At 65.8% G+C, this 56938-nt stretch carries 49 protein-coding genes (2 of these 49 only partly in view); 28 read left to right on the top strand and 21 right to left on the bottom strand.

What is annotated here, in order from left to right; translation table 11 throughout:
• The 13 genes from sdhA to htpG form a co-directional block, all read left to right on the top strand.
• Positions 1 to 527, top strand: partial view of a succinate dehydrogenase flavoprotein subunit gene (gene sdhA, locus VL129_RS01350; protein WP_325409282.1) — the 3' portion only. Its footprint begins 1246 nt before the window's first position; only the last 527 of its 1773 coding nucleotides appear in the window; the start codon falls outside the window, past its left edge; it ends in the stop codon at positions 525 to 527.
• 11 nt (positions 528 to 538) lie between these two features.
• Entirely contained in the window at positions 539 to 1258 is a 720-nt protein-coding gene (locus VL129_RS01345; protein WP_325409280.1) for a succinate dehydrogenase iron-sulfur subunit, read from the top strand.
• A 243-nt stretch (positions 1259 to 1501) separates the two neighbouring features.
• Positions 1502 to 4333, top strand: coding sequence for a 2-oxoglutarate dehydrogenase E1 component (locus VL129_RS01340; RefSeq protein WP_325409278.1), 2832 nt, complete (start codon positions 1502 to 1504; stop codon positions 4331 to 4333).
• A gap of 38 nt (positions 4334 to 4371) precedes the next feature.
• Positions 4372 to 5583, top strand: a complete 1212-nt coding sequence (gene odhB, locus VL129_RS01335; RefSeq protein ID WP_325409276.1) for a 2-oxoglutarate dehydrogenase complex dihydrolipoyllysine-residue succinyltransferase — start codon at positions 4372 to 4374, stop codon at positions 5581 to 5583.
• Between the two features lie 85 nt (positions 5584 to 5668).
• Positions 5669 to 7105 carry a dihydrolipoyl dehydrogenase gene (lpdA, locus tag VL129_RS01330; RefSeq protein ID WP_325409274.1) on the top strand — a complete coding sequence of 479 codons (1437 nt, stop codon included), beginning with the start codon at positions 5669 to 5671 and terminating at the stop codon, positions 7103 to 7105.
• 119 nt (positions 7106 to 7224) lie between these two features.
• Entirely contained in the window at positions 7225 to 8394 is a 1170-nt protein-coding gene (gene sucC, locus VL129_RS01325; protein WP_325409272.1) for an ADP-forming succinate--CoA ligase subunit beta, read from the top strand.
• Positions 8391 to 9278 carry a succinate--CoA ligase subunit alpha gene (sucD, locus tag VL129_RS01320; protein WP_325409270.1) on the top strand — a complete coding sequence of 296 codons (888 nt, stop codon included), beginning with the start codon at positions 8391 to 8393 and terminating at the stop codon, positions 9276 to 9278. Before sucC ends, sucD begins: the two co-directional genes overlap by 4 nt.
• A gap of 218 nt (positions 9279 to 9496) precedes the next feature.
• The gene (brnQ, locus tag VL129_RS01315; protein WP_325409268.1) at positions 9497 to 10798 is read left to right on the top strand and encodes a branched-chain amino acid transport system II carrier protein; all 1302 of its coding nucleotides are present in this window, start codon (positions 9497 to 9499) and stop codon (positions 10796 to 10798) included.
• Between the two features lie 63 nt (positions 10799 to 10861).
• On the top strand, positions 10862 to 11614 hold the full coding sequence (locus VL129_RS01310) for a DUF599 domain-containing protein (RefSeq protein WP_325409266.1): 753 nt from the start codon (positions 10862 to 10864) through the stop codon (positions 11612 to 11614).
• A gap of 46 nt (positions 11615 to 11660) precedes the next feature.
• The gene (locus VL129_RS01305) at positions 11661 to 12128 is read left to right on the top strand and encodes a PaaI family thioesterase (RefSeq protein ID WP_325409264.1); all 468 of its coding nucleotides are present in this window, start codon (positions 11661 to 11663) and stop codon (positions 12126 to 12128) included.
• Complete coding sequence (locus VL129_RS01300) at positions 12125 to 12571, top strand: PaaI family thioesterase (RefSeq protein ID WP_325409262.1); 447 nt, start codon at positions 12125 to 12127, stop codon at positions 12569 to 12571. Before VL129_RS01305 ends, VL129_RS01300 begins: the two co-directional genes overlap by 4 nt.
• A 45-nt stretch (positions 12572 to 12616) precedes the next feature.
• Positions 12617 to 13600: an MFS transporter gene (locus VL129_RS01295; protein ID WP_325409260.1), complete on the top strand. Its 984-nt coding sequence runs from the start codon at positions 12617 to 12619 to the stop codon at positions 13598 to 13600.
• A gap of 72 nt (positions 13601 to 13672) precedes the next feature.
• Entirely contained in the window at positions 13673 to 15577 is a 1905-nt protein-coding gene (gene htpG, locus VL129_RS01290) for a molecular chaperone HtpG (protein ID WP_325409258.1), read from the top strand.
• Positions 15578 to 15868: 291 nt separating this feature from the next.
• Here the strand turns inward: htpG and VL129_RS01285 are convergent, their stop codons facing one another.
• From VL129_RS01285 to gloB, 9 genes are all read right to left on the bottom strand, one after another.
• Positions 15869 to 16306 carry an OsmC family protein gene (locus VL129_RS01285; protein WP_325409256.1) on the bottom strand — a complete coding sequence of 146 codons (438 nt, stop codon included), beginning with the start codon at positions 16304 to 16306 and terminating at the stop codon, positions 15869 to 15871.
• Positions 16307 to 16513: 207 nt separating this feature from the next.
• Entirely contained in the window at positions 16514 to 17308 is a 795-nt protein-coding gene (fabI, locus tag VL129_RS01280; protein WP_325409254.1) for an enoyl-ACP reductase FabI, read from the bottom strand.
• Positions 17289 to 18935: an ABC transporter ATP-binding protein gene (locus VL129_RS01275; RefSeq protein WP_325409252.1), complete on the bottom strand. Its 1647-nt coding sequence runs from the start codon at positions 18933 to 18935 to the stop codon at positions 17289 to 17291. Before VL129_RS01275 ends, fabI begins: the two co-directional genes overlap by 20 nt.
• Before the next feature lies 1 nt (position 18936).
• Complete coding sequence (locus tag VL129_RS01270) at positions 18937 to 19956, bottom strand: ABC transporter permease (protein WP_325409250.1); 1020 nt, start codon at positions 19954 to 19956, stop codon at positions 18937 to 18939.
• A 1-nt stretch (position 19957) separates the two neighbouring features.
• A complete protein-coding gene (locus VL129_RS01265; RefSeq protein WP_325409248.1) occupies positions 19958 to 21040 on the bottom strand; it encodes a microcin C ABC transporter permease YejB in 1083 nt (360 codons plus the stop codon).
• Positions 21040 to 23151: an extracellular solute-binding protein gene (locus tag VL129_RS01260; protein WP_325409246.1), complete on the bottom strand. Its 2112-nt coding sequence runs from the start codon at positions 23149 to 23151 to the stop codon at positions 21040 to 21042. The genes VL129_RS01265 and VL129_RS01260 overlap by 1 nt, the downstream gene beginning before the upstream one ends.
• Complete coding sequence (locus VL129_RS01255; protein ID WP_325409244.1) at positions 23148 to 24977, bottom strand: extracellular solute-binding protein; 1830 nt, start codon at positions 24975 to 24977, stop codon at positions 23148 to 23150. Before VL129_RS01255 ends, VL129_RS01260 begins: the two co-directional genes overlap by 4 nt.
• Positions 24978 to 25097: 120 nt before the next feature.
• Entirely contained in the window at positions 25098 to 26639 is a 1542-nt protein-coding gene (locus VL129_RS01250; RefSeq protein WP_325409242.1) for a lytic transglycosylase, read from the bottom strand.
• Positions 26640 to 26737: 98 nt separating this feature from the next.
• Positions 26738 to 27517, bottom strand: coding sequence for a hydroxyacylglutathione hydrolase (gloB, locus tag VL129_RS01245; RefSeq protein WP_325409240.1), 780 nt, complete (start codon positions 27515 to 27517; stop codon positions 26738 to 26740).
• Positions 27518 to 27609: 92 nt separating this feature from the next.
• On the opposite strand from gloB, the gene VL129_RS01240 reads away from it, so the two are divergent.
• From VL129_RS01240 to nudC, 7 genes are all read left to right on the top strand, one after another.
• Positions 27610 to 28380, top strand: coding sequence for a class I SAM-dependent methyltransferase (locus VL129_RS01240; RefSeq protein WP_325409238.1), 771 nt, complete (start codon positions 27610 to 27612; stop codon positions 28378 to 28380).
• Positions 28373 to 28828, top strand: coding sequence for a ribonuclease HI (gene rnhA / locus VL129_RS01235; RefSeq protein WP_325409236.1), 456 nt, complete (start codon positions 28373 to 28375; stop codon positions 28826 to 28828). Before VL129_RS01240 ends, rnhA begins: the two co-directional genes overlap by 8 nt.
• Before the next feature lie 3 nt (positions 28829 to 28831).
• Positions 28832 to 29557 (top strand): DNA polymerase III subunit epsilon, encoded by a 726-nt coding sequence (dnaQ, locus tag VL129_RS01230; protein ID WP_325409234.1) that lies wholly within the window; start codon positions 28832 to 28834, stop codon positions 29555 to 29557.
• 154 nt (positions 29558 to 29711) lie between these two features.
• Complete coding sequence (locus VL129_RS01225; protein ID WP_325409233.1) at positions 29712 to 31997, top strand: arginine/lysine/ornithine decarboxylase; 2286 nt, start codon at positions 29712 to 29714, stop codon at positions 31995 to 31997.
• Between the two features lie 114 nt (positions 31998 to 32111).
• Entirely contained in the window at positions 32112 to 32924 is an 813-nt protein-coding gene (locus VL129_RS01220; protein ID WP_325409232.1) for a crotonase/enoyl-CoA hydratase family protein, read from the top strand.
• 33 nt (positions 32925 to 32957) lie between these two features.
• Positions 32958 to 34619: a FimL-related protein gene (locus VL129_RS01215; RefSeq protein WP_325409230.1), complete on the top strand. Its 1662-nt coding sequence runs from the start codon at positions 32958 to 32960 to the stop codon at positions 34617 to 34619.
• On the top strand, positions 34613 to 35446 hold the full coding sequence (gene nudC, locus VL129_RS01210) for an NAD(+) diphosphatase (RefSeq protein WP_414705102.1): 834 nt from the start codon (positions 34613 to 34615) through the stop codon (positions 35444 to 35446). Before VL129_RS01215 ends, nudC begins: the two co-directional genes overlap by 7 nt.
• Here nudC and VL129_RS01205 read toward each other — a convergent pair.
• Positions 35414 to 36202, bottom strand: a complete 789-nt coding sequence (locus VL129_RS01205; RefSeq protein WP_325409226.1) for a TSUP family transporter — start codon at positions 36200 to 36202, stop codon at positions 35414 to 35416. The genes nudC and VL129_RS01205 overlap by 33 nt on opposite strands.
• A gap of 100 nt (positions 36203 to 36302) precedes the next feature.
• Between VL129_RS01205 and VL129_RS01200 the strand changes: the two genes are divergently transcribed.
• Positions 36303 to 36974 (top strand): hypothetical protein, encoded by a 672-nt coding sequence (locus VL129_RS01200; protein ID WP_325409224.1) that lies wholly within the window; start codon positions 36303 to 36305, stop codon positions 36972 to 36974.
• Here the strand turns inward: VL129_RS01200 and VL129_RS01195 are convergent.
• The 4 genes from VL129_RS01195 to VL129_RS01180 all read right to left on the bottom strand — a co-directional run bounded on the left by VL129_RS01195 (position 36962) and on the right by VL129_RS01180 (position 40073).
• Positions 36962 to 37729 carry an SDR family oxidoreductase gene (locus VL129_RS01195; RefSeq protein ID WP_325409222.1) on the bottom strand — a complete coding sequence of 256 codons (768 nt, stop codon included), beginning with the start codon at positions 37727 to 37729 and terminating at the stop codon, positions 36962 to 36964. The genes VL129_RS01200 and VL129_RS01195 overlap by 13 nt on opposite strands.
• On the bottom strand, positions 37726 to 38805 hold the full coding sequence (locus VL129_RS01190; RefSeq protein WP_325409220.1) for a phosphotransferase family protein: 1080 nt from the start codon (positions 38803 to 38805) through the stop codon (positions 37726 to 37728). The genes VL129_RS01195 and VL129_RS01190 overlap by 4 nt, the downstream gene beginning before the upstream one ends.
• A gap of 186 nt (positions 38806 to 38991) precedes the next feature.
• Positions 38992 to 39306 (bottom strand): SCP2 sterol-binding domain-containing protein, encoded by a 315-nt coding sequence (locus VL129_RS01185; RefSeq protein ID WP_325409218.1) that lies wholly within the window; start codon positions 39304 to 39306, stop codon positions 38992 to 38994.
• A gap of 56 nt (positions 39307 to 39362) precedes the next feature.
• Positions 39363 to 40073, bottom strand: a complete 711-nt coding sequence (locus VL129_RS01180; RefSeq protein WP_325409216.1) for a histidine phosphatase family protein — start codon at positions 40071 to 40073, stop codon at positions 39363 to 39365.
• Between the two features lie 166 nt (positions 40074 to 40239).
• Between VL129_RS01180 and sohB the strand changes: the two genes are divergently transcribed.
• Both sohB and VL129_RS01170 read left to right on the top strand, forming a co-directional pair.
• Positions 40240 to 41247 (top strand): protease SohB, encoded by a 1008-nt coding sequence (gene sohB, locus VL129_RS01175; RefSeq protein ID WP_325409214.1) that lies wholly within the window; start codon positions 40240 to 40242, stop codon positions 41245 to 41247.
• Positions 41248 to 41274: 27 nt separating this feature from the next.
• Positions 41275 to 42267, top strand: coding sequence for a YhdH/YhfP family quinone oxidoreductase (locus VL129_RS01170; RefSeq protein ID WP_325409212.1), 993 nt, complete (start codon positions 41275 to 41277; stop codon positions 42265 to 42267).
• Between the two features lie 52 nt (positions 42268 to 42319).
• Here the strand turns inward: VL129_RS01170 and VL129_RS01165 are convergent, their stop codons facing one another.
• Both VL129_RS01165 and VL129_RS01160 read right to left on the bottom strand, forming a co-directional pair.
• Complete coding sequence (locus VL129_RS01165; RefSeq protein WP_325409210.1) at positions 42320 to 42817, bottom strand: DUF934 domain-containing protein; 498 nt, start codon at positions 42815 to 42817, stop codon at positions 42320 to 42322.
• Positions 42801 to 44459, bottom strand: coding sequence for a nitrite/sulfite reductase (locus tag VL129_RS01160; protein WP_325409208.1), 1659 nt, complete (start codon positions 44457 to 44459; stop codon positions 42801 to 42803). Before VL129_RS01160 ends, VL129_RS01165 begins: the two co-directional genes overlap by 17 nt.
• A gap of 363 nt (positions 44460 to 44822) precedes the next feature.
• Between VL129_RS01160 and VL129_RS01155 the strand changes: the two genes are divergently transcribed.
• On the top strand, positions 44823 to 45917 hold the full coding sequence (locus VL129_RS01155) for an ABC transporter substrate-binding protein (protein ID WP_325409206.1): 1095 nt from the start codon (positions 44823 to 44825) through the stop codon (positions 45915 to 45917).
• On the opposite strand, the gene VL129_RS01150 is transcribed toward VL129_RS01155, so the two are convergent.
• Positions 45905 to 46117, bottom strand: a complete 213-nt coding sequence (locus tag VL129_RS01150) for a DUF2970 domain-containing protein (protein WP_325409204.1) — start codon at positions 46115 to 46117, stop codon at positions 45905 to 45907. The two genes, VL129_RS01155 and VL129_RS01150, sit on opposite strands and share 13 nt — an antisense overlap.
• Before the next feature lie 150 nt (positions 46118 to 46267).
• Between VL129_RS01150 and VL129_RS01145 the strand changes: the two genes are divergently transcribed.
• Positions 46268 to 47725 (top strand): GGDEF domain-containing protein, encoded by a 1458-nt coding sequence (locus VL129_RS01145; RefSeq protein WP_325409202.1) that lies wholly within the window; start codon positions 46268 to 46270, stop codon positions 47723 to 47725.
• Here VL129_RS01145 and VL129_RS01140 read toward each other — a convergent pair.
• Together VL129_RS01140 and VL129_RS01135 are read right to left on the bottom strand one after the other, a co-directional pair.
• Positions 47705 to 48751 carry an RNA methyltransferase gene (locus VL129_RS01140; RefSeq protein ID WP_325409200.1) on the bottom strand — a complete coding sequence of 349 codons (1047 nt, stop codon included), beginning with the start codon at positions 48749 to 48751 and terminating at the stop codon, positions 47705 to 47707. The two genes, VL129_RS01145 and VL129_RS01140, sit on opposite strands and share 21 nt — an antisense overlap.
• A 21-nt stretch (positions 48752 to 48772) precedes the next feature.
• A complete protein-coding gene (locus tag VL129_RS01135) occupies positions 48773 to 49909 on the bottom strand; it encodes an MFS transporter (RefSeq protein ID WP_325409198.1) in 1137 nt (378 codons plus the stop codon).
• Positions 49910 to 50052: 143 nt separating this feature from the next.
• Between VL129_RS01135 and VL129_RS01130 the strand changes: the two genes are divergently transcribed.
• From VL129_RS01130 to VL129_RS01120, 3 genes are all read left to right on the top strand, one after another.
• Positions 50053 to 50355, top strand: a complete 303-nt coding sequence (locus tag VL129_RS01130; RefSeq protein WP_325409196.1) for a DUF1883 domain-containing protein — start codon at positions 50053 to 50055, stop codon at positions 50353 to 50355.
• A 91-nt stretch (positions 50356 to 50446) separates the two neighbouring features.
• On the top strand, positions 50447 to 51382 hold the full coding sequence (locus tag VL129_RS01125) for a DMT family transporter (protein WP_325409194.1): 936 nt from the start codon (positions 50447 to 50449) through the stop codon (positions 51380 to 51382).
• Between the two features lie 104 nt (positions 51383 to 51486).
• Complete coding sequence (locus VL129_RS01120; protein ID WP_325409192.1) at positions 51487 to 51921, top strand: hypothetical protein; 435 nt, start codon at positions 51487 to 51489, stop codon at positions 51919 to 51921.
• 49 nt (positions 51922 to 51970) lie between these two features.
• Here the strand turns inward: VL129_RS01120 and VL129_RS01115 are convergent, their stop codons facing one another.
• Together VL129_RS01115 and metH are read right to left on the bottom strand one after the other, a co-directional pair.
• Positions 51971 to 53254 carry a leucine-rich repeat-containing protein kinase family protein gene (locus VL129_RS01115; protein WP_325409190.1) on the bottom strand — a complete coding sequence of 428 codons (1284 nt, stop codon included), beginning with the start codon at positions 53252 to 53254 and terminating at the stop codon, positions 51971 to 51973.
• A 105-nt stretch (positions 53255 to 53359) separates the two neighbouring features.
• Positions 53360 to 56938 carry the 3' portion of a methionine synthase gene (metH, locus tag VL129_RS01110; RefSeq protein ID WP_325409188.1) on the bottom strand. It continues 114 nt past the right edge of the window, so only the last 3579 of its 3693 coding nucleotides appear in the window; its start codon lies beyond the right edge, outside the window; its stop codon occupies positions 53360 to 53362.

Raw genomic sequence — 56938 nt, 5'->3', positions numbered from 1 at the left:
CCGCTGGTCTGCACCTGGAGAAGGCGCTGAAGGAAGGCGTCGATACCCGTGGCGCCAGCGAGAGCGACATCGAGGCTTCCCTGAAGCGTCTGTCCGGTGTCAACGAGCGCACCTCCGGTGAAGAAGTGGCTCCGCTCAAGCGCGAGCTGCAGAGCTGCATGCAGAACTACTTCGGTGTATTCCGTACCGGTGAATACATGAAGAAGGGTATCGCTCAGCTGGCCGATCTGCGCGAGCGCATCGCCACCGTCAAGATCAACGACAAGAGCCAGGCGTTCAACACCGCGCGCATCGAAGCGCTCGAGCTGCAGAACCTGCTCGAAGTGGCCGAAGCGACTGCCATCGCCGCCGACACCCGTACCGAGTCCCGTGGCGCCCACGCCCGCGAAGACTACGAAGAGCGCGACGACCAGAACTGGCTGTGCCATACCTTGTACTTCCCGGGCGAAAAGCGTGTCGCCAAGCGCGCCGTCAACTTCGCGCCGAAGACTGTGCCGGCGTTCGAACCGAAAGTACGTACTTACTAAGGGTGATGTGAATGTCTCTGCCCAAGACTTTGCAAGTAAGCGTTTACCGCTACAACCCGGAGCGCGATGCGTCTCCCTACATGCAGGACTTCAACGTCGAAATCGACGGCAAGGATCTGATGGTCCTGGACGTGCTGGCGCTGATCAAGGAACAGGACGAGGGTTTCTCTTACCGTCGTTCCTGCCGTGAAGGCGTTTGCGGCTCCGATGGCATGAACATCAGCGGCAAGAACGGCCTGGCCTGCATCACTCCGCTGTCCAGCGTGGTGAAGAACGGCAAGCTGGTGATTCGTCCGCTGCCGGGTCTGCCGGTCATCCGTGACCTGGCCGTCGATATGAGCATCTTCTACAAGCAATACGAGAAGGTGCAGCCGTACCTGCAGAACAACTCGCCGGCTCCGGCCATCGAACGTCTGCAGACTCCGGAAGATCGCGAGAAGCTGGATGGTCTGTACGAGTGCATCCTGTGCGCTTGCTGCTCGACCAGCTGCCCGTCCTTCTGGTGGAACCCGGACAAGTTCCTCGGCCCGGCCGCACTGCTGCAGGCCTATCGTTTCCTGGCTGACAGCCGTGACACGATGACCGAACAGCGCCTGGCGGCCATGGACGATCCGTTCAGTGTCTTCCGTTGCCGCGGCATCATGAACTGCGTGAACGTATGTCCGAAGGGTCTGAACCCGACCAAGGCCATCGGTCACATCCGCAACATGCTGCTGCAAAGCGGTACCTGATCCTTCGGGGTCGTACCGAGGCTGTACCTCTGCGCTGTCGGCTAACCCCGGCAGCGTAGTTTTAAGCGGGTCCGGAGCTCACAAAGCACCGAACTCTTCCTGAAAAGTAAATGATGGCTATCAGGGGCATCCGGTAAAAACCCGGTCTATCTGCGGGGTCCCGTAGTGGCTTAACCAGTTGCTCAGGCACGCCGTGCTGCGGTTTCCACGCCGATGGTGTTCCCTTATCGAGGGTGACCAAGCATGCAAGAAAGCGTAATGCAGCGCATGTGGAACAGTGCCCACCTTTCCGGTGGTAACGCTGCCTATGTCGAGGAGCTGTACGAGCTCTATCTGCACGACCCCAACGCTGTGCCCGAAGAGTGGCGCACCTATTTCCAGAAGCTGCCGAACGACGGCGGCAACACCACCGACGTTCCGCATTCGCCCATTCGCGATCACTTCGTCCTGCTTGCCAAGAACCAGCGTCGCGCGCAGCCGGCTTCCGCCGCGAGCGTGAGCAGCGAGCATGACAAGAAGCAGGTCCAGGTTCTGCGCCTGATCCAGGCGTTTCGCGCCCGTGGTCACCAGGCCGCCCAACTCGACCCGCTGGGTCTGTGGCAGCGTCAGGTGCCGGCCGACCTCACCATTCAGAACTACGGTCTGACCGACGCCGATCTGGACACCACGTTCCAGACGGGCGAGCTGTTCATTGGCAAGGAGGCGGCAACTCTCCGCGAGATCGTCCAGTCCCTGCAAGAGACCTATTGCCGCACCATTGGTGCGGAATTCAACCACATCACCGACTCCGAACAGCGCAAGTGGTTCGCCCAGCGTCTGGAGAGCGTGCGTGGTCGTCCCGCCTATTCGCGTGACGCGCAGGCCCACCTGCTGGAGCGTCTGACCGCCGCCGAAGGCCTGGAAAAGTACCTGGGCACCAAGTTCCCGGGCACCAAGCGCTTCGGTCTGGAAGGTGGCGAAAGCCTGATTCCGATGGTCGACGAGATCATCCAGCGTTCCGGCTCCTACGGCATGAAGGAAATCGTCATCGGCATGGCCCACCGTGGCCGTCTGAACATGCTGGTGAACACCTTCGGCAAGAACCCGCGCGACCTGTTCGACGAGTTCGAAGGCAAGAAGGTCGAGGGTCTGTCCTCCGGTGACGTGAAGTACCACCAGGGCTTCTCCTCCAACGTCACCACCCCCGGTGGCGAACTGCACCTGGCCATGGCCTTCAACCCGTCGCACCTGGAAATCGTCTCCCCGGTGGTCGAGGGTTCCGTGCGTGCCCGCCAGGATCGTCGTCTCGATCCGAACGGCGACAAGGTTCTCCCGGTCTCCATCCACGGCGATGCGGCCTTCGCGGGCCAGGGCGTGGTGATGGAAACCTTCCAGATGTCGCAGATTCGCGGCTTCAAGACCGGTGGCACCATCCACATCGTCATCAACAACCAGGTCGGCTTCACCACCAGCAACCCGCTGGACGCGCGCTCCACCGAGTACGCCACCGACGTGGCCAAGATGATCGAAGCGCCGATCCTGCACGTGAACGGCGACGATCCGGAAGCGGTGCTGTTCGTGACCCAACTGGCCGTTGACTATCGCATGCAGTTCAAGCGTGACGTGGTCCTCGACCTGGTCTGCTACCGCCGTCGCGGCCACAACGAGGCCGACGAGCCGAGCGGCACCCAGCCGCTGATGTACCAGCAGATCGCCAAGCAGCGCACCACCCGCGAGCTGTACGCCGACGCCCTGATCAAGGCCGGCGCGCAGAGCAACGAGGACGTGCAGGCCAAGATCGACGAGTACCGCACCGCCCTGGACAACGGCCAGCACGTGGTGAAGAGCCTGGTCAAGGAGCCGAACGCCGAGCTGTTCGTCGACTGGACGCCGTATCTGGGCCATGCCTGGACCGCTCGCCACGACACCCGCGTGCCGCTGGACAAGCTGCGCGAGATTGCCGCCGGCCTGACCCGCATTCCGGAAGGCGTCGTGGTGCAGCGCCAGGTGGGCAAGGTCTACGAAGACCGCCAGAAGATGACCGCCGGCGCCATGCCGATCAACTGGGGCTATGCCGAAACCCTGGCCTACGCCACCCTGCTGCACGACGGCCACCCGGTGCGCATGACCGGCCAGGACGTCGGCCGCGGCACCTTCTCGCATCGCCATGCCGCGCTGCACAGCCAGAAGGACGCCACCACTTACGTTCCGCTGAAGAACCTCTTCGAGGGCCAGCCGCGTTTCGACCTGTACGACTCCTTCCTGTCGGAAGAAGCCGTGCTGGCCTTCGAATACGGCTACTCCACCACCACGCCCAACGCGCTGGTGATCTGGGAAGCCCAGTTCGGTGACTTCGCCAACGGTGCCCAGGTGGTGTTCGACCAGTTCATCTCCAGCGGCGAGACCAAGTGGGGCCGCCTGTGCGGTCTGACCGTCCTGCTGCCGCACGGTTATGAAGGCCAGGGTCCGGAGCACAGCTCCGCGCGCCTGGAGCGCTACCTGCAGCTGTGCGCCGAGCACAACATCCAGGTCTGCGTGCCGACCACCCCGGCGCAGGTCTACCACATGCTGCGTCGCCAGGTGGTGCGTCCGCTGCGCAAGCCGCTGATCGCCCTGACGCCCAAGTCGCTGCTGCGCCACCCGATGGCCATCTCGACCCTGGAAGACCTGGCCGAAGGCTCCTTCCAGACCGTGATCCCGGAAGTGGATGCCATCGATCCGGCCAAGGTCGAGCGTCTGGTCATGTGCTCCGGCAAGGTCTACTACGACCTGCTGACCAAGCGTCGCAACGAGCAGCGTGACGACACCATCATCGTGCGCATCGAGCAGCTGTACCCGTTCCCCGAAGAGGATCTGGCCGAGATCATGGCGCCCTACAAGAACCTCAAGAAGGTGATCTGGTGCCAGGAAGAGCCGATGAACCAGGGTGCCTGGTACTGCTCGCAGCACCACATGCGTCGTGTCGCCAGCGCGCATCAGAAGGGCCTGTTCCTGGAGTACGCCGGCCGCGAGGCCTCCGCTTCTCCGGCGTGCGGCTACCCGTCGATGCATGCCGAGCAGCAGGAAAAACTGCTGCATGACGCTTTCAACATTTAATCCCCGAACGAAGTATCGGAAAGACAGGAATTCATCACATGGCTATTGAGATCAAAGCCCCCGCCTTCCCGGAATCGGTTGCCGACGGCACCGTTGCCACCTGGCACAAGAAGCCGGGCGAAGCCGTCAAGCGCGACGAACTGATCGTCGACATCGAGACCGACAAGGTCGTCATGGAAGTGCTGGCCGAAGCCGATGGCGTGGTCGGTGAAATCATCAAGGGCGAGGGCGAAACCGTTCTCTCCGGCGAGTTGCTGGGCACCCTGAACGCAGGCGCTGCCGCTGCTGCTCCGGCCGCTGCTGCCGCTGCCCCGGCCCCTGCCGCCGCTGCTGCCGCTCCGGCCGCCGCCGAGGACAAGATCCTGTCCCCGGCCGCGCGCAAGATCGCCGACGAAGCCGGCCTCGACCGCAACAGCATCGACGGCACCGGCAAGGGTGGTCGCGTGACCAAGGAAGACGCCGTCGCTGCCGCGTCCGGCAAGCCGGCCGCTCCGGCTGCCAAGGCCGCTGCTCCGGCCGCCGACGCTCCGGTGTTCGCCGCCGGCGACCGCGTCGAGAAGCGCGTGCCGATGACCCGTCTGCGCGCGAAGGTGGCCCAGCGTCTGGTCGAGGCTCAGTCCTCCATGGCCATGCTGACCACCTACAACGAAGTCAACATGAAGCCGATCATGGACTTGCGCGCCAAGTACAAGGACATGTTCGAGAAGAAGCACAATGGCGTGCGCCTGGGCTTCATGTCCTTCTTCGTCAAGGCTGCGGTTGAAGCGCTGAAGCGCCAGCCGGCGGTCAACGCCTCGATCGACGGCAACGACATCGTCTACCACGGCTACCAGGACATCGGCGTGGCCGTGTCCAGCGACCGTGGCCTGGTGGTTCCGGTGCTGCGCAACGCCGAGTTCATGAGCCTGGCGGAAATCGAAGGCGGCATTGCTGCCTACGGCCGCAAGGCGAAGGAAGGCAAGCTGACCCTGGAAGAAATGACCGGCGGTACCTTCACCATCTCCAACGGTGGTGTGTTCGGTTCGCTGCTCTCCAGCCCGATCGTCAACCCGCCGCAGTCCGCCATCCTGGGTATGCACAAGATCCAGGAGCGCCCGATGGCCGTTAACGGCCAGGTGGTCATCCTGCCGATGATGTACCTGGCGCTGTCCTACGACCACCGCCTGCTGGACGGCAAGGAAGCGGTCACCTTCCTGGTCACCATCAAGGAACTGCTGGAAGACCCGGCGCGCCTGCTGCTGGACATCTGATCGACGTGTGATTCGCGTCAGGCAGAACCCGGCATGTCCGGGCTCTGCCGTTTGTGGACTCCGCAATTTTCGAAGAGGAAACCCTATGAGCCAGAAATTCGACGTCGTGGTGATCGGTGCCGGCCCCGGCGGCTATGTCGCTGCCATCCGCGCGGCCCAGCTGGGCAAGAAGACCGCCATCATCGAGAAGTTCACCGGCAAGGACGGCAAGCTGGCCCTGGGCGGCACCTGCCTGAACGTCGGCTGCATCCCCTCCAAGGCGCTGCTGGACAGCTCCTACAAGTTCCACGAAGCCCACGAGAGCTTCAAGCTGCACGGCATCAGCACCGGTGACGTGAAGATGGACGTGCCGACCATGGTCGGCCGCAAGGACCAGATCGTCAAAAACCTCACCGGCGGCGTCTCCGCGCTGATGAAGGCCAATGGCGTGACCGTGTTCGAAGGCCACGGCAAGCTGCTGGCCGGCAAGCAGGTCGAAGTCACCAAGACCGACGGCAGTGTTGAAGTGCTGGCCGCCGAGAACGTGATCCTGGCCTCCGGTTCCAAGCCGGTCGAAATCCCGCCGGCCCCGGTTGACCAGAAGGTCATCGTCGACTCCACCGGCGCCCTGGACTTCCAGACCGTTCCCGGCAAGCTGGGCGTGATCGGCGCCGGCGTGATCGGTCTGGAGCTGGGTTCGGTGTGGGCACGCCTGGGCAGCCAGGTCACTGTGCTGGAAGCCATGGACAAGTTCCTGGCCGCCGCCGACGAGCAGATCGCCAAGGAAGCCCAGAAGATCCTCACCAAGCAGGGTCTGGACATCCGCCTGGGCGCCCGCGTGACCGGTACCGAGATCAAGGGCGAGCAAGTGGTCGTCACCTTCAGCGACGCCAGCGGCGAGCAGAAGATGACCTTCGACAAGCTGATCGTCGCGGTCGGCCGTCGTCCGGTGACCACCAACCTGCTGGCCGCCGACAGCGGCGTGACCATGGATGAGCGCGGCTTCATCTTCGTCGACGACTTCTGCGCCACCAGCGTGCCGGGCGTGTACGCCATCGGTGACGTGGTGCGCGGCGCCATGCTGGCCCACAAGGCCTCGGAAGAGGGCGTGATGGTTGCCGAGCGCATCGCCGGTCACAAGACCCAGATGAACTACGACCTGATCCCGGGCGTGATCTACACCCACCCGGAAATCGCCTGGGTCGGCAAGACCGAGCAGACGCTCAAGGCCGAAGGCGTGGAAATCAACGTCGGTGTCGCGCCGTTCGCCGCCAGCGGCCGCGCCATGGCCGCCAACGAAACCGCCGGTTTCGTCAAGGTCATCGCCGATGCCAAGACTGACCGCGTGCTGGGCGTCCATGTGGTAGGCCCGAGCGCCGCCGAGCTGGTCCAGCAGGGCGCCATCGCCATGGAATTCGGCACCAGCGCCGAAGACCTGGGCATGATGGTGTTCGCGCACCCGACTCTGTCCGAGTCGCTTCACGAAGCGGCTTTGGCCGTGAATGGCCATGCCATCCACGTCGCCAACCGTAAGAAGCGCTAAGGAAGAGACCGGCAGGTGACTTGAACTTTTGCGAGGGGGGAGGGCTCACCTGCCGTATCGGAGGCGTGTCCGTGAGGACACGCCTATTGCCAATAGCAAAAACTAGAACGGTAGAAAGCATGAATCTTCACGAGTATCAGGGTAAGCAGCTCTTCGCTGAATACGGCCTGCCCGTCTCCATAGGCCATGCCGTAGACACCCCGCAACAGGCCGCAGAAGCCTGCAAGGAGATCGGTGGCGATGCATGGGTCGTAAAGGCCCAGGTACATGCCGGAGGGCGAGGAAAGGCGGGCGGTGTAAAGCTGGTTCGCAACCCGGAGGAAGCCCGGGAGTTCGCAACCCACTGGCTGGGCAAGCGCCTGGTGACCTACCAGACCGATGCCAACGGCCAGCCGGTCAGCAAGATCCTGGTCGAGGCCTGTACCGACATCGACAAGGAGCTGTACCTCGGTGCCGTGGTCGATCGCTCCAGTCGGCGCATCGTATTCATGGCCTCCACCGAGGGTGGCGTGGAGATCGAGAAGGTCGCCCACGATACCCCCGAGAAGATTCTCAAGGCCACCATCGATCCGCTGGTTGGCCCGCAGCCCTATCAGGGCCGCAGCCTGGCGTTCCAGCTGGGCCTGCAGGGTGAGCAGATCAAGCAATTCACCCACATCTTTCTGGGCCTGGCCCGCCTGTTCCAGGACTACGATCTGGCCCTGCTCGAAGTGAACCCGCTGGTGATCACCAAGAGCGGCAACCTGCATTGCCTGGATGCCAAGATCAACATCGACGGCAACGCGCTGTACCGCCAGTCCAAGCTGCGTGCCATGCATGACCCGTCCCAGGATGATCCCCGCGAGGCCCATGCCGCCCGCTGGGAACTCAACTACGTGGCCCTCGATGGCAACATCGGTTGCATGGTCAATGGCGCCGGCCTGGCCATGGGCACCATGGACATCATCAACCTGCACGGCGGCAAGCCGGCCAACTTCCTGGACGTGGGTGGTGGTGCCACCAAGGAACGCGTGACCGAAGCGTTCAAGATCATTCTCTCCGACAGCAACGTGAAAGCCGTTCTGGTGAACATCTTCGGCGGTATCGTGCGCTGCGACATGATTGCCGAAGGCATCATCGGCGCCGTGCGCGAAGTCGGCGTTCAGGTACCGGTGGTGGTACGCCTGGAGGGCAACAATGCCCAGCTCGGCGCGAAGATGCTGGCCGAAAGCGGCCTGAACATCATCCCGGCAACCAGTCTGACCGAGGCCGCCCAGCAGGTGGTCAAGGCTGCGGAGAGCAACCAATGAGCATTCTGATCAACAAGGACACCAAGGTCATCTGCCAGGGCTTTACCGGCTCGCAGGGCACTTTCCACAGCGAGCAGGCCATCGAGTACGGCACGCAGATGGTCGGTGGCGTGACCCCGGGCAAGGGCGGTACCACCCACCTGGGTCTGCCGGTGTTCAATTCCGTGGCCGAAGCCGTGGAAGCGACCGGCGCGGATGCCTCCGTCATCTACGTGCCGGCGCCGTTCTGCAAGGATTCCATCCTCGAGGCGGCATTCGGCGGCATCAAGCTGATCGTCTGCATTACCGAAGGCATCCCGACCCTGGACATGCTGGAGGTGAAGATCAAGTGCGACGAACTGGGCGTGCGCCTGATCGGGCCGAACTGCCCGGGCGTGATCACCCCCGGCGAATGCAAGATTGGTATCCAGCCCGGCTACATCCACCTGCCGGGCAAGGTGGGCATCGTGTCCCGTTCCGGCACCCTGACCTACGAAGCCGTGAAGCAGACCACCGACGCCGGTTTCGGCCAGTCCACCTGCGTGGGCATCGGCGGGGACCCGATCCCGGGTTCGAGCTTCGTCGACATCCTCAAGCTGTTCCAGGAGGACCCGCAGACCGAGGCCATCGTCATGATCGGCGAGATCGGCGGCAGCGCCGAGGAAGAAGCGGCGGCCTTCATCAAGGCCAACGTCACCAAGCCGGTGGTGTCCTACATCGCCGGCGTGACCGCGCCGCCCGGCAAGCGCATGGGCCATGCCGGGGCGATCATCTCCGGTGGCAAGGGCACGGCGGAGGAGAAGTTCGCCGCGCTGCAGGACGCCGGGGTGAAGACCGTGCGCTCCCTGGCCGACATCGGCAAGGCGCTGGCCGAGATCACCGGCTGGGAAATGAAAAAGGCCTGAGGGCTCGTTTGAACACAAAAGGCCACCGAGAGGTGGCCTTTTGTGTTTATGGGCAGCACCGGACATCCAACGAAAGGTGCGGAAATGACCGGGAATCGTTAGGCTTGCACCTTTTTTGAACGCCCCCTTCAAAAGAGAGGGCCGTTCCGGCCGGCGGCCAGTTTCCCTTACCCCGGGAAGCCACGATCTGATCCTCTTTTGCAGTGGTGTAACTTCCCATGACTCGTCTGAAAGGTTTCGACCTGGTTGCCCTCGGTTTCATGACCTTCGCGCTGTTCCTCGGCGCCGGCAACATCATCTTTCCCGCCAGCGCCGGCATGGCCGCGGGCGACAACCTCTGGCCGGTGGCGCTGGGCTTTCTGATCACCGGCGTCGGCCTGCCGCTGCTGACCATCGTGGCCCTGGCGCGGGTCGGTGGCGGCATGCCGAGCCTGACCGGGCCACTCGGCAAGGTGGCCGGTACCGTGCTGGCGGTGGCGGTCTATCTGTCCATCGGCCCGCTGTTCGCCACGCCGCGCACCGCAGTGGTGTCGTTCGAGATCGGCATCGCCCCCTTCACCGGCAACAGCGACTGGGCCTTGTTCCTCTATTCGCTGGGGTTCTTCGCGCTGGTGCTGTTCCTGGTACTCAACCCCGGGCGGCTGATCGACCGGGTCGGCAAGGTCATCACCCCGGTGCTGCTGCTGGCCCTGGTGCTGCTGGGCGCCGCCGCGATCTTCGCGCCGGCCGGTTCGGTGGGCGTCACGGCGCCGGAATACCGTGACGCGCCGCTGCTGCAGGGCTTCCTGCAGGGTTACCTGACCATGGACGCCCTCGGCGCGCTGGTGTTCGGCATCGTGATCGCCACGGCGATCCGCGATCGCGGGGTGACCAGTCCGGGTCTGGTGACCCGCTATTCCATCATCGCGGTGATCATCGCCGCCATCGGCCTGGCGCTGGTCTACCTGGCGCTGTTCTATCTGGGCGCGACCAGCAAGAGCATCGCCTTCGACGCGAGCAACGGCGGGCAGATTCTCACCGCCTATGTGCAGCACACCTTCGGCACACCCGGCCTGCTGCTGCTGGCCGCGGTGATCATCCTGGCCTGCCTGACCACCGCGGTGGGCCTGCTCACCGCCTGTGGCGAGTTCTTCAGCGAGCTGCTGCATACCTCCTACCGCAACGTGGCCGTGGGCTTCACGCTGTTCAGCCTGCTGGTGGCCAACCAGGGGCTCGACCAGCTGATTCGCGTCTCGGTGCCGGTGCTGGTGGGCCTGTATCCGCTGGCCATTGTGCTGGTGCTGCTGAGCCTGGCCGACCGGCTGTGGCGCGAGCCACGCCGGGTGTTCCGTCCGGTGATGGCGGTGGCGCTGGTGTTCGGGCTGGCCGACGGCCTGCTGGCCAGCGCCTTCAAGGATCAGGTGCCGGCGTTCTTCGCCAACCTGCCCTGGGCCGCGCAAAGCATGGGCTGGGCGCAGCCGGTGCTGGTGGTGCTGGTGGTGGCGGCGCTGGTGGATCGTCTGCTGCCGGCGAAACGGTAGTGGCCGAAAGGCATCAAGATGAAGCCCGGGCGGGTATAATCGCCCGGCTTCGATGGAGTGCCCATGATCTTGACCGATGAGTACCTGCGCCACCTGGTGGCTGCGCTGTGGTTTGTCTTCTGCTGGGTAGGCTACACGCGCTACGCGATCTGGAAGGGGCGGGACACGCCATGCCTGGCCAGTGTCATGCACCTGTACCGCGAGGACTGGATGCGCCGCATGCTGCAGCGCGACAACCGCATCGCCGACGCCAACGTGATCGGCAATCTGGAACGCAACGCCTCGTTCTTCGCCTCCAGCACGCTGATCATCCTGGCCGCCGTCGTCACCGCCCTCGGCGCCTCCGATCGCGCCGTGTCGCTGCTCGCCGAGCTGCCCTTCATCGAGCCGGTCGGGCGGGGCATGTCCGAGCTCAAGCTGTTGCTGCTGGGCCTGGTATTCGTCTACGCCTTCTTCACCTTCAGCTGGTGCATGCGCCAGTACAACTTCGCCGCCGTGCTGCTGGGTTCGGCACCGTTGCTCGCCGAGCGTAACGTCAGCGACCAGGAGCGCAACATTTTCGCCAAGCGCGCCGCCAAGCTGCTGTCGAGTGCCGGCAATCATTTCAACCTGGGCCTGCGGGCGTATTATTTCGGCCTGGCGGTGCTGTCCTGGTTCATCCATCCCTGGGTGTTCATGGCGGTCACCGCCGGCGTGGTGCTGGTGCTCTACCATCGCGAGTTCCATTCCCGGGTGCTCGAGGTGCTGACCCATACCCCCGCGCCGCTTGCCGCTCCGTCTGCCACCCAGGAACCCCGCGAGCCCGAATTTCACTGACCCGGGCGGCCCGCCGCCGCCCGTTCCGCACCTTGCGAGCCATACCATGAACAAGAATTCCCTCGTGCAGCGCGCCGAACGCTTCCTTTCCGCCCTGCGGCATTGCCAGGTGCTGGGCATGCAGGTGGAGGCGGCCGACGAAAAAGGCCTGACGCTACGCCTGCCCTACAGTGAAAAGATCGTCGGCAACCCGGAGACCGGCGGCATCCATGGTGGCGCCATCACCACCCTGATGGACACCACTTGCGGCATCTCCACCGTGTGCTTCCTGCCGGATTTCGAGGTCTGCCCGACCCTTGACCTGCGCATCGACTACATGCGCCCGGCCGATCCGCACAAGGATGTCTACGGCTTCGCCGAGTGCTATCGGGTGACCCCGACGGTGATCTTCACCCGTGGCATCGCCTACCAGGATGATCCCGCGCAGCCCATCGCCCACGCGGTGGGCACCTTCATGCGCATGGGCAAGAGCGCGAATCTGAAAACGGGCGTATTTCCGGAGGGCAAGGCATGAAGGCCGAAGAATTCAACGCGCTGGTGAGCAGCGCGCACACGCGCAACGACTACAGTGCCCTGATCGATCTGGTTCCCTACGCGCGCCTGATCGGCATCGAGTGTCTGCGCCTGGGCGACGACATGGTGTTCCGTCTGCCGGCCCAGGCCGACAACATCGGCAACCCGGTGCTGCCGGCGCTGCATGGCGGGGTGATCGCCGGTTTCATGGAGCATGCGGCGCACCTGCATCTGCTGATGTTCATGGGCACCCAGCATCTGCCCAAAACCATCGACTTCTCGGTGGATTACCTCAGGGCCGGTCACTATCGTGACACCTTCGCTCAATGCCAGGTGTGGCGGCAGGGTCGCCGTGTGGCCAACGTGGCCATCACCGCCTGGCAAACCACGCAAACCGAGCCCATCGCCACCGCGCGCGCCCACTTCAAGGTCGACGAGTCCTGAGCGGCCGTTCCGCGTCCGGCGGTCTGGCCGGACGAGGAACGTTCCATGGATGCCTTGCTGATTCTCGGCGCCTGTTGCCTGCTGCTGATCAGTCTGTTCTGGCTGGCCCTGCGCGCCTTCGCGCGGGGGGCCGGCTGGGGCCTGCTGTGCCTGCTGCCGCCATTGACGCTGCTCTACCTGTTTCGCCATGGCAGGGAGGCGCGCACACCGCTGCTGCTGGCCGCGGTCGCCGCCTTGCCGCTGGGCATCGGCCTGCTTGGGGTGGCGGAGCAGAACCCCGATCACCTGCGCTCCCTGCTGAGTCTCGAATGGCTGAAGCCGGTGCGCGATCCCTGGCAGCCGGACATTCGCCTGCGTGGCAGCCTGTGGGGCGAGCCGTTCGCCCCGGTGGAAGGCGACTTCATCGAAGGCCGGCTGCGCCTCAGCCAGGGCGCGGCGAACCTCGACCGGCGTGAGCTGGTGATCCACCTGGGCGAGTTCTCCGGCCCGCAACTGACCCTGGACATCCTGCCGCAGGACGCTGAGGTTCCCACCGTCGAGCTGGTGCGCCGCCTGCCTGGCAACCCGCTGCCCGAGGCGTTGCGCCTGGAGCGCGGCTACAGCCTGCACCTGCAGTTGCGGCGCCAGGCACCCAACCGGCTGGTGGGCGATCTGCACCTGGGTTTGCCGAGCGCACACCGCACCTGGCTCTCCGGCCCCATCGAGGTGTTCACCGACGGCCTGCGCTACCGCGCGGGCAGCGTGGATGCGCGCTTCGATTCGGCGCACACCCTGCAGCATGTGATCGAGGACTACCTGCAACGACGCTTTCCGCAGCATCGCGTGGAGGCGGTGCGGCTGCCCGATATCGACTGGCACAGCCGCCCCCTGGAGCTGCGCGTGCAGGCGCGCATCGGCAACCGCGCGCTGACCCTGCCATTGCAGCTGCTCAAGGACGAGGAGCGCGGCTGGCACGTGGCGGGCGACCGCTATCCGCCGCGCGGCGTGCCCGGTCAGCCGGCTGACGGTGCCAAGCCCTTGAAATCCTGAGGGTCATCCCCCATCTGCTGGACATCCCGTCGCGCCAGCGGCCCGTATCCAACACCTGGAGAGTTGAAGACGATGAGTGTGGAAACTCAAAAAGAAACCCTGGGCTTCCAGACCGAGGTGAAGCAGCTGCTGCACCTGATGATCCATTCCCTGTATTCCAACAAGGAAATCTTCCTGCGCGAGCTGATCTCCAACGCTTCCGACGCCGCCGACAAGCTGCGCTTCGAGGCGCTGGCCAAGCCGGAGCTGCTCGAAGGCGGCGCCGAGCTGAAGATTCGCGTCAGCTTTGACAAGGACGCCAAGACCCTCACCGTCGAAGACAACGGCATCGGCCTGAGCCGTGAGGACGCCATCGCGCACCTGGGCACCATCGCCAAGTCCGGCACCGCCGACTTCCTGAAGAATCTCACCGGCGATCAGAAGAAGGATTCGCGGCTGATCGGCCAGTTCGGCGTGGGCTTCTATTCCGCGTTTATCGTCGCCGACAAGGTGGATGTGTTCAGCCGCCGCGCCGGCCTGTCCGCCGGCGAAGGCGTGCACTGGTCGTCGAAGGGCGAGGGCGACTTCGAAGTCGCCACCGTGGAGAAGGCCGAGCGCGGCACCCGCATCGTGCTGCACCTGAAGAGCGGCGAAGAAGAGTTCGCCGACGGATGGCGCCTGCGCAACATCATCAAGAAATACTCCGACCACGTGGCGCTGCCCATCGAGCTGCCGAAGGAACACCACGGTGAGGAGAAGGACGCGCCGGCCGAGCCCGAGTGGGAAACCGTCAACCGCGCCAGTGCGCTGTGGACCCGTCCGCGCACCGAGATCAAGGACGAGGAATACACCGAGTTCTACAAGCACGTCGGTCACGACTTCGAAGACCCGCTGGCCTGGAGCCACAACAAGGTCGAGGGCAAGCTGGAATACACCTCGCTGCTCTACGTGCCGGGCCGCGCGCCGTTCGACCTGTACCACCGCGAAGCGCCCAAGGGCCTCAAGCTCTATGTGCAGCGCGTATTCATCATGGATCAGGCCGACCAGTTCCTGCCGCTCTACCTGCGCTTCATCAAGGGTGTGGTGGACTCCAATGACCTGTCCCTGAACGTCTCCCGGGAAATCCTGCAGTCGGGCCTGGTGATCGACTCCATGAAGTCGGCGCTGACCAAGCGCGCCCTGGACATGCTGGACAAGCTGGCCAAGGACAAGCCCGAGGACTACAAGGGCTTCTGGAAGCAGTTCGGCCAGGTGCTCAAGGAAGGCCCGGCGGAAGACTTCGCCAACAAGGAGAAGATCGCCGGCCTGCTGCGCTTCGCCTCCACCCACGACGCCAGCGGCGAACAGTCCGTCTCGCTCGCCGACTACCTGGGCCGCATCAAGGAAGGTCAGGACAAGATCTACTTCCTCACCGGCGAAAGCTTCAATCAGGTCAAGAACAGCCCGCACCTGGAAGTGTTCCGCAAGAAGGGCGTGGAAGTGCTGCTGCTCACCGACCGCATCGACGAGTGGCTGATGAGCTACCTCACCGAATTCGACGGCAAGCAGTTCGTCGACGTGGCGCGCGGTGACCTGGACCTCGGCAAGCTGGATTCCGAGGAAGACAAGAAGGCCCAGGTAGAAGTCGCCAAGACCAAGGAGCAACTGGTCGAGCGTCTGAAGAAGGTGCTGGAGGCGGAAGTGGCCGAGGTGCGCGTGTCGCATCGCCTGACCGAATCGCCGGCGATCCTCGCCATTGGTGAGCAGGACCTGGGCCTGCAGATGCGCCAGATCCTCGAAGCCAGCGGCCAGAAGGTGCCGGAGAGCAAGCCGATCTTCGAGATCAATCCGCAGCACCCGCTGATCGAGAAGCTGGATGCGGAAGCCGATGAAGACCGCTTCGCCGACCTCAGCCACATCCTGTTCGACCAGGCCGCCCTGGCCGCCGGCGACAGCCTCAAGGACCCGGCCGGTTACGTGCAGCGTCTGAACAAGCTGCTGCTGGAACTGAGCGCCTGATCGTTGCGCTGAAATAACAGAGGGCCACTTCGGTGGCCCTTTGTGTTTCTCGTATTTGCCGCGCCGCAGCATAGGGCGGTCAGCGCTTTTCCTGGCCGCCAGCGGGCCACGGCGCCGTGGCCCTGGTGGACAAGGAAAGCGTTGTCCACCCTACGATTCCTGGTCCGGCCGTCTGGCCTGATACCCGGCGGCCTGTAGGAGCGGCTTTAGCCGCGATGCTTTTGTGGCTCACCAAGAGCATCGCGGCTAAAGCCGCTCCTACAAATGGCAGGCTGCGTGGTCCCGCAGGGCTTACGCCAGCGCCGTGCTCACCTTGGTGCCGTTCAACAGGCTCTCCATCACCGGGCAGCGGCGTTCCACTTCTTCCAGGAAGGCCTGCTTGCGCGCCTGATCCAGTTCCGGCGCATCGATGTCCACCTTCAGGCGAATCTCCTGGAAACCCACCCGCGCGTCGGTTTCACGACCGAGCAGGCCGTTGGGGTCGTAGTCGGCTTCCACCTCGAAGGTCATGCCGTTGATGGTGAGCTTCTGCTGGTGGGCGACGATGCGGCCGATGCTGCCGAAGCAGCCGGCCACGGTGGCGATCATCACCTCCAGCGGGCTGGCGCCCAGATCCGCGCCGCCGGCGGTCTTCGGCTGGTCCATGATGATGTGGTGGCTGCCGCACTGGATGTCGATGGTCATGCCGGCCTGCATGTGGCCGCTGGCTTTGATGGTCTTGAGCGCCATGCGCGAACTACCTCATGAGAAATAAAAAAAGCCCGGGAAGGCTAGGGGTGGTTTGGCGCCTCGTCCTTGATGCGCATCAATACCCATAGGGGTATCCATCGAAGGCCTGCATGCTACGGCGTTTGGCCTCGGGTTGAAACAGGCGCGCCAGCGGAAACAAAAAAGCCCGGGCGTGTGCCCGGGCCTTCTGGGTATCGCGAGACGGGATCAGTCCTCGATGGCACCCATCGCGGTGGTGTTGAAACCGCCGTCGACGTAGAGGATCTCGCCGCTGATGCCGGACGCCAGGTCCGAGCACAGGAAGGCGCCAGCGTTGCCGACTTCCTCGATGGTCACATTGCGACGCAGGGGGGTCTGCTTCTCGTTGGCGGCGAGCATCTTGCGGAAGCTCTTGATGCCGGAAGCGGCCAGGGTACGGATCGGGCCGGCGGACACGGCGTTCACGCGAGTGCCTTCCGGGCCGAGGCTGCCGGCCAGGTAGCGCACGCCGGCTTCCAGGCTGGCCTTGGCCATGCCCATCACGTTGTAGTTGGGCATGGTGCGCTCGGCGCCCAGGTAGCTGAGGGTCAGCAGGCTGCCATTGCGGCCCTTCATCATCGGGCGACCGGCCTTGGCCAGGGCGACGAAGCTGTAGGCGCTGATGTCGTGGGCGATCTTGAAGCCTTCGCGGGTGGTGACTTCGGTGAAGTCGCCGTCCAGCTGGTCACCGGGGGCGAAGCCGACGGAGTGGACGATGCAGTCCAGGCCGTCCCACTTCTTGGCCAGCTCTTCGAAGACCTTGGCGATCTCTTCATCGTTGGCGACGTCGCAGGGGAAGCACAGGTCGGCGCTGGAGCCCCAGCCGGCGGCGAAGTCTTCCACGCGGCCCTTGAGCTTGTCGTTCTGGTAGGTGAAAGCCAGTTCTGCACCTTCGCGGTACATGGCTTCGGCGATGCCCGAGGCAATCGACAGCTTGCTGGCGACACCGACGATCAGTACGCGCTTACCGGCGAGAAAACCCATGTTCTATTCCTCTTGCTTGGTTGGTTGGCGTTGCCGGGGCCATGAAGGCCGCTTCCAGCAACTGCCGGGTATAAGGGTGTTGCGGGTCGGCAAATACCTGCCGCGCCTCGCCTTGCTCGACGACCTGTCCCTGCTTCATCACCAGCAGGTGGTGGGAGAGGGCCCTGACCACCGCCAGATCATGGCTGATGAACAGGTAAGTCAGGTTGTGCCGGGCCTGCAAGTTGCGCAGCAGCTCGACGACCTGGCGCTGCACCGTGCGGTCGAGCGCCGAGGTGGGCTCGTCCAGCAGGATCAGCGCCGGCTTCAACACCAGTGCCCGGGCAATGGCGATACGCTGCCGTTGCCCGCCGGAAAACTCGTGGGGGTAGCGGTGCCGGGCATCCGGGTCCAGACCTACCTCCGTGAGCGCGTCGATGATGGCCTGTTCCTGCTCCTCGGCGCTGCCGAGACGGTGAATGCGCAGCCCCTCGCCAACAATCTCGCTCACCGACATGCGCGGGCTGAGACTGCCGTAAGGGTCCTGGAAGACCACCTGCATCTGCCGCCGCAACGGGCGCACCTGATGCTGGTTCAAGCCTTCCAGGGCCTGGTCCTGGAAACGGATGCCGCCCTGACTGTGGATCAGACGCAGGATCGCCATGCCCAGGGTGGACTTGCCGGAACCGCTTTCCCCCACGATGCCCAGGGTTTGCCCTTGCAGCAGGGAGAAGTCGATGCCGTCCACGGCCTTCACATGATCGACCGTGCGCCGCAGCAGCCCCTTCCTGATGGGGAACCACACGCGCAGGTCGTTCACTTGCAGAATCGGCTGGCCGACGGGGTTGTCCGCCGGCTCGCCGCTGGGTTCTGCACCGAGCAGTTCCCGGCTGTACGGGTGCTGCGGAGCGCGGAACAATTCCTCACACGACGCCTGTTCGACGATGCGTCCGCGCTGCATGACACATACGCGGTGGGCGATTCTGCGCACCAGGTTGAGGTCGTGGCTGATGATCAGCAGCGACATGCCCAAACGTGCCTGCAATTCCTGGAGAAGTTCGAGGATCTTGAGCTGAACCGTGACATCCAGCGCGGTGGTGGGCTCGTCCGCGATCAGCAGTTCCGGCTCGTTGGCCAGGGCCATGGCGATCATCACGCGCTGGCGCTGGCCGCCGGACAGCTCATGGGGGTAGGCCTTGAGGCGCTTGGCCGGCTCGGGGATGCCCACCAGCTCGAGCAATTCCAGGGTGCGCGCGGTGGCGGCATTGCCACTCAGCCCCTTGTGCAGGCCCAGCACCTCGTTGATCTGCTTCTCCACCGTGTGCAGCGGGTTCAGCGAGGTCATCGGTTCCTGGAAGACCATGGCGATGCGGTTGCCACGGATGCCGCGCAGGGTCTTCTCGTCCGCCCGCAGCAGGTCCTGGCCCTGGTAGTGAACAGTGCCCGTCGGATGGCGGGCCAGCGGGTAGGGCAGCAGGCGCAGGATGGAGTGCGCGGTGACGGACTTGCCCGAGCCGCTTTCGCCCACCAGGGCCAGGGTCTCGCCCTTGCGGATGTCGAAGCTGACGCCTTCCACCACGCGCTGCGCCTGGTCGCCGGTGACGAACTCGACGGCCAGGTCGCGGATTTCGATCAGGTTGTCGCTCATCTCACTTCCTCGGGTCGAAGGCATCGCGGGCGGCTTCGCCGATGAACACCAGCAGGCTCAGCATGATCGCCAGCACGCTGAACGCGGCGATGCCCAGCCAGGGCGCCTGCAGGTTGGATTTCGCCTGGGCCACCAGTTCGCCCAGCGAGGGTGAGCCGGCTGGCAGGCCGAAGCCGAGGAAATCCAGCGCCGTGAGCGTGCCGATCGCCCCGGTGAGGATGAACGGCATGAAGGTCATGGTGGAGACCATGGCGTTGGGCAGGATGTGACGGAACATGATGGCGCCGTTCTGCATGCCCAGTGCGCGGGCGGCGCGCACATACTCCAGATTGCGGCCGCGCAGGAACTCGGCACGCACCACATCCACCAGGCTCATCCAGGAGAACAGCAGCATGATGCCCAGCAGCCACCAGAAGTTCGGCTGCACGAAGCTGGCCAGGATGATCAGCAGGTAGAGCACCGGCAACCCCGACCAGATCTCCAGGAAGCGCTGCCCGGCCAGGTCCACCCAGCCGCCGTAGAAACCCTGCACGGCGCCGGCGATGACGCCGATGATGGAGCTGAGGATGGTCAGCGTCAGGGCGAACAGCACCGACACGCGGAAGCCATAGATGATGCGCGCCAGCACGTCGCGGCCCTGGTCGTCGGTGCCCAGCCAGTTCTGCGTGGAGGGCGGCGCCGGCGCGGGCACGTTCAGGTCGTAGTTGATGCTGGAGTAGTCGAAGGGGATCGGCGGCCAGAGCATCCAGCCGTCCTTTTCCGCGATCAGCTGGCGTACATACGGACTCTTGTAATTGGCCTCCAGCGGGAACTCGCCGCCGAAGGCGGTTTCCGGGTAGCGCTTGAACACCGGTACGTACCATTCACCGTCGTAACGTACCGCCAGCGGTTTGTCGTTGGCGATCAGCTCGGCGCCCAGGCTGAGTACGAACAGGATGAGGAACAGCCACAGCGACCACCAGCCACGCTTGTTGGCCTTGAAGCGTTCGAAGCGGCGTCGATTGAGCGGGGACAGCTTCATTTCAACCCTCCCGGCTTTCGAAGTCGATGCGCGGATCGACCAGCGTGTAGGTGATATCGCCGATCAGCTTGACCAGCAACCCCAGCAGGGTGAACAGGAACAGCGTGCCGAACACCACCGGATAGTCACGGTTCAGCGCCGACTCGAAGCTCAGTAGCCCGAGGCCGTCCAAGGAGAAGATCACCTCGATGAGCAGCGAGCCGGTGAAGAACATGCCGATGAAGGCCGCCGGGAAGCCGGCGATGATGATCAGCATGGCGTTGCGGAATACATGACCGTAGAGCACGCGGTTGGGACTCAGGCCCTTGGCCTTGGCGGTGACCACGTACTGCTTGCCGATCTCGTCGAGGAAACTGTTCTTGGTCAGCAGGGTGAGGGTGGCGAAGTTGCCGATCACCAGCGCGGTGACCGGCAGCGCCAGGTGCCAGAAGTAATCGACGACCTTGCCCAGCAGCGACAGTTCGTCGAAGTTGCTGGAGGTGAGGCCGCGCAACGGGAACCAGTTGAAATAGCTGCCGCCGGCGAACACCACGATCAGCAGGATGGCGAACAGGAACGCCGGAATCGCGTAGCCGACGATGATCGTCGAACTGGTCCAGACGTCGAAGGCGCTGCCGTGGCGGGTGGCCTTGGCGATGCCCAGCGGAATCGACACCAGGTACATGATCAGCGTGCTCCATAAGCCCAGGGAGATGGAGACCGGCATCTTTTCCAGGATCAGGTCGGTGACCTTGGCGTCGCGGAAGAAGCTTTCGCCGAAGTCGAAGCGCGCATAGTTGGTCAGCATCAGCCAGAAGCGCTCGTGGGCGGGCTTGTCGAAGCCGTACATGCGCTCGATCTCGGCCACCAGTTCCGGGTCCAGGCCCTGGGCGCCGCGGTAGTTGGAGCCGCTCGCCGCTTCGGCGCCGCCGCCGGCGATGCGTCCGGTGGCGCCACCGGCAGCGGCATCGAAGCCTTCCAGACGGGCGATGGTCTGTTCCACCGGGCCGCCGGGCGCGGCCTGGATGATGAGGAAGTTGATCAGCAGGATGCCGAGCAGCGTCGGGATGATCAGCAGCAGGCGCCGCGCGATGTAGGCCAGCATTATTCAGCCACCTCCGCGTCGGTCGGAACCGGCTGCGGTGCGCTGCCTTCGATCCACCAGCTCATCAGCCCCACGTCGTAGCGCGGCGTGCGCGGCGGGCGCTTGAGGTGCGTCCAGTGCGCCACACGCCAGCTGTCGATGTAGTAGTTGGGAATCACGTAGTGGCCCCAGAGCAGGGCGCGGTCCAGCGCGCGGGCGTGGGTGATCAGGCTCTGCCGCGAGTCGGCACGGATCAGCCCTTCCACCAGCGCGTCGATGGCCGGGTCGCGCAGGCCGATGAAGTTGCGGCTGCCCGGGCTGTCGGCGCTGCGCGAATGCCAGAACTCCATCTGTTCGTTGCCCGGCGAATTGGATTGCGGCCAGATGCTGGAGGTCATGTCGAAGTCCCGCGAACGCAGGCGGTTGATGTACTGCGACACGTCCACCCGGCGCAGCTGCAGCTCGATGCCCAGCTCGGCCAGGTTGCGCTTGAAGGGCAGGATCACCCGTTCCAGGTTGGCCTGCAGCACGAGGAATTCGAAGGCCAGCGGCTGGCCTTCGGCATTCACCATGCGGTCGTTTTCCACCCGGTAGCCAGCCTCCAGCAGCAACTGGTAGGCGCGGCGCTGGCGGTCGCGAATGATGCCGCTGCCGTCGCTGACCGGCGGGTGGAATTCCTCGGTGAACACTTCCTCGGGCAGTTGCGCGCGCAGCGGTTCGAGCAGCTTCAGCTCCGCCTCGTCGGGCAGGCCGCGGGCGGCCATCTCGGAGTTCTCGAAGAAACTGCTGGTGCGCTTGTAGGCGCCGAAGAACAGCTGCTTGTTGGCCCATTCAAAGTCGAACAGCAGGGCGATGGCCTCGCGCACCCGGCGATCCTGGAACATCGGGCGGCGGATGTTGAAGGTGAAGCCCTGCATGCCGACCGGGTTATGGTTGGGAATCGCTTCCTGGATGATCCGGCCACTGCGCAGGGCCGGGCTGTCATAGCCGGTGGCCCAGTCCTTGGCCGAGTATTCCAGGTTGTAGTCGAACTGCCCGGCCTTGAAGGCTTCCAGCGCCACGGACATGTCCCGGTAGTAGTCCAGGCTGATGGCGTCGAAGTTGTACAGCCCGCGGGTCACCGGCAGATCGGCGGCCCACCAATCGGTGATGCGCTCGTAGCGCACGGAACGGCCGGCGGCGTAGCTGGCGATGCGATACGGGCCGCTGCCCAGCGGTGGCTCCAGGCTGGTGCGGGTGAAATCGCGCTTGGCCGGCAGGACCTTCATGGCCCGCAGGGCGGCCAGCAGTTCCTCGCTGGCGGAGCCGCTCAGTTCGACACGCAGGCGCCTGGCATCCTCGATGTGCAGGGATTTCACGGCGGCGAGTGCCGGCAGCTTCTGGGCCTCATGCGAGAGCCGCACTTCCTCGGCACTGGGGGTGTTTTCGCCCTCGTTCAGGGTGATGGTGACGCTGCGACCCTCCTCGGCGCTCGCCAATGTGGCGACGCTTTCCAGGGTGGGTGCAGAGTCCTGCTGGGTGAGATCGCGCTCCTGCCACCAGTGGCGCGGCAGGATCTGCAGCTGGCCGATGATCAGCGGCAGCTCGCGGTTGCCGCTGTGGGTGAAGTCGAAGCGCACGCGATGCGGACCTTCGGCCACCGCCTGTTTGATGTCCGCGTAGTAATGGCGGTACATCGGGTCGCCCTGGCTGACCAGGGTGTTGAAGGTGAACACCACGTCTTCGGCGGTGACCGGGGTGCCGTCGTGGAAGCGGGCCTTGGGGCGCAGGTGGAAGCGCACGAAGCGGTTGTCCGGCGCCTTTTCGATCTTTTCCGCCAGCAGGCCGTATTCGGTGAACGGCTCGTCCGGGGAATGGTAGGTCAGGGTGTCGTAGACCAGCCCGATCATGCTGGCTTCGTTGCCCTTGGGAATGAACGGGTTGAAGCTGTCGAAACCGTTGAGGCCGGCCAGGCGCAGGGTGCCGCCCTTGGGCGCGACCGGGTTGACGAAGTCGAAGTGCGTGAAGCCGGCCGGGTAGAGCGGCGCCTCGTCATACAGTGTGACGGCGTGCTGCGGTTGCGCCAGGGCCGCGCCGGTCAGTCCGAGCGTCAGGGCCGTGGCCGGCAGCAGGCGTTTGCACAGGGTGTTCATCGTGAGCTCTTCTCCGTGGGCTTTTGCCACCAGGCACGCAGTCCGAGGGTATAGGGCGGTGTGCCGGGCATGGCCAGGCGACTGCGATAGGCCAGACGGTGGTGGTCGATGTACCAGTTGGGGATGCTGTAGTGCTGCCAGAGCAGCACGCGGTCCAGGGCGCGGGTGGCGATGACCTGCTCGTCGCGGCTGGTTGCGGCCAGCAGCCGCTCCAGCAGGGCGTCGACCACCGGGTCGGCGATGCCCGCATAGTTGCGACTGCCGCGCACGTTCGCCTGGGAGGAATGGAAGTACTGCCACTGCTCCAGGCCGGGACTCAGGGTTTGCGGCAAGGTCATCAGCACCATGTCGTAGTCGAAGCTGTCCAGGCGCTGCTTGTATTGGGCGCGGTCCACGGTGCGCAGGCTGACCTGCACACCGAGGCGCTGCAGGTTCTCCCGGTAGGGTTGCAGGATGCGCTCCAGACGCGGGTTGACCAGCAGGATCTCGAAACGCAACGGGCGGCCCCGGGCGTCGCGCAGTCCCTGGCCGGACGGCTTCCAGCCCGCCTCGGCCAGCAGGCCGAGGGCGCGGCGGAGGGTATCGCGGGGAATGCCGCGTCCGTCGGTGCGCGGCATCTGCCAGGGGCGCTCGAGCAGGCCGGGCGGCAGTTGCTTGCGCCAGGGTGCCAGCAGATCCCGCTCGGCGCCGTCCGGCGTGCCGGTGGCGGAGAATTCGCTGTTCGGGAAGTAGCTTTCGCTGCGTCGGTAGGCGGCATTGAACAGAGTGCGGTTGGCCCATTCGAAATCCAGCATCAGGCCCATGGCTTCGCGCACCCGGCGATCGGCGAAGATCGCCCGCCGGCTGTTCATGAACAGCGCCTGGGTCTGGGTGGGAATCCGGTGGGGAATCTCGGCGCGGATCACTTCGCCGCGCGCGACTGCCGGGAAGTTGTAGCCGCTGGCCCAGTTCTTTGCCTGGTTTTCCAGAAAGATGTCGAATTCACCGGCCTTGAAGGCTTCGAAGGCGACATGGTTGTCGCGGTAGAAGTCCACCTCCACCCGGTCGAAGTTGTACTTGCCGCGATTGACCGGCAGGTCCTTGCCCCACCAGTTCTGCACCCGCTCGAACACCAGGCGGCGGCCGGGCTCGACCTGGGTGATGCGGTAGGGGCCGCTGCCCAGCGGCGGCTCGAAACTGGTGGCCTTGATGTCGCGCTTGTTCCAGTAGTGCTGGGGCAGCACCGGTAGCTCGCCGAGGCGCAGGATCAGCAGCGGATTGCCGGCGCGCTTGAACACGAAGCGGATGCGCTGGCTGTTGAGGATGTCGACCCGGGCGACCTCCTGCAGGCTGGTGCGATAGCTCGGGTGGCCGTCGTGCAGCAGGGTGCGGTAGGAAAAGGCCACATCGGCGGCGGTGATCGGTTTGCCGTCATGGAAACGCGCCTCGCGGCGCAGGTTGAACACCACCCAGCTGCGTTCGCTGTCGTAGTCGATGGATTCGGCCACCAGGCCGTAGCTGGCTGCCGGCTCATCGCCCGAGGGGTCGTAGCTGCCGGTGCCCACCATCAGCGGGGCGTTCAGCTCGCTGACGCCGTACTGCCAGAAGTTGGCCGTGGCCATCGGGCTGGTGCCCTTGAGCGGGTAGGGGTTGAGGCTGTCGAAGGTGCCCAGGCCCATCAGGCGCAGGATGCCGCCCTTGGGCGCGTCGGGGTTTACCCAGTCAAAGTGGGTAAAGGAGGCGGGATACCTGAGCGCGCCGAACTGGGCATAGCCATGGCTGTGGAAGAGCCCGGCGTAGGCCGGCAGGCAGAACAGGCTCAGCAACAGGGAAAGGAGGCGGTACATCAGGCAAGGGAACCCGGTCCATGGCGGCGGATGAAGCTGCCGGTACAGTACCAGCTTGCCCCGGGGGGCAAAAGCCCGCCGACCCGCGGCTGCGGATCGACGGTACGCCGCGGGGCGGGATCAGTCGGCGAGATAGAGCGTCAGCGTCTGGCCGGGTCGCAGCGCAGCGCTGCTGTTGGGGTTCCAGTTCTGCAGGTGGCTGACGTTCACGTTGAAGCGCTTGGCGATGGCATACAGCGAGTCGCCCTTGCGCACCTTGTAGAGCGTCGGCTGTTCGCCGGCCGGCTGGGCGCTGCCGCCGCGCAGGGTCAGGACCTGGTCGATGCGCAGGCGGTTGCCCGACAGCTTGTTCCAGCGCTTGATGTCGGTGACGCTGACCTTGTGGTTGGCGGCGATGGTCCACAGCGAGTCGCCATTCTTCACCCGGTAGTTGTAGGTGCCTTCGCCCGCCGTGCTGGCGCTGGCCAGTACGGTGCGGGCGGCGGGTGCCGGCTGGCCGGCGTGCGAGGGAATGCTGAGCAGCTGGCCGACGCGCAGGTGCGTGCCCTTGATGCGGTTGATTTCCTGCAGCATGCCGACGGTCAGGTTGTGCTGGCGGGCGATGGTGTACAGGCTGTCGCCCGGACGCACCTTGTATTCGCGCCAATCGACCAGATCCTCTTGCGGCAGCTGAGCCAGGTTGGCGGTAAGGATCTCGGCGTTGCTGCTCGGCACCAGCAGGTGGCGCGGGCCGTCCATGGTGATGCGGCGCTTGAAGGCCGGGTTGAGCAGGTACAGGTGCTGTTCGTCGAGCTCGGCCAGCTTGGCGGCGCGGGCCAGGTCCATGCGGCGGTTGATCTCCACGACCTCGAAATAGGGTTCGTTGGGGATCGGGTTGAGCGCGACGTTGTATTGCTCGGGCGCCTTCACCAGCGAGGCGAGGCCGAGCAGCTTGGGCACGTAGTCACGGGTTTCGCGCGGCAGCGGCAGGCTCCAGAAATCGGTGGGCAGGCCCTTGCTCTCGTTGCGCTTGATGGCTCGGCGCACGGTCCCCTCGCCGGCGTTGTATGCCGCCAGGGCCAGCGGCCAATCGCCGTCGAACATGGCATGCAGGCGGGTGAGGTAGTTCAGTGCGGCGTCGGTGGAGGCGGTGACATCGCGGCGTCCGTCATACCAGTTGGTCTGACGCAGGTTGAAATGGCGTCCCGTGGCGGGAATGAACTGCCACAGGCCGGCGGCATGGGCGCGGGAATAGGCCAGCGGGTTGTAGGCGCTTTCGATCACCGGCAGCAGGGCCAGCTCCAGCGGCAGCTGGCGCTCTTCCAGACGCTCGACGATGTAGTGCATGTATAGACTTCCGCGTTCGCTGGCAGCTTCCAGCGTCCGAGGATTGTCGATGAACAATTGGCGGTGGCGAACGATCTGGGCGTTGTCCTCTATCGAAAAGGAAAAGCCTGCGCGCATGCGCGCCCAGATATCGGCCGGCGGGGCCTGCACTGTGGCCGCGGTGGGTTGTGCGACGGTGTTGGTTGGCAGGGTTTCCGGGGTCGCCTGATCCACCGGATCGCTGGACTGCTGCAGGCTCTGGCAGCCCGCCAGGGCCAGCAGGCCGGCCAGCGAGGCGAGGCGCAGGGCGCGTGCCAGAGGGGCTGAATAAAGATGAAAAGACAGAAGCGGCGCCATTGGAGTGGTCGTTTCGAGGCCAAAAATTGGCGCGATTCTAGGGAACGCAACGGCGAAAGGGCAAGGAGGCCCGGTGATAGGGGCCTCGCTTCGGGAAATTAAAAGTGGTCCTTCCAGGCGCGCAGAGCTTCAAAAACAAGCGCTGGCGTCAGATCAGCATTTTTTTGACGCACTGAAATAATTTCATGAACGGATGTTTCATCGCAGCGCAGGAAGGGGTTGGTGGCCTTCTCGATGCCCAGCGAGGAAGGCAGGCTGATCCGCCCGGCGGCACGCCATTGCTCGACTTCTTCCTGGCGCGCGCGCACTTGCTCGTTGTGCGGTTCCACGGCCCTGGCGAAGCGCAGGTTGCTGAGGGTGTATTCATGGGCGCAGTAGATGCGCGTGGCATCCGGCAGGCGCGCCAGTCGGTTCAGCGAGTCGTGCATCTGCGCGGGGCTGCCTTCGAAGAGGCGACCGCAGCCGGCGGCGAACAGGGTGTCGCCACTGAACAGCACGGGCGCGTCCCCGGCTTCGCTGTAGTAGGCGACGTGGCCCAGGGTGTGACCCGGAACATGCAGCACGCGCCAGGGTCTGCCAAGGACCTCCAGCGTGTCGCCTTCGCCGACGGCCAGGTCGCGGGCCGGGATGTTTTCCTGAGCCGGGCCGATCACCCGCGCTCCGCTGTGCTGCTTGAGACGCGCCACGCCGCCGACATGGTCGTGGTGATGGTGGGTGATCAGGATGTCGGTCAGGCGCCAGTCGGGGTGCGCCGCCAGCCAGCCGAGCACCGGCTCGGCGGCGCCGGGGTCCACCACGGCGCACTGGCGTGTCGCCGGGTCTTGCAGCAGCCAGATGTAGTTGTCATTGAAGGCCGGCAGGGCATCGATCGTCAGCATGGCGGGATACTCGCGTTGCGGAACATAAAGGTGCATCTTAATCGCCATTGCCGGGGCAGGTCCTCCCGTCCCGCGCTCATCCGGAGGTGGTCATGACCGAGCAACCCTTCGCCCAGGCCGATCCTCGCTGGCTGGCGCTGACCGGTGAGGCGCGCCGCTGGTTCGCCGGTCCCCTGGGGCAGCAGATGCTGAGCGCCGAGCAGCCGCTGCTGGAATCCGAACTGGCCGGTTTCTTCGGCGGTTTCCTCATTCATTACGGTCCGCCGCCCAAGGTCTGCGCGGCCCGGCAGATTCGCCACGTCGTCAGTCTTGGCGCGCCGTTCCCGGGCGTGGAAATCGCCTGCGACGAACAGGCCTGGCCGCTGGGCGAACACAGTGCCGACCTGGTGGTGTTGCAGCATGGCCTGGACTTCAGCGTTTCGCCCCACGGCCTGCTGCGCGAAGCCGCGCGCAGCGTGCGGCCCGGCGGGCACCTGGTGATCCTCGGCATCAATCCCTGGAGTACCTGGGGGTTGCGCCACTACTTCGCGTCCGACGGGCTGCGCCAGGCGCGCTGCATCGCCCCCAGCCGGGTCGTCGACTGGCTCAACCTGCTGGGCTTCGCGCTGGAGAAACGCCGCTTCGGGTGTTATTGTCCGCCGCTTGCCTCGCCGGCCTGGCAGGCACGGCTGGCGCGCCTGGAACAGTGGGGCGGGCGCTGGCAGTCGCCGGGGGCCGGCTTCTACATTCTGGTGGCCCGCAAGCTGATGATCGGCCTGCGACCCTTGCGCCAGCCGCGCCGCGAAACGATGGGAAAACTCCTGCCGTTGCCGGTGGCCAAGGTCAGCCGCCGCGTGCCGAGTATCGCCAAGAAGCATGAGTGACATCGTCGAGATCTACACGGACGGCGCCTGCAAGGGTAATCCGGGCCCCGGGGGCTGGGGCGCCCTGCTGATCTACAAGGGCGTGGAAAAGGAGCTCTGCGGGGGTGAAGCGCAGACCACCAACAACCGCATGGAGCTGATGGCGGCCATCCAGGCGCTGGCCACCCTCAAGCGTACCTGCCAGGTGCGCCTGATCACCGATTCCCAATACGTGATGCAGGGCATCCAGGACTGGATGCCCAACTGGAAGAAGCGCGGCTGGAAGACCGCCAGCAAGCAGCCGGTGAAGAACGCCGATCTCTGGCAGCAGCTGGACGAGCAGGTCAACCGCCACCAGGTGACCTGGGAGTGGGTGCGCGGACACACCGGCCATCCCGGCAACGAGCGCGCCGACCAGCTCGCCAACCGTGGCGTCGTCATGACGACGAAACCGACAGCAGGACGATAGGACATGCGCAGCGTAGTTCTCGATACCGAAACCACCGGCATGCCGGTTGGCGACGGCCACCGCATCATCGAAATCGGTTGTGTCGAACTGATGGGACGCCGTCTGACCGGCCGGCATTTTCACGCCTACCTGCAGCCGGATCGTGAAGTGGACGAGGGCGCCATCGCGGTGCACGGCATCACCAACGAATTCCTGGCCGACAAGCAGCGCTTCCGGGAAGTGGCCGATGAGTTCTTCGACTTCATCCAGGGCGCGCAGCTGATCATCCACAACGCGGCGTTCGATATCGGCTTCCTCAGCAATGAATTCAACCTGCTGAGACAGCATGAGCGCGCCGACATCGGCAGCTACTGCTCGGTACTGGATACCCTGCTGGTGGCCCGCGAACGCCATCCGGGCCAGCGCAACAGCCTGGATGCGCTGTGCAAGCGCTATGGCGTGGACAACTCCAACCGCGAACTGCACGGCGCCTTGCTCGACGCCGAGATCCTCGCCGACGTCTACCTGGCAATGACCGGTGGCCAGACCCACCTGTCGCTGGCTGGTGAAAGCAGCGAGGCCGGTAGCGGGCGGCAGGCCGCCTCGCCGATCCGGCGCATCGAGGCCCGGGTGCCGGGCCGGGTGATTCGCGCCTCGGACGTCGAGCTGGCCGCGCACGCCGCGCGCCTGGCCGCGCTGGAGAAGGCCAGCGGCGCCCCGGCGCTGTGGGCGCAGCTGGAGCCGCAATAGCCGGGCCCGTGGGGGCGGACTTGTCCGCGAGCTCTTCGGGCGGCAGAGCTCGCGAATGAATTCGCTCCCACAGAATCCCGGCAGGCTATTCCTCGCTTGCGGCCCGCGCCCGTCTGTATGACCCTGTGACGCCAGACAGCGGGCAGGGCGGGCCATGTACAACGAGCTGAATTTTCCGATTCTCATCGTTCATCGCGACATCAAGGCCGATAGCGTGGCCGGTGAGCGTATCCGGGCAATCGCCGCCGAGCTCGGTCAGGCGGGTTTTTCCATCCTCAGCACGGCCAGCACCCTGGAAGGGCGGATCGTCGCCTCCACCCACCACGGCCTGGCCTGCATTCTGCTGGCCGCCGAAGGGGCGGGGGAGAATCGCCGCCTGCTGCAGGACATGGTGGAGCTGATCCGTGCGGCCCGATCGCGCGCGCCGCAGCTGCCGATCTTCGGCCTGGGCGAGCAGGTCACCATCGAGAACGCCCCGGCCGAGGCCATGGCCGACCTCAACCAGTTGCGCGGCATTCTCTATCTGTTCGAGGACACCGTGCCCTTCCTGGCGCGTCAGGTGGCGCGCGCGGCGCGCAATTACCTCGACGGGCTGCTGCCGCCGTTCTTTCGCGCCCTGGTGGAGCACACCGCGCAATCGAACTATTCCTGGCACACGCCGGGCCATGGCGGCGGGGTGGCCTACCGCAAGAGTCCGGTCGGCCAGGCGTTCCACCAGTTCTTCGGCGAGAACACGCTGCGCTCCGACCTGTCCGTGTCCGTGCCGGAACTGGGCTCGCTGCTGGATCACACCGGGCCGGTGGCCGAGGCGGAAGCGCGGGCCGCGCGCAACTTCGGCGCCGACCACAGCTTCTTCGTCATCAACGGCACTTCCACGGCCAACAAAATCGTCTGGCATGCCATGGTCGGTCGCGACGACCTGGTGCTGGTCGACCGCAACTGCCACAAGTCGATCCTGCACGCCATCATCATGACCGGGGCGATTCCGCTGTACCTGACGCCGGAGCGAAACGAACTGGGCATCATCGGCCCCATCCCGCTGAGCGAATTCAGCCCCGAAGCGATCCGCGCCAAGATCGACGCGCATCCGCTGGCGCGGGGGCGCGAGGCGCGCATCAAGCTGGCGGTGATCACCAATTCCACCTACGACGGCCTCTGCTACAACGCCGAGCAGATCAAGCGCGCCCTGGGCGACAGTGTCGAGGTGCTGCACTTCGACGAGGCCTGGTATGCCTATGCCGCCTTCCACGAGTTCTACGCCGGCCGTTACGCCATGGGCACCGGCCGGCAGGGCGACGGACCGCTGGTGTTCAGCACCCACTCGACCCACAAGATGCTGGCCGCCTTCAGCCAGGCCTCGATGATCCACGTGCAGGACAATGGCGCACGCATGCTCGATCGCGAGCGCTTCAACGAGGCGTTCATGATGCACATCTCCACCTCGCCCCAGTACGGCATTCTTGCCTCGCTGGACGTGGCCTCGGCGATGATGGAAGGCCCGGCCGGGCGCTCGCTCATCCAGGAAACCTTCGACGAGGCGCTGAGCTTCCGGCGCGCCCTGAACAATGTGCGGCAGAACCTGGCGGCGGACGACTGGTGGTTCCGGATCTGGCAGGCACCCGAGACGGATAGCCTGGACGAGCTGCGCGTCGAGGACTGGGTGCTGCAGCCGGGCGCCGACTGGCACGGCTTCGAGGACGTGGCCGATGACTACATGCTGCTCGACCCGATCAAGGTCACGCTGGTCATGCCCGGTCTCACCGCCGGGGGGCGGCTGGACGAGCAGGGCATTCCGGCGGCGGTGGTCAGCCGGTTCCTCTGGGAGCGGGGCCTGGTGGTCGAGAAGACCGGCCTGTATTCCTTCCTGGTGCTGTTTTCCATGGGCATCACCAAGGGCAAGTGGAGCACGCTGCTTACCGAGTTGCTGGAGTTCAAGCGCCACTTCGACGCCAACCTGCCGTTGAGCGAGGCGCTGCCCTCCGTGGCCCGCCTGGGCGGAGCGCGTTATCAGGGCATGGGGCTGCGCGACCTGTGCGAGGAGCTGCACCACTGTTACCGGGAGAACGCCACGGCCAAGGCACTCAAGCGCATGTACACCCAGTTGCCGGACTTCGCCATGACCCCGGCGCGGGCCTATGACCATCTGGTGCGCGGCCAGGTGGAGGCGGTGTCCATCGATCAACTGCCGGGCCGCGTCGCGGCCAGCATGCTGGTGCCCTATCCGCCCGGCATTCCGCTGATCATGCCGGGCGAGCGCTTCAGCGCGCGGAACTCCGCCGTGCTGGATTACCTGCGCTTCGCCCAGGCCTTCGAGCAGCGCTTTCCGGGCTTCGCGGCGGATGTGCACGGTCTGCGCCATCGGGACACCCCGGAAGGTCGCTGCTACAGCGTGGATTGCGTGGTCGAGGCCGGGCAGGCAACCGGCGATTCTGCCCGGTGACCCGCACGGGGAAAAGGGTGCTGTTTGTCACACCCTTGCCATCGACTTTTAATGGCCGCTTGTTATAGTGGCGGGCAGTTTCATACAGCCATTTGAATCGTGAGGGAATGTCGCATGGCCGATTATCAAGCCTTCCGGGTCGAGTTAACGGGCAAGATCGCCCACGTGCAGATCAACCGGCCGGAAAAGCGCAATGCCATGAACGGCGCCTTCTGGACCGAAATCATCGAGATCTTCGGGTGGGCCGACCGTACGGATGAAGTCCGGGTGGTGGTGCTCAGCGGCGCCGGTGAACACTTTTCCGCCGGCATCGATCTCAACCTGCTGGCCCAGGCGGCCTCGCTGGTGGGCAAGGATGTCGGGCGCAGCGCCGAGGCCCTGCGCCGCAAGATCCTCGAGCTGCAATCCTCCTTCAACGCCGTTGACCGCTGCCGCAAGCCGGTGCTGGCGGCGATCCAGGGTTATTGTCTGGGTGGCGCCATCGATCTGGTGTCCGCCTGCGACATGCGCTACGCCTCCCGCGACGCGAAGTTCTCCATCAAGGAGATCGACATGGGCATGGCCGCCGACGTGGGTACGCTGCAGCGTCTGCCGCGCATCATCGGCGACGGCATGATGCGCGAGCTGGCCTTCACCGGGCGCATGGTGGACGGTGACGAAGCGCAGCGCATCGGCCTGGTCAATCGCGTGTACGAGGACCCGGACAGCCTGCTGGCCGGCGTCATGCAACTGGCCGCGGAGATCGCCGCCAAGTCGCCCATCGCCATTCGCGGCACCAAGGAAATGATTCGCTACATGCGTGACCATCGCGTGGACGATGGCCTGGAATACATCGCGACCTGGAACGCCGCGATGCTGCAGTCGGCCGATCTCAGGGTTGCCATGGCGGCTCACATGAGCAAGCAGGCACCGGAGTTTGCCGACTGAACCGTTGAACCGCCTGCAGGGAGAAGCAGTGGCATGGCTGGAGTGACATCCCTCAACCTGGTCCGCGACGAATTGTTCGCCACCATGGCCGAGGCCGAGCAGTACCTGGAACAATTCATTGCCGAGCGGCAGAACGGCGGTCTGTTACAGCAGGCAATCGGCAGCCTGCAGCAGGTGCGCGGCACGCTGAAGCTCATCGAGCTGGCCGGTGCCGAGCTGCTGGCGCAGGAAATCCTGCGCCTGGGTATGGACATTCCGGTGGATGCCGGCCCCGAGCGCGATGCTCAGCTGACCGCCCTCAGCGGTGCGCTGCATGTGCTGCGCAGCTACCTCGAAGGACTGGACGTGCATCGTCAGGAGATCCCCGAGCTGCTGTTGCCGGCGATCAACGACCTGCGCCATTCGGTGGGTCAGCCCCCTTTGCCCGCCAGTTTCTTTTTCACCGTGCGCCTGGATCAGGCGCGCCCGCCCGCCGAGCTTCCCGTTGTCGCGCCGGACGTGCGCCAGGCCCAGGCCCGGCTGCTGCGCCACATGTACCAGCTGGGACTGATCGGCTTCCTGCGCGACGCCAATCACCTGCCGGGCCTGAAGCTGATGGCGCGCGCACTTGCGCGTTTCGACACCCTGTTCGGCCATGAGCCGCGCGGACGGCTCTGCTGGGTCGGCGCCGGCGCGGCGGAAGCCATGCTCGACGGTCAGCTGCGGCCTCGCCAGTCCACCCGCAAGCTGTTCAGCCGCATCGACCGGGAACTCAAGCTGCTGCTGGGCAACGAAGGCTATGAAGTTCCCCGGCATGTGCTCAAGGAAATGCTCTATCTGATTGCCCTGGCCGACTCGTCGGGTCCGCGCGCCAGCCAGCTGCGCCAGGTGTTCAATCTCAGTCCGCTGCCCTTCACCGATCACATGCTGGAGGAGGGCTACCAGCGTCTGGCCGGACCGGGGCAGGCGGTGATGCGCTCGCTGTCTGCGGCCATCCGCGAGGAGCTGGGCACGGTTCAGGATCTGCTCGATCTGGTCGGGCGCGGCACCGCCCAGGCGGACAGCCTCGCCACCCTGCACGGCCTGCTGGCCAAGCTTGCCAAGACGCTGGGCATGGTCGGCCTGAGTTCGGCCGCCAATGCCCTGCAGGAGCAGTTGCCCCAGGTGGCGGGTTGGTCCACCGAGCAGCCGCCGGCCGCCGGCGCTCTGGAGCGCCTGGCCGAAGCGCTGCTGTACGTGGAAAGCATGGTGGCCAGCCTGGGCAGTGCGCGGCGTGCCGCGCCCGCGCCGGCCGAGAAGAACGTTTCCTTCATGCTGCACCAGCTCAACGAGGCGCGTGTGGTGGTCAGTGACGAGGCTCAGGCCGGGCTGGCGATGGCCAAGCGCGCCATCGTCGCCTACCTGGAGTCTGGCGGCGACAAGCCGCACCTGAGCAACGTGCCGCTTTCCCTGGATGCCGTGCGCGGCGGCCTGTGGTTCCTCGGTTACGAACGCGCGGCGCGTCTGGTAGGCAGCTGCGGCGAATTCATCCAGCGGCGCATGCTGGAGACCGAGCGCATGCCGGCCGAGCAGTTGCTGGATACTCTGGCCGATGCGCTGGCCAGCATCGAATACTTCCTGGAGGACGGCGGTCGCCTGCATGGCGAGCCGCGTGAGGACGTGCTCGACCTGGCCGAACGCAGCGTGCAGGCGCTGGGATTGCCGGTGGCCTGCTGATGGACTGGCGGCCGGCCTGCATCGCCCCCGACCAGCCGGACGGCTGGGTGCTGCTGCAGGGCACGCAGGGGTTTGTGCAAGGCGCCGCCGGTCCGCTGTTTTCCCGCGACTGGGTGCGCAGCCAGGGCTTCCAGGCACTGAGCGAGCATGGCCTGGGCCACTGGCGGGGCGCGCCGCTGTGCGTCATGCAGCTGGCCGATTCGGCCTCGCTGCCCGCCAGCTGCGAGTGGGTCAGCCTGCGCCGCCATCTGCTGGAGGGCGACGGGCGAGTGGTGCCGCTGCTCAACTACGCCAGCCAGATCGTCACCTGGGCCGAGGAGCACCGCTTCTGCGGGCGCTGTGGCCGGCCGCAGCAAGCTGCCGAGGATGAACGGGCGATGTGCTGCGAGCAGTGCGCGACCCGCCAGTACCCGCGCCTGTCGCCGAGCATGATCGTGCTGGTCACCCGGGGTGATGAAGTCCTGCTGGCCCGTTCGCCGCGTTTCGCGCCCGGCGTCTACAGCACCCTGGCCGGCTTCGTCGAGCCGGCCGAATCCGTGGAGCAGTGCGTGATCCGCGAGGTTCGCGAAGAAGTGGGGCTGGAGATCCGCAATCTACGCTATCAGGGCAGCCAGAGCTGGCCCTTTCCCCATTCGCTGATGCTCGGCTTCCATGCCGACTATGCCGGCGGCGAGATCGTGCCGCAGCCCGAAGAGATCGAGGACGCCCGCTGGTTCGCCCTCGATGCGCTGCCGCCGCTGCCCAAGCCGGGCTCGATTTCCCGCTACCTGCTCGATCTCTATCTGGCGCGCCGCTTAGGCAGCCCCGAGCCAGTGCTGCCAGGCTAGTCGCAGGCTCAGCGCCAGCACCACCAGGATGAACACCGGGCGGATGAAGCGCGCGCCGCCATGGATCGCCGTGCGCGCGCCCAGGTAGGCGCCGGCCATCAGCGCCAGTCCCATGCCGATACCCAGCACCCAGGCTACCTGTCCGGCGACGATGAACACGCCGAGGGCCATGGCGTTGCTGACGAAGTTCATGCTGCGTGCCACGCCGCTGGCCTTGAGCAGGTCCAGCGGGTAGAGCAGCAGCGTGCTGACCGTCCAGAACGCGCCGGTGCCCGGTCCGGCGACGCCATCGTAGAAACCCAGCGAGAGTCCTTGCGGCCACTGTCGGTGGCGGCCGAGCGGTGCCTGGCTGTCGCCGGCCGTTTCCCGGGGCTTGCGCTGGAACAGCAGGTACAGCGCGCAGCCGAATACCACTACCGGCAGCATCAGGTTCAGCCAGTCGGCCGGCAGCAGGTGCGCCAGCCAGGCGCCGAACAGCGCGCCGACGGCGGTGGCGAGCAGGGCGCGCCACCAGCGGGCGGGATCGAACAGTCGACGTCGATAGAAGGTGAAGCTGGCGGTGGCCGAACCGAAGGTGGCGCACAGCTTGTTGGTGCCCAGCACCAGGTGCGGAGGCAGCCCGGCGGTGAGCAGGGCGGGCAGGGTGAGCAGCCCGCCGCCGCCGGCAATGGCGTCGATGAAGCCGGCAAGGAAGGCGACGGCGACCAGCAGCACGAGCGTGAGCGGCTCAAGGGCGATTTCGAAGGGAAGGGGCATGAAAACTCGAACTGGGACAGATTGTGGAAGGGTGCGGCTGGTTGCTCCGGCGGCGCGTTGCGCATAATGCCGGCATTTTCATCGCGCAGGAATCCACTCCATGCAGCATGACGGTCTGGCCTGGCTCGGCGGCGCACTGGCGACGCTGGTTGCACTGCTGGCGGTACGCCTGCTCTGGCGGCGTGGCTGGTTGGCAGGTTGGTTGCACGGCAATCTGGCCGTGGCCCTGCTGGCGCTGGCGGTGCTGCTCGGCCTGCTGGCGCGCGGGCTGCTGGCCTATGCACCGCTGCCGGATAGCCAGCGGCCGCTGGTGACGCTGAGCTTCCAGGCGCTGGCGCCGCAGCAGTACCGGGTCACCCTGCTGGAGGGCACCCGCGAGCGCGAGGTGGTGCTGCGGGGTGATCTCTGGCAGCTGGACGTGCGCCTGCTGCGCATGAAGGGCCCGACCGAACTGATCGGCCTGCAATCCGGCTACCGGCTGGAGCGTCTCGCGGCCCGCTACATGGCCATCGAACAGCAATCCCTGCAGAACCAGGTCGAGCTGCTCGAGGGCACGCCGATCGATTTCTGGACGGCGCTGCGCCTGCCGCAGCGCGCGCTCGGGGTGCTGGATGCGGTGCCACTGCGCAGCGGCATGCTGCCCATGGCGGACGAGGCGGTGTATGTCGTCAGCCTGTCAGCGGCGGGCCTGCTGGCCCAGCCGCTGAACCCCGCCGCGCAGCGCGCGATGCGGCTGTGGACGGTGAGCTCCGAAGCACCTCAAGCCAGGTAGCCGCCGTCCACGTTCAGCGCCACGCCAGTGGTGTAGCTGGCGGCATCGCTGGCCAGGTAGAGCACGGCGCCGGCCATTTCGCTGGGCGCCGCGACACGCTTGAGCGGGATGCGCTGCAGGGCCATCTTCAGGATCGCGTCGTTACTGGTCAGCGCCGAGGCGAACTTGGTGTCGGTCAGACCCGGCAGCAGGGCGTTGCAGCGGATGCCCAGGCCCGCGCACTCCTTGGCAAACACCTTGGTCATACTGATCACCGCCGCCTTGGTCATGGAGTACACGCCCTGGAACTCGCCTGGGGTGACGCCGTTGATCGAGGCCACGTTGATGATGCTGCCGCCGCCCTGCGCCTTCATCAATTTGCCGGCCTCCACCGACATGAAGTAGTAGCCGCGGATGTTCACATCCACGGTCTTCTGGAAGGCGATCAGGTCGGTGTCCAGCACATGGCCGAACTGCGGGTTGGTGGCGGCGTTGTTGACCAGGATGTCCAGGCGTCCGAAGCGTTCGCGGATGTCCGCGAAGGCCGCGCGGATCTGCTCCAGCTCGCCGATATGGCAGCCGATGGCGGTGGCCTGGCCGCCTTCCGCGCGGATGGCCTCGGCCACGCCCTCGCAGCTCTCCACCTTGCGGCTGGAGACGATCACATGGGCGCCCTGCTGGGCGAGCAGGCGCGCGATGGCCTCGCCGATGCCGCGGCTGGCGCCGGAAACGAAGGCAATCTTGCCGTCGAGGTCGAACAGGTCGGTCTTGTTCATGGGGCTTCCTTTTTTGTAGTTGTCTGGATCACTCGCAGCGCCATCTGTTCCAGCAGCCCGTTCATCTTCACGAACGGCGCGAAGCGCGCGTCGCGGGTCTGGCCATGGTAGTAGCGGTAATAGATCTGCTGGGCGATGCCGGCCAGGCGGAACAGGCCGTAGCAGTAGTAGTAATCGAAATTGGGGATCTCGATCCCGGCCCGGCGCGCGTAGTAGTCCACAAATTCCTGGCGGGTCAGCATGCCGGGGGCATTGCTCGGCTGGCGGCGCAGCAGTTGCACGGGCGCGGGATCGTTCGCCTCCACCCAGTAGGCCAGGGTGTTGCCCAGGTCCATCAGCGGATCGCCGATGGTGGTGAGTTCCCAGTCCAGTACGCCGATGATGCGCATCGGATCCTGCGGATCGAGGATCACGTTGTCGAAGCGGTAATCGTTGTGCACCAGCGCCGGCCTGGGGTGGTCGGCGGGCATCTTCTCGCGCAGCCAGGCTTTCACCTCTTCCCATAGCGGTGCGTCGGGCGTCAGGGCTTTTTCGTAGCGGTCGCACCAGCCTTCGATCTGGCGCTGCACGTAACCTTCCGGCTTGCCCAGATCACCCAGGCCGCACGCTTCGTAATCGACGCGATGCAGTTCCACCAGTTTGTCGATGAAGCTCTCGCACAGGGCGCGGGTCTTCTCCGGCGTGAAGTGCAGTTCGGCGGGCAGATCGCTGCGCAGGATGATGCCCTCGATGCGCTCCATGACGTAGAACTCGGCGCCGATCACCGCTTCGTCGGTGCAGTGCAGCAAGGCCTTGGGGCAATAGGGAAAGCCGCCGTTGAGCCGATTGAGGATGCGAAATTCCCGCCCCATGTCGTGGGCCGACTTGGCCTTGCGGCCGAACGGTGGGCGGCGCAGCACCAGCGCGCGGTCCGGGTACTGCAGCAGGTAGGTGAGGTTGGACGCGCCGCCCGGAAACTGGCTGATGGTCAGCGGGCCCTGCAGTTCGGGCAGCTGGATCTTGAGATAGGCATCCACGCGCGCGGCATCCAGTTCCTCGCCTTCGCGGATCCGGCTGGCCTGGTCGGTCAGTGTCATTGTTGTTTTATCCTTCTGCCTGATGATCGAGGTCCGTAAGTATTGGCCAATCTAATCGGGGCGGCGGATGCGGCTCAAGGAAACCACGCTGTTATTGGCCAGGCTGTTGAGCATCGATAAGTCTTTCGAAGTGACAGGCAAAAAAAACCGGAGCAGGGCTCCGGTTTTTTCGGGTGCGGCGGCGAATCAGAACGCGAACAGCTCGCTCAGTTTCATGGCCAGCATCATGTCGCCTTCGGCGCGCAGCTTGCCAGCCATGAAGGCCTGCATGCCGTCGGTTTCGCCGGTGGTGATGCCCTTCAGGGTGTCGGTGTCGAGGATCAGGGTGACATTGGCGTTGGGGTTCACGCCTTGTTCAACGGCGCAGGTGCCGTCTTTCACCGCCAGGGCATAGTTCTCGCCATCTTCGATGTTGAACTGGAACACGAGATCCAGGCCGGCAGCGGCGCTCGGGTTGAACTTGGATTGCATGCTATTGATGATGTCGGCAACAGTGCTCATGTCAGGTTTCCTTGTTTTCGGATTTTCTGGCGGCTTGCGGCCGCGGTATGCCGGGCTCAACGATAAGTGATGAGCTCCGGGGCCTTCAGCAACTCGAGGTGCGCATGGTTGTTGAAGGAAGCCAGGGACAGGTCGCCGCCCCGAAACTTCAGGTGGGTCAGCGACGTGTTGACGATCTGCCAGTTCAGCTCGAAGGCCTTCAGGGGTGGAACGCCGGTGATTCGGTGCAGCAGGGCGGTGATGGTGCCGCCCGAGGTGAAGATGGCGATGCGGGCGCGCTCGTCGGCCTGTTCGATGACGCGGCGCAGGCCCTGCTCGACGCGGGCGACGAAGGCTTCCCAGCTTTCCACCTGTGGCTTGTCCACTCGCCCGCCCAGCCAGCCATCGATGACGAACTGGAACAGGCGCTGGAAGTCTGCCCGATATTCGGTCGCGTTGCGCAGGATTTCCATGGCGCGCGGCTCGTACTCGAGCAGCTCCGGCAGGTGGGCGCGGATCAGTTCGTCGGCCTTGAATTCGTTGAATGCCGGCTCGATGCGCAGCGTCGGGGTCGGCAGCCCGGTGTCACCGAGGCGCGCCAGGGCATGCTCCGCGGTATCGCGCTGGCGCCGCAGCTCGCCGCTGTAGCAATGGTCGAGCGTGGTGCCGAGTCGGGCCAGGTGGTCGCCGAGGATCTGCGACTGGCGCACGCCATTGGCGCAGAGGACGTCGTAGTCGTCCGCACCGAAGGAGGCCTGGCCATGTCGAATCAGATAAATGCTGCCCACACCCGGTACCCGGCGGAATGAAGTGAGCCGAGGGTAGGGGGAGGCAGGGTGGCTGTCAACGAAAAAACATACGCTTGTTTGAATTGTGCCCGGCGGCGTCGATGACGTCGGTGCGAGGCCCTAGGTATGCTTGGCCGCAAACGGATTCGATGGCGTAGGAGGTGTTGTGGAGTTTCTGGCGGATTATGCGGGCTTTCTGGCCAGGACGGTGACCGTGGTGGTGGCCATCCTGGTGGTGCTGGCGGCGGTCGCCGCGCTGCGCGGTCGCAACCGGGCGCGCGGCGGGCAACTGGAAGTGCGCAAGCTCAACGAATTCTTCACCGGCCTGCGTGAGCGGCTCGAACAGGACCTGCTCGACAAGCACGAGCTCAAGGCCCGGCGCAAGACGGAAGCCAAGGCCGCCAAGGCGGCGAAGAAGGCGGGCGGACACAAGCCGCGCGTCTACGTGCTGGATTTCGATGGTGATATCCGCGCTTCCGCGGTCGAGCACCTGCGCCACGAGATCACCGCGCTGCTGAGCGTGGCCACGCCCAAGGACGAAGTGGTGCTGCGCCTGGAAAGTCCGGGTGGCATGGTGCACGGCTACGGTCTGGCCGCCTCGCAGCTGGTGCGCATCCGCCAGGCCGGGGTGCCGCTGACCGTGTGCGTCGACAAGGTGGCGGCCAGCGGCGGCTACATGATGGCCTGTATCGGCGACCGGATTCTCAGCGCGCCCTTCGCCGTGCTCGGCTCGATTGGCGTGGTCGCGCAGATCCCCAACCTGCACCGGCTGCTCAAGAAGCACGATGTTGATTACGAGGTGCTGACCGCCGGCGAGTACAAGCGCACCCTGACCGTGTTCGGCGAGAACACCGAGAAGGGCCGGCAGAAGTTCCAGGAGGACCTGGAGCTCACCCATGTGCTGTTTAAGAACTTCGTCTCCCGCTACCGGCCGCAGCTGGACATCGACCAGGTAGCCACCGGCGAGGTCTGGCTTGGCCAGGCCGCGCTGGGACGCCAGCTGATCGACGAGCTCAGGACCAGCGATGAGTACCTGTCCGAACGGGCTCGCGAGGCCGACATCTACCTACTGCATTTCGCCCAGAAGAAGAGCCTGCAGGAACGCGTCGGCATGGCTGCCAGCTCGACGCTGGACGGCGTGCTGACCGGCCTGCAGAAGCAGCGTTTCTGGTAGTCCCATAACAACAACAGGAGAGACCCCATGACCCATTTCCAGGCCCTGCAGGCCGAGCGTGACGAGCAGGGCGCCTTCCGCCAGCAGGTGGTCAGCCGCGAGCTGGATTCCCTGCCGGCCGGCGAGGTGCTGGTGCGCGTGCGCTATTCCTCGCTGAACTACAAGGATGCGCTGTCGGCCACCGGCAATCCCGGCGTGACGCGCAACTACCCGCACACCCCCGGCATCGATGCCGCCGGCGAGGTGGAAGCCTGTGCCACCGGTGATTTCGCCGCGGGCGATCCGGTGATCGTCACCGGCTACGACCTGGGCATGAACACGTCGGGCGGTTTCGGCCAGTACATCCGCGTGCCGGCCGGCTGGCTGGTGCCGCTGCCGGCCGGGCTGAGCCTGCGCGAGGCCATGCTGCTGGGCACCGCCGGCCTGACCGCCGGCCTGTGCGTGGACAAGCTTTTGGCCGCCGGCGTCAGCCCGGAGGCCGGCCCGGTGCTGGTGACCGGCGCCACCGGCGGGGTGGGCAGCATTGCGGTGATGCTGCTGGCCAAGCTGGGCTTCGAGGTGGAGGCGGTGACCGGCAAGGCGGAGCAGGCTGACTGGCTGCGCCAGATCGGCGCCAGTGCCGTGCTGGGGCGCGAGACCGTTCAGGAAGGCACTGGCAAGGCGTTGCTCAAGGAGCGCTGGGCCGGCGCGGTGGATACCGTGGGCGGGGACGTGCTGTTCAATGTGGTCAAGTCGCTGCGCCGTGGCGGCAGTGTCGCCTGCTGCGGCCTGACGGCGGGCACTGCATTCCAGGCCAGCGTGTTCCCCTTCATCCTGCGCGGGGTGAACCTGCTGGGTGTGGACTCGGTGGAGATTCCGCTGGCGGACAAGGCCGATATCTGGCGCAAGCTGGCGGGGCCGTGGAAGCTGGAGGGGCTGGAGCGCCTGTGTCACGAAGTCGGCCTGGCGGAGCTGCCGGCGGAGATTGCCCGTATCCTGGAAGGCCGCCAGGTGGGGCGCGCGCTGGTACGGGTGGACTGAGCCAGCCCGCTGCACTTGTGAAAAGGCCCCGCCGGTTGGCGGGGCCTTTTGCTTACTGCCGGCGGCGGAACAGCGGGCGCGGATCGTCGCTGGCCGCCTGGTAGGTCACGGAAAAGTCCTTCAGGCCTTCCAGCGCGTCGTGAGGGTCGCGATCCGCGCGGATCGCATAGGCATCGAAGCCGCAGCGGCGCATGAAGAACAGCTGATCGCGCAGCACGTCGCCAATGGCGCGGATCTCGCCCTGGTAGCCGTAGCGCTCGCGCAGCAGGCGGGCGCTGGAGTAATGGCGGCCATCGGTGAAGGCGGGGAAATTGAGCGCCACCACCTGGAAGGCTTCCAGCTGGTCGCTGATCTCCTCCACGGCTTCGTCCGCATCCAGCCAGATGCCCAGACCGCCGTCACGGGCCTTCAGCGCATGGGCATGTTCGCGCCACAGCGCCAGCGGAACGATCAGGTTGTCGCTGTTGGGCAGCGCTTCGAGGGTGGCGTCCTTGTCCAGCAGATGCCAGCGGTCATCCACCACCTGATCGTGCTTAATGATGCGCTGCATAGACGCGCTCCTTGAAGGGTTCGATGCCGATACGGCGGAAGGTATCGAGGAAGCGCTCATCCTCGGTGCGTCGCGCCAGGTAGACGCCGACGATTTTCTCGATCACGTCGGGCATGTCGTCCTGAGCGAACGACGGGCCGAGGATCTGGCCGAGGCTGGCGTCGCGGCTGGAGCTGCCGCCCAGCGACACCTGGTAGAACTCCGCGCCCTTCTTGTCCACGCCGAGGATGCCGATGTGGCCGATGTGGTGGTGGCCGCAGGCGTTCATGCAGCCGGAGATGTTCAGGTCCAGCTCGCCCAGGTCGAACAGATAGTCGAGGTCGTCGAAGCGGCGCTGGATCGCTTCGGCCACCGGGATGGACTTGGCGTTGGCCAGCGAGCAGTAGTCGCCGCCGGGGCAGGCGATGATGTCGGTGAGCAGGCCGATGTTCGGCGTGGCCAGGCCCAGCTCGCGCAGTTCCAGCCACAGGGCGTGCAGGCGGCTCTGTTCGACGTCCGCGAGGATCATGTTCTGCTCGTGGGAGTTGCGCACCTCGCCGAAGCTGTAACGGTCGGCGAGCTCGGCGATGGCGTCCAGCTGCTTGTCGCTGACATCGCCCGGCGCCACGCCGGTCTTCTTCAGCGACAGGGTGACCGCGGCGTAGCCCGGCTTCTTGTGGGCGGTGACGTTGCGCGCGCGCCAGCGGGCGAAGCCGGGGTGCTCCGCATCCTGAGCGGCCAGCAGCGCGTCCTGGTTCTCAAGCACACGGTACGCGGGGTCGACGAAGAAGCGGCTGACCCGGGCGACTTCCTCTTCGGTCAGGGTCGTGGGGCCGTCCTTCAGGTGCTGCCATTCGGCATCGACGCGCTCGGCGAACACCTCGGGGGTCAGCGCCTTGACCAGGATCTTGATGCGCGCCTTGAACTTGTTGTCGCGCCGACCGTAGCGGTTGTAGACCCGCAGAATCGCATCCAGGTAGCTGAGCAGGTGCTGCCAGGGCAGGAACTCGTTGATGAAGCTGCCGACGATCGGCGTGCGGCCCAGGCCGCCGCCCACGGATACGCGGAAACCCAGCTCGCCGGCGTCGCTGCACACCGCTTCCAGGCCGATGTCATGCACCTCGATGGCGGCGCGATCGCTCACCGCACCGTTCACCGCGATCTTGAACTTGCGCGGCAGGAAGGCGAATTCCGGGTGGAAGGTCGACCACTGACGGATGATCTCGCACCAGGGGCGCGGGTCCACCAGCTCGTCGCGGGCCACGCCGGCGAACTGGTCGGTGGTGGTGTTGCGGATGCAGTTGCCGCTGGTCTGAATGGCATGCATCTGCACGCCGGCCAGCTCGGCCAGGATGTCCGGTACATCCTCCAGCTCCGGCCAGTTGAACTGCACGTTGGTGCGCGTGCTGATGTGCGCGTAGCCCTTGTCGTAATGACGGGCGATGCGCGCGAGGGTGCGCACTTGCGTCGAGGACAGCAGACCGTAAGGCACCGCGATGCGCAACATGGGTGCGTAGCGCTGGATGTACAGGCCGTTCTGCAGGCGCAGCGGGCGGAATTCCTCTTCCTTCAGCTCACCGGCCAGGTAGCGGCGAGTCTGGTCGCGGAACTGCCGGACGCGCTCCTCGATGATGTGCTGGTCGTACTGGTCGTAAACGTACATAGGGGTCCTGTAAGCGGTCACTGCCGGGTTGCGCGCGCGGTCGCGCCACCGCACGTTGGGCCGGCACGATAGCAGCATCGCTTTATGCTTAAAAATGAACTTTACGAATATGTTTAGAGATAAAAGACATTAAGAAGGCGCCCTGCGCGCGTGGGCCACCAAGCTGGTCTTTACTCGAAGCGGGCCGACAGAATAGGGGAATCCCCATGGACAAGCATCCCGCACATGACGAGAGCGACAGCCGTGTCGACGCGCTGGCCATTCTCACGCTGATCCTGCTGGCCGTGTCGACGGCCGTCTATTGGGTCAGTCACCAATAGCTGGCAAAATGCCGCCCCTCCTTTTGCCGGTGCGGTGTGGTCAATGAGGCATGTAGTCACTGGATTGATCCTCTGCTGGATGACGGTTGCCGCCGTGGCTGCTCCACCGGCGGCCGCCCCGAGGGTGGCCTTCATCAATCCCGGTTATTCCAGCGAACCCTTCTGGGTCGGTTATTCGCGCTTCATGCAGGCGGTGGCCGACGATCTGGGCGTCGAGCTGGAAATCCACTACGCCGAGCGCGACTTCAACCGCCTGCTGCAATTGGGCAGGCAGGTGCGCGATCGCCAGCCGGACTACCTGCTGTTCGTCAACGAGATCTATGCTGGCCCCGAGCTGCTGAGAATCTTCGAAAACAGCCCGGTTCGACTGTTCAATGTGCACAGCACGCTGACCGCCTCGCAGCGCGAGCGCACGGGCAACCCGCGCGAGCGCTATGGCAACTGGATCGGCAGCCTGATTCCCGACGACGAGCGGGCCGGTTACTTGATGGGCAAGGCCCTGGCCGCCATCAAGCCGGAGGGTCCGGTGGAGATGCTGGCCTTCGGCGGCGTGCCGCAGACCCCCTCGGCGCAATTGCGCAACCTGGGCCTGTTGCGGGCGCTCGACGAACATCCGGACATCCGCCTGCGCCACCTGGTGAACGGCGAGTGGTCGCGCCAGCGCGCCCAGGCGCAGGCGCGCACGCTGTTCGAGCGTTATCCCGCCGTCCGCCTGGTGTGGTCCGCCAACGACGAGATGGCCCTGGGCGCCATGCAGGCGCTGCGCGAACGGGGGCTGCAGCCGGGTCGGGACGTGCATTTCAGCGCGGCGAACAACTCCCCGGAGATCTTCCAGGCGCGTCTGGCCGGTGAGGTCGAGGCTCTTACCGCCGGGCATTTCACCCTCGGTGGCTGGGCCCTGCTGCTGATCCACGACTATCACCTGGGGCGGGATTTCGCCGACAGCATCGGTGTCGATGTGCGTGCCGATGTGTTCCGTCTGCTCGACGAGGAACAGGTCATCCACCTGCATCGGCGCCTCGACGTGCCGCGTCTGCAGGTCGACTTTCGCCGCTACAGCCACGCCCTGCATGCCGAGCGGGCGGGTTACCCCTTCGATCTGTCCCCGTTGCTCGACGCGCCGGTTCAGGCCAGGTAGAGCACCAGCTTCACCACGCCGAGCACGATCAGCACGAAGCACAGGCAGAACAGCAGCCCGAGCACGATGAACTGCACCGGGCGCCCGCGACTGAAATCGCGGGCGCGGTTCCTGCCGCTCTGCACGCCCAGGGCGGCCGCCAGGACGCTCTGCAGCAGTTCGCCCCAGCCGAGGGGGCGCTTGTCGTCGGGATCGTTCATGCCGGGCTCCTGTCGTGAAGGTTGTTGGACAAGTAAAGACCCGGGCGGTCCGCTGTGATGCCAGTCACGCGCCTGGCCTGACGCGGGGTTGCCGGAGCGGTCGGGTGCTAAAGTCGCAGGCCTGGAGCGGGTGCGGCAGGAGAGACGGAAGTGCAAAACACGGCGTCGACCGACTGGGAGGCCAGCGCGCTGCGGCTGCTGGGCCTGACCCTGCTGGTCATGGTCACCGCCTGGCTGGGCATCGCCACGCGGCCGGTCGGCATGCTGGCGGCTTTCTGGCCCGCCAATGCCGTGCTGCTGGGACTGTTCATCCTCTACCCGCGTCTGGCGCGACCGGCGAGCTGGGGCGCGGCCCTGCTCGGGTTTGTCGCCGCCGACCTGTTCATGGGCGGGAGTTTTCTGCTGTCGCTGCGTCTCTCCCTGGTCAACCTGGCCTTCGTGGGCTGCGGCCTGCTGCTGGTGCGGATCACGCCACGCCGCTTCCGCTCGCTGCGCCAGCCCGGTGGCCTGCTGACCCTGTTTGCCATTTGTCTGCTGGCCTCGGGCTTTTCCGCGTTGGCTGCCGTGCTGCTCGGGCATGTCATCCAGCCGCCGGTGTTCGCCAGCGCCTGGGAGGCGGCGAGCTCCTGGTTCAGCGCGGATCTGGTCAACGCGGTGCTGATCCTTCCGGTCATGCTGTCGGCGCCCGAGTTCTTCGCGCGCCTGGCCAGCGGCCGGCATTCCCGGCGGCGTAACGATCTGTGGGAATTCGCGCCGGTGGTGGCCCTGCTGGTTTCGCTGATCGTTTGCGCCGGAGTGGGCGGCCCGGGCTCCCTGGGCTTCGTGGTGCCGGCGCTGCTCTGGTGCGCGCTGAGTTATTCGCTGTTCATTTCCGCCCTGCTGACCCTGCTGAGCTGCGTCTGGCTGGTGGTGGCGGTGAGCCTGGGGTTGTTGCCGTTGCTGGACGCGGGCAACGACTCCGCCAGGACTCTCTCGCTGCGCCTGGGCATCACCCTGTTCGCCTTCGGTCCGCTGATCGTGGCCAGCATCAATCGGGCCCGCAATCGCGAACTGGCGACGCTGCGCCAGCGCGCCGACCACGACATCCTCACCGGCACGCTGTCGCGCCGCAGCTTTACCCGGCGCGCCGAGGCCCTGCTGCGTCAGAAGCGCGGCGCAACGCCGTTGGTGGTGATGATGCTCGACCTCGATCACTTCAAGCAGGTCAACGACCGGCACGGGCATGCGATGGGCGATGAGGTGCTGCGCGTATTCGCCACCAGCGTGAAGCGGATTCTGCGTCAGGATGATCTGTTCGGCCGGCTGGGCGGCGAGGAGTTCGCCCTGGTGCTGCCGGGCCTCGACGAGGCGAATGCGCGTGGCATGGCGGAGCGTATTCGCCAGGAAATCGCCGGTCGGCCGGTGCGGCGTGAGGAGGCCAGCGTGACCATTACCCTCAGCATCGGCCTGCTCTGGCTTCCCGAGGTGCCGGGTGGGTCGCTGGAGCCGCTGCTGAGCGAGGCCGATCGCGCCCTGTATCGGGCCAAGGCCGAGGGTCGCGACCGGGTGGTGATGGTGAGCTCGCCCGGACGGGACAAGCCCGCGCTGTTAGTCGCGCCCCAGCTCTGAACCGGCCCGCCGGCCGCGTTCGACCCGCTCGGCGCGGGCGCGCAGCTGGCCGCAGCCGCCCTCCACATCCTGTCCCGCCGAATTGCGCACCTTGGTCAGCACGCCGTTGCCGTGCAGGTAGCGGACGATCTGGCGGATGCGCTCGCCCTCCGGCCGCTGGAACTCGTCCTCTTCCAGGCTGTTGTAAGGGATCACGTTCATGATCGCGTACTTGCCCTTGAGCAGGCGGATGATGCCGTCCATTTCATCCTGGCTGTCGTTGATGCCCTTGAGCAGCGTCCACTGGTACTGGATCGGATAACCCACCGTGCGAGCGTAGCGTTCGCCCAACTCGACCAGCTCCTCGGGGGCGATGCGCGGGGCGCGCGGCAGCAACTGCTCGCGCAGGGCGGCATCGGTGCTGTGCAGCGACAGCGCCAGGGCCGGCTTCACCCGCTGCTGCGGCAGGCGCTCGAATACCCGCGGGTCGCCCACCGTGGAGAACACCAGGTTCTTGTGGCCGATGCCGCCTTCGCTGCCCAGCAGGTCGATGGCCTCGAGCACATTGTCCAGGTTGTGGGCCGGCTCACCCATGCCCATGAACACCACTTTCTTCACCGCGCGCTTGCGCCGCGCCAGGGCGACCTGGGCGAGGATTTCGGCGCTGCCGACCTGGCGCAGCAGACCGCTCTTGCCGGTCATGCAGAAGGTGCAGCCCACCGCGCAACCGACCTGGCTGGACACACACAGCCCGTCGCGCGGCAGCAGCACGCTTTCCACCATCTGCCCGTCGCCCAGCTCGACCAGCAGGCGGGCCGAGTCGTCGGCGCCCGGATGTTCGGAACGCAGGCGGGCCAGGCCGTCGAGCATCGCGCCGAGGGCCGGCAGCTGGTCGCGCACCGCCAGCGGCAGGAAGTCCTGGCTCTGCTGGCGCCGCGTGCCGGTATCCAGCGGCAGGCCGTGCAGCCAGGCACGCAGGATGCGAGTGATGTGCAGGGGCTTGGCGCCCAGCTCGGCGAGTTGTTGGTGGATCTGCTGGATGCGCATGGGGAGCGGATTCCGAAGGGTTTACCGGGGGAGTCGTGACGTGCTGAACAGCATGCCCAGCAACAGGACGGCGACCAGCGCGAAGGCGACCGCCAGGGAGCTCAAGTGGGCCACCAGGCCCATCAGCGCCGGGCCGGCCAGCACCCCGGCGAAGCCGACGGTGGTGGCGGCGGTGACCGCCAGATGCACCGGCATGTCCTGCTGCCGGTTGAGCGAGGAAATCAGCACCGGCGAGATGTTGGCGCAGCCCAGGCCGCACAGGGCATAGCCGAGCAGGGCGATCAGCCAGTGATCGGTGAGGATGCTCACCGCCAGGCCGGTGGCGGCCAGGATGGCGCCGATGACCACCACGCGCACGGCGCCCAGCCGGGTGATCAGCGCTCCGCCGCCAAAGCGGGCGACGGTCACCAGCAGGGCGAAGCTGGCGTAGCCCAGGCCGGCCAGGCTGATGGCCATGCCCTTGTCCTGGGTCAGGTAGAGCGCGCTCCAGTCCAGGATCGCCCCTTCGGCCAGGTAGACGATGAAGCACAGCAGTCCCACCACCAGCACGACACCCGTGGGCCGGGCGAACAGGGCGCCGCCGGCCGGTGCGCGATCGGGCAGCAACCCGCTGCGGATCAGCAGCGTGGCGATCAGGATCAGCGCCACCACCAGCAGGGTGCCGGCGCTGGCGCTCAGGCCCAGGCGCAGCAGGGCCGTCAGGCAGGCCGCGCCGGCGATGGTGCCGAGGCTGAACATGCCGTGGAAATGGGACATCAGCGGACGGCCGAGGGCGCGCTCCACTTTCAGGGACTGGATGTTGAGCAGGATATCCAGCACGCCCAGCGTGCCGCCAAAGCCGAACAGCGCGACCGCCAGCCAGACGATCGAGTCCGTCAGCGCCATGACGGCCAGCACGCCCATCAGCAGGCCCAGGCAGGCCAGCGCGGCCGGACGGATGCCGAAGCGGGCGGCGAGCATGCCCGACAGCGGCATGCAGGTCAGCGAGCCGGCGCCCACGCACAACAGCAACAGGCCGAAGGTGGCGTCGCTCATCGGAATGCGTTCGCGCACATAGGGCACCAGCGGCGCCCACACCGACAACCCGAAGCCGGCGAGGAAGAAGCCGCAACGGGTGGACCAGCGCACCCGGGGCGCGCGGATATCGATGGACGACATGGACAGCAGGAACCTCTGGCAAAGTGCCGACACGAGCCGCCGCGCCGGGGGGCGGGGAACATACCGCAAAGCGCCGTCGGGTGGGAGATTTTCGGCGCGGCGTGCTATTGTGCGCGCCCCTCGTTTGACCCGTTCGACTTCCCATGAAATTTATCCACCGGCGCGAATACCTCAACGAAGATGATCTGGTGATCATCGAGTCTTCACAGCCGTGCAATATCCGGCTGATGAACGACGCCAACTTTCGCAGCTTCCGCAACGGCGGCCGCCACACCTACCACGGTGGGGCCTTCATCAAGTTTCCCGCCAAGATTCGCGTGCCGAGTACCGGCTTCTGGAACATCACGCTGGACACCGTCACGCGCAAGGCGATCAGCGTGACGCAGAAGCCCAAGCTGGATTACCGCATTCGCATCAAGCGCAACAGTCCTTCGGAACAGGGCTGATCCCGCGCGGAACCGCCGAGGACGTATCCGGGTCGCAGTCTGAGCGGCCGCGCCAGGAGGTTCCGATGCATCCCCACCGTCCTTCGCATCCATGACCGAGCGCGGCCCATCCGAACGCGTGCGTGCCCATGCCGGCATGCTGCTCTGGGCGCTGCTGGTCGGCCTGTCTTTTCCGGCGGTCGGCCTGCTGGGCAACGACCTGCCGCCGCTGTCGCTTACCGCCCTGCGTTTCGCCATTGCCGCGCTGGTGCTGCTGCCGGTGTTGCGCGGCCGGCCTGGCTGGCCGTCCGCGCGGGGCTGGCTGCTCTACTTGGCGCTGGGCGCTTCGCTGGGCGCGTTCTTCGCCATCATGTTCTGGGCGGCGCACCGGGTCAGCTCGCTGTCCATGGCGGTGCTGTTTGTCAGCGTGCCGTTGCTGGCCTATGGGTTGGGGCGGGGCTTCGGGGTCGAACGGCCAGCGCCCGCGCTGCTGGGCTGCCTGCTGCTGGGCGCGCTGGGGGCGCTGGGGCTGGCCTGGGCGGAAAGCACGGGCAGCGGGCAGGCGCTGCGTCCTGGATTCGGCGAGCTGCTGTTTTTCGGCGGTTGCCTCTGCTCGGCGCTGTATCCGGTCCTCAGCAAATGGGGCCTGGAGCGCGGCTGGCTGGACCGGGCGCCAGGGCCGCGCGCCTTCTGGAGCCTGTTCATGGGCGTCCTGTCCAGCGCGGTGCTGGGCCTGTGGCTGGAGCGCCCGGCGCAGCTGTGGCGCCTGGGCGGCCAGGAGCTGCTGGTGCTGGTCTACCTGGGCATCCTGTCAACCAGCGCCACCTTCTGGTTGCAGCAGTACGCCACCCGGCTGCTCACCCCGGGGGGGATCGCCGCCTACGGTTACCTGGTGCCCTTCGTCGCCATGCTGGTGCTGTTCGCCAGTCGTCCCGAGCTGATCGGCTGGAGCTGGTTGCCCGGCAGCCTGCTGGTGCTGACGGCCATGGGCCTGTTGTTGCGCGAGGATCTTTCCGCTCATCTGCCGTTACACAAGAAGGCTGAATAACCGATTGATTTCGTTGAGGTTGCTTTTATGCTTGCCGACCTATTGGAAGGCCGTGGGCCGACCCCATATCAGCGTCTGTGTAAGCACCCAAGGAGTTACCCCGCGTGAAAGCCCTGACTTTTTCCAGCCTGGCCCTGGCCGGCCTGCTGGTGACCACCACCGCCTACGTTGGCGATGCGGAAGCCGCCCGCAAGCGCATGAGCGCCAAGCCGGCCGCGGCGGCCCAGGCCAAGCAGCCCAGCCGCTATGGCTCCTCTTCCCAGGCTCGCCCGGCGACTCCGGCGCAGAATGCCGCACCTGCCGCCAGCGCAGCTCCGGCGCGTACCGGCAGCGCCCCGGCCACCGCCGGCGCGCCCGCCGCCCAGGCCGCGGCTCCGCAAGCTGCCGGCAGCGGCTTCATGGGCAGCATGGCCGGCGCCGTGGCCGGTAGCGTGATCGGCGGCGCGGTGGTCAACACCCTGTTCGCCGACGATGCGGTCGCCGCCGAGGCCCCGGCCGCCGACGTGGCGCCCGAGCAGGTCGAGGCCGTGGCGCAGTAAGCCACGCCGGAAACCGAACAAACCGCCAGCTCGCTGGCGGTTTTTCGTTTCAGGCCAGCGCGGCGCAGATGGCCGTGAAGTCCGGTCGGCTGGCGACCCGTTCATCCAGGCAGGCCTGCTGGAGCTGGCGCAACGCTTGCTGGCGCTGCGGCTGGTCGTCGGCAGGGCAGTGATCGAGCAACTCCTCCAGCAGGCAGCCGAAGGCGCGGCTTTCCAACTGCATCAGCCGCTGTCCCTGGAGGTTGGCGGGATCGATGAAGGTAGCGCCACCGAAGTCGCTGAGCAGCGTGTGACCCCCGTCATCGACCAGCAGGTTATGGCCATACAGGTCGCCATGCAGCATGCCCCGCGCATGCAGGTGTGCCACGGCAGCTGCCGTTCCACGCGCGATGCGCAGAGCCTGTTCTGTCGAAAGCGTCCAGCCGTCGGGGTAGCAATCCCGGGTACAGCTGGCAAGCGACGGCGGCCCGGCCAGCGTGCGGTAGCGCGGCGGCAGGCGCTCCATCAGCAGTGCCGGCAGCGGGCTGTGCCCGGTGTGCAGGATGCCTTTCACGGCAATCAGGTTCGGGTGCGCGCCGGCGGCCAGGCAGGCCGCCATCTCGCTTTCCGGCAGACCGTCACTGGTGACCTGGCCCTTGAACAGTTTCGCCGCCACGGTGCCACCGTCCTGCAGCAGCCCGGCATGAATCAGCCCGGAGGCACCCTGGCCGAGCAGCTCACCCAGCCGCACTTCGTCCCGGGAATAGACGCGGGTGTCCGGGGCGGCGGGGAAGGGACTGCAGGGGTTGCCGGAAAACGCCAGCCAGCTCAGGCGCGGCAACTCGCCGAGCCAGTCCGGCAGCGCTTCGAAACGGTTGGCCGCCAGGCGCAGCAGTTCCAGATTGGCCGCCTCGGCGAGGCTTTCCGGCAAGGCCGACAACCGATTGCCGGAGAGCATCAGCTTCTGCAGGCGTGGACGCTGGCCCAGCGCGTCCGGCATTTGGGCGATGCGATTGTCGGTAAGGATCAGCCAGCGCAGCCGTGCCGGCAGCGCGGCGCCGGCCACCCGCTCGATCCGGCAGGCCTTGAAGCCGACCATCTCAAGCTGCGGGCATTCGCCCAGCACCTCGGGCAGCTCGCTGAACGGATTGTCCGAGCAGAAGATGACTTTCAGGTTCTTCAGGCGCGGCAGGTCATCCGGCAGGCGTGATAGTTGGTTGCCGGACAGGTTGAGGACTTCCAGGCTGTCGGCCAGCGCGAAGATCTCGCGGGGAAATTCCGTCAGCTCGGCGGCCAGGTCCAGCCGGCGGAGGCCGGCCAGCTCGCCGCGGCGCAGTTGTTCGAGGGTGTGCATGGGCCAATCAGGTGTCGAGGAATCGTCGGGTGGACAACCGTTGTTTGTTGTCCAGCGTGCGGCGCCAAGGGTGGATGTAACAAGCGACATCCACCCTGCGGGTCGTCAGGCGTCGTAACCCAGGTTCGGCATCAGCCAGCGTTCGCTGACCTCGATGTCCTGGCCCTTGCGGCGCGAGTAGCTTTCCACCTGGTCCTTGTCGATCTTGCCGACGGCGAAGTACTGCGCCTCGGGGTGGGCGAAGTACCAGCCGCTGACGGCCGCGGTGGGGAACATGGCGTAGTGCTCGGTGAGGGTCACCTGACTGATGCCGTCGGCGTCCAGCAGTTGGAACAGCGTGCTTTTCTCGGTGTGATCCGGGCAGGCCGGGTAACCCGGCGCCGGGCGGATGCCCTTGTACTGTTCCTTGATCAGGTCGTCGTTGCTCAGCTGCTCGTCCGCCGCGTAGCCCCAGTACTCCTTGCGCACCCGCTCGTGCAGCCACTCGGCGCAGGCTTCGGCCAGGCGGTCGGCCAGCGCCTTGACCATGATCGAGTTGTAGTCGTCGCCGGCGTCCTGGTAGGCCTTGGCCACTTCCTCGGCGCCGATGCCGGCGGTGCAGATAAAGCCGCCCACATAGTCCTGCTTGCCGCTGTCCTTGGGTGCGACGAAGTCGGCCAGGCTGAAGTTCGGTTTGCCGTCGGTCTTGACGGTCTGCTGGCGCAGGTGGTGCAGGGTGGCCAGCGGCTGGCCGTCGGCGCCGTAGACTTCCAGGTCGTCATGCTCGACCTGGTTGGCCGGCCAGAAACCGACTATCGCCCTGGCACTGATGAGTTTCTCGCTGATCAGTTTTTCGAGCATGGCCTGGGCATCGTTGTACAGGGCGGTGGCGGCTTCGCCGACCACTTCGTCCTGCAGGATGCGCGGGTACTTGCCGGCCAGGTCCCAGGAGATGAAGAACGGCGTCCAGTCGATGTACTCGGCCAGGGTACGCAGGTCGATGTCCTCCAGCACCTTGCGGCCGGTGAAGGTCGGCTTGGCCGGGGTGTAGCCAGACCAGTCGAACTGCGGCTTGGCGGCGATGGCCTGCTCGTAGCTCAGGCGCTCGGTGCGCGCGCTGCGATTGGCGGTGCGCTCGCGGATCATCGCGTATTCCTCGCGAATCTTCGCCGCGTAGTCCGGCTTCATCTCCTTGGACAGCAGGGTGGTGGCCACGCCCACGGCGCGCGAGGCGTCGGTGACATACACCACGGCGTCGTTGCGGAAGTGCGGGTCGATCTTCACCGCCGTGTGCGCCTTGGAGGTGGTGGCGCCACCGATCATCAGCGGCAGGTGGATGCCCTGGCGCTGCATTTCCTTGGCCACATGCACCATCTCGTCCAGCGACGGGGTGATCAGCCCGGACAGGCCGATGATGTCGCACTTTTCTTCGATGGCGGTCTTGAGGATCTTGTCGGCCGGCACCATCACGCCCAGGTCGACGATGTCGTAGCCGTTGCAGCCGAGCACCACGCCGACGATGTTCTTGCCGATGTCGTGCACGTCGCCCTTCACGGTGGCCATCAGGATCTTGCCCTTGGCTTCCGGCTTGTCACCCTTTTCCGCCTCGATGAAGGGGATCAGGTGCGCCACGGCCTGCTTCATCACGCGGGCGGATTTCACCACCTGCGGCAGGAACATCTTGCCCGAGCCGAACAGGTCGCCGACCACGTTCATGCCGCTCATCAGCGGGCCTTCGATGACCTCGATGGGGCGCGCGCACTGCTGGCGGCATTCCTCGGTGTCCTCGACGATGAAGGCGGTGATGCCCTTGACCAGCGCATGTTCCAGGCGCTTGTCGACCGGCAGGCTGCGCCACTCTTCGTTCTCCACTTCCTTGACGGCGCCGCCGCCGCGATAGTCCTCGGCGATGGCCAGCAGCGCTTCGGTGCCGCCGGCGTGGCGGTTGAGGATCACGTCTTCCACCTTCTCGCGCAGCTCGGCCGGGATCTCGTCATAGATCTCCAGCTGGCCGGCGTTGACGATGCCCATGGTCAGGCCCGCCTTGATGGCGTGGTAGAGGAATACCGAGTGGATGGCCTCGCGCACCGGGTTGTTGCCACGGAACGAGAAGGACACGTTGGACACGCCGCCCGAGGTCAGCGCGTGGGGCAGGTGGTCGCGAATAAAGGCGCAGGCCTCGATGAAGTCCACCGCGTAGTTGTTGTGTTCCTCGATGCCGGTGGCCACGGCGAAGATGTTCGGGTCGAAGATGATGTCTTCCGGCGGGAAGCCCACTTCGTTGACCAGGATGTCGTAGCTGCGCTGGCAGATCTCGCGCTTGCGCGCGGCGGTGTCGGCCTGGCCGGCCTCGTCGAAGGCCATCACCACCACGGCGGCGCCGTAGCGCTTGCACAGCCGGGCGTGGTGCTTGAACTGCTCGACGCCTTCCTTCATGGAGATCGAGTTGACGATGCCCTTGCCCTGGATGCACTTCAGGCCCGCTTCGATCACCTCCCACTTGGAGGAGTCGATCATGATCGGCACGCGGGAAATGTCCGGCTCGCCAGCGATCAGGTTGAGGAAACGCACCATCGCCGCCTTGGAGTCGAGCATGCCCTCGTCCATGTTGATGTCGATCACCTGGGCGCCGGCTTCCACCTGCTGCAGGGCGACTTCCAGCGCCTCGGTGTAGTTCTCCTCGCGGATCAGGCGGGCGAACTTGGCGCTGCCGGTGATGTTGGTGCGCTCGCCGACGTTCACGAACAGCGAGCTGCGGTCGATGGTGAACGGCTCGAGGCCCGACAGGCGGCAGGCCTTGGGGATCTCGGGAATCACGCGCGGCGCATACTTGGCCACCGCTTGGGCGATGGCCTGGATGTGCGCCGGCGTGGTGCCGCAGCAACCACCGATGATGTTCAGCAGACCACTGGCGGCGAATTCCTCGACCACTTCGGCCATCTGCGCCGGGGTTTCATCGTATTCACCGAAGGCGTTGGGCAGGCCGGCGTTGGGGTGGGCGGATACATGGGTATCGGCCTTGGCCGCCAGCTCGGCCAGGTACGGGCGCAGGTCCTTGGCGCCGAGGGCACAGTTCAGGCCCACGGAAATCGGCTGGGCATGGCGCACCGAGTTCCAGAAGGCCTCGGTGGTCTGCCCGGACAGGGTGCGGCCGGAGGCATCGGTGATGGTGCCGGAGATCATGATCGGCAGCTCGACGCCGAGTTCCTCGTACACGCCCTGCACGGCGAAGATGGCCGCCTTGGCGTTGAGGGTGTCGAAGATGGTCTCGATGAGGATCAGGTCGGCGCCGCCCTCGATCAGGCCGCGGGTGGCTTCCGAGTAGTTCTCCACCAGCGCGTCGAAGGTGACGTTGCGGTAGCCGGGGTCGTTGACGTCCGGGGAGATGGAGCAGGTGCGGCTGGTCGGGCCGATCACCCCGGCGACGAAGCGCGGCTTGTGCGGCGTTTCCAGGGTCTTGGCGTCGGCCACTTCGCGGGCCAGACGGGCGCCTGCCACGTTCAGTTCATACACCAGCTCTTCCATGCCGTAGTCGGCCTGGGACACGCGGGTGGCGTTGAAGGTATTGGTTTCCAGGATGTCGGCGCCGGCATCCAGGTAGGCCTTCTCGATGGCCTGGATGACGTCCGGGCGCGACAGCAGCAGCAGGTCGTTGTTGCCCTTGACGTCCTGCGGCCAGTCGGCGAAGCGGTCGCCGCGATAGTC

This window comes from Pseudomonas sp. (genome assembly GCF_035497915.1).
In the GTDB taxonomy this organism is placed as follows: Bacteria; Pseudomonadota; Gammaproteobacteria; order Pseudomonadales; family Pseudomonadaceae; genus Serpens.
The sequence above is the reverse complement of the archived record's forward strand: the minus strand, read 5'-3'. Positions and strand labels throughout refer to the sequence as shown.

Excerpts from the sequence above, each read along its gene's own strand:
- VL129_RS01205 (WP_325409226.1), bottom strand. The coding sequence starts at position 36,202 with ATGCCCCTTCCCTTCGAAATCGCCCTTGAGCCGCTCACGCTCGTGCTG.
- odhB (WP_325409276.1), top strand. The coding sequence starts at position 4,372 with ATGGCTATTGAGATCAAAGCCCCCGCCTTCCCGGAATCGGTTGCCGAC.
- lpdA (WP_325409274.1), top strand. The coding sequence starts at position 5,669 with ATGAGCCAGAAATTCGACGTCGTGGTGATCGGTGCCGGCCCCGGCGGC.
- gloB (WP_325409240.1), bottom strand. The coding sequence starts at position 27,517 with ATGCTGACGATCGATGCCCTGCCGGCCTTCAATGACAACTACATCTGG.
- VL129_RS01295 (WP_325409260.1), top strand. The coding sequence starts at position 12,617 with ATGGATGCCTTGCTGATTCTCGGCGCCTGTTGCCTGCTGCTGATCAGT.
- VL129_RS01160 (WP_325409208.1), bottom strand. The coding sequence starts at position 44,459 with ATGTACGTTTACGACCAGTACGACCAGCACATCATCGAGGAGCGCGTC.
- VL129_RS01260 (WP_325409246.1), bottom strand. The coding sequence starts at position 23,151 with ATGAACACCCTGTGCAAACGCCTGCTGCCGGCCACGGCCCTGACGCTC.
- dnaQ (WP_325409234.1), top strand. The coding sequence starts at position 28,832 with ATGCGCAGCGTAGTTCTCGATACCGAAACCACCGGCATGCCGGTTGGC.
- VL129_RS01270 (WP_325409250.1), bottom strand. The coding sequence starts at position 19,956 with ATGAAGCTGTCCCCGCTCAATCGACGCCGCTTCGAACGCTTCAAGGCC.
- VL129_RS01285 (WP_325409256.1), bottom strand. The coding sequence starts at position 16,306 with ATGGCGCTCAAGACCATCAAAGCCAGCGGCCACATGCAGGCCGGCATG.
- VL129_RS01190 (WP_325409220.1), bottom strand. The coding sequence starts at position 38,805 with ATGACACTGACCGACCAGGCCAGCCGGATCCGCGAAGGCGAGGAACTG.
- sucD (WP_325409270.1), top strand. The coding sequence starts at position 8,391 with ATGAGCATTCTGATCAACAAGGACACCAAGGTCATCTGCCAGGGCTTT.
- VL129_RS01150 (WP_325409204.1), bottom strand. The coding sequence starts at position 46,117 with ATGAACGATCCCGACGACAAGCGCCCCCTCGGCTGGGGCGAACTGCTG.
- VL129_RS01135 (WP_325409198.1), bottom strand. The coding sequence starts at position 49,909 with ATGTCGTCCATCGATATCCGCGCGCCCCGGGTGCGCTGGTCCACCCGT.
- fabI (WP_325409254.1), bottom strand. The coding sequence starts at position 17,308 with ATGGGTTTTCTCGCCGGTAAGCGCGTACTGATCGTCGGTGTCGCCAGC.
- VL129_RS01125 (WP_325409194.1), top strand. The coding sequence starts at position 50,447 with ATGACCGAGCGCGGCCCATCCGAACGCGTGCGTGCCCATGCCGGCATG.
- sucC (WP_325409272.1), top strand. The coding sequence starts at position 7,225 with ATGAATCTTCACGAGTATCAGGGTAAGCAGCTCTTCGCTGAATACGGC.
- VL129_RS01140 (WP_325409200.1), bottom strand. The coding sequence starts at position 48,751 with ATGCGCATCCAGCAGATCCACCAACAACTCGCCGAGCTGGGCGCCAAG.
- VL129_RS01240 (WP_325409238.1), top strand. The coding sequence starts at position 27,610 with ATGACCGAGCAACCCTTCGCCCAGGCCGATCCTCGCTGGCTGGCGCTG.
- VL129_RS01305 (WP_325409264.1), top strand. The coding sequence starts at position 11,661 with ATGAACAAGAATTCCCTCGTGCAGCGCGCCGAACGCTTCCTTTCCGCC.
- rnhA (WP_325409236.1), top strand. The coding sequence starts at position 28,373 with ATGAGTGACATCGTCGAGATCTACACGGACGGCGCCTGCAAGGGTAAT.
- VL129_RS01340 (WP_325409278.1), top strand. The coding sequence starts at position 1,502 with ATGCAAGAAAGCGTAATGCAGCGCATGTGGAACAGTGCCCACCTTTCC.
- brnQ (WP_325409268.1), top strand. The coding sequence starts at position 9,497 with ATGACTCGTCTGAAAGGTTTCGACCTGGTTGCCCTCGGTTTCATGACC.
- VL129_RS01115 (WP_325409190.1), bottom strand. The coding sequence starts at position 53,254 with ATGCACACCCTCGAACAACTGCGCCGCGGCGAGCTGGCCGGCCTCCGC.
- VL129_RS01345 (WP_325409280.1), top strand. The coding sequence starts at position 539 with ATGTCTCTGCCCAAGACTTTGCAAGTAAGCGTTTACCGCTACAACCCG.
- VL129_RS01255 (WP_325409244.1), bottom strand. The coding sequence starts at position 24,977 with ATGTACCGCCTCCTTTCCCTGTTGCTGAGCCTGTTCTGCCTGCCGGCC.
- VL129_RS01265 (WP_325409248.1), bottom strand. The coding sequence starts at position 21,040 with ATGCTGGCCTACATCGCGCGGCGCCTGCTGCTGATCATCCCGACGCTG.
- VL129_RS01185 (WP_325409218.1), bottom strand. The coding sequence starts at position 39,306 with ATGAGCACTGTTGCCGACATCATCAATAGCATGCAATCCAAGTTCAAC.
- VL129_RS01130 (WP_325409196.1), top strand. The coding sequence starts at position 50,053 with ATGAAATTTATCCACCGGCGCGAATACCTCAACGAAGATGATCTGGTG.
- VL129_RS01200 (WP_325409224.1), top strand. The coding sequence starts at position 36,303 with ATGCAGCATGACGGTCTGGCCTGGCTCGGCGGCGCACTGGCGACGCTG.
- VL129_RS01165 (WP_325409210.1), bottom strand. The coding sequence starts at position 42,817 with ATGCAGCGCATCATTAAGCACGATCAGGTGGTGGATGACCGCTGGCAT.
- VL129_RS01220 (WP_325409232.1), top strand. The coding sequence starts at position 32,112 with ATGGCCGATTATCAAGCCTTCCGGGTCGAGTTAACGGGCAAGATCGCC.
- htpG (WP_325409258.1), top strand. The coding sequence starts at position 13,673 with ATGAGTGTGGAAACTCAAAAAGAAACCCTGGGCTTCCAGACCGAGGTG.
- VL129_RS01310 (WP_325409266.1), top strand. The coding sequence starts at position 10,862 with ATGATCTTGACCGATGAGTACCTGCGCCACCTGGTGGCTGCGCTGTGG.
- VL129_RS01195 (WP_325409222.1), bottom strand. The coding sequence starts at position 37,729 with ATGAACAAGACCGACCTGTTCGACCTCGACGGCAAGATTGCCTTCGTT.
- VL129_RS01250 (WP_325409242.1), bottom strand. The coding sequence starts at position 26,639 with ATGGCGCCGCTTCTGTCTTTTCATCTTTATTCAGCCCCTCTGGCACGC.
- VL129_RS01300 (WP_325409262.1), top strand. The coding sequence starts at position 12,125 with ATGAAGGCCGAAGAATTCAACGCGCTGGTGAGCAGCGCGCACACGCGC.
- VL129_RS01225 (WP_325409233.1), top strand. The coding sequence starts at position 29,712 with ATGTACAACGAGCTGAATTTTCCGATTCTCATCGTTCATCGCGACATC.
- VL129_RS01155 (WP_325409206.1), top strand. The coding sequence starts at position 44,823 with ATGAGGCATGTAGTCACTGGATTGATCCTCTGCTGGATGACGGTTGCC.
- VL129_RS01170 (WP_325409212.1), top strand. The coding sequence starts at position 41,275 with ATGACCCATTTCCAGGCCCTGCAGGCCGAGCGTGACGAGCAGGGCGCC.
- VL129_RS01215 (WP_325409230.1), top strand. The coding sequence starts at position 32,958 with ATGGCTGGAGTGACATCCCTCAACCTGGTCCGCGACGAATTGTTCGCC.
- VL129_RS01275 (WP_325409252.1), bottom strand. The coding sequence starts at position 18,935 with ATGAGCGACAACCTGATCGAAATCCGCGACCTGGCCGTCGAGTTCGTC.